60 protein-coding genes and 2 tRNA genes (1 of these 62 only partly in view) are annotated in these 57,483 nt (G+C 37.9%); 19 read left to right on the forward strand and 43 right to left on the reverse strand.

Features of this window, described 5'->3' with window-relative positions; all coding sequences use genetic code 11:
• Positions 1-261: 261 nt before the first annotated feature.
• From QZ138_RS01375 to tgtA, 8 genes are all read right to left on the reverse strand, one after another.
• The gene (locus QZ138_RS01375; protein ID WP_292885270.1) at positions 262-1,200 is read right to left on the reverse strand and encodes a DUF1848 domain-containing protein; all 939 of its coding nucleotides are present in this window, start codon (positions 1,198-1,200) and stop codon (positions 262-264) included.
• 187 nt (positions 1,201-1,387) lie between these two features.
• On the reverse strand, positions 1,388-2,236 hold the full coding sequence (locus QZ138_RS01380; protein WP_292885273.1) for a DUF1848 domain-containing protein: 849 nt from the start codon (positions 2,234-2,236) through the stop codon (positions 1,388-1,390).
• 25 nt (positions 2,237-2,261) lie between these two features.
• Positions 2,262-3,419, reverse strand: coding sequence for a thiolase domain-containing protein (locus QZ138_RS01385; RefSeq protein ID WP_292885276.1), 1,158 nt, complete (start codon positions 3,417-3,419; stop codon positions 2,262-2,264).
• Positions 3,420-3,431: 12 nt separating this feature from the next.
• On the reverse strand, positions 3,432-4,445 hold the full coding sequence (locus QZ138_RS01390) for a hydroxymethylglutaryl-CoA synthase (protein ID WP_292885278.1): 1,014 nt from the start codon (positions 4,443-4,445) through the stop codon (positions 3,432-3,434).
• Between the two features lie 145 nt (positions 4,446-4,590).
• A tRNA-Gly gene (locus QZ138_RS01395) sits at positions 4,591-4,664 on the reverse strand.
• A 12-nt stretch (positions 4,665-4,676) separates the two neighbouring features.
• Positions 4,677-4,750, reverse strand: a tRNA-Gly gene (locus QZ138_RS01400).
• Between the two features lie 78 nt (positions 4,751-4,828).
• Positions 4,829-5,497 carry a class I SAM-dependent methyltransferase gene (locus QZ138_RS01405; RefSeq protein WP_292885280.1) on the reverse strand — a complete coding sequence of 223 codons (669 nt, stop codon included), beginning with the start codon at positions 5,495-5,497 and terminating at the stop codon, positions 4,829-4,831.
• A 4-nt stretch (positions 5,498-5,501) separates the two neighbouring features.
• Entirely contained in the window at positions 5,502-7,481 is a 1,980-nt protein-coding gene (tgtA, locus tag QZ138_RS01410; protein ID WP_292885283.1) for a tRNA guanosine(15) transglycosylase TgtA, read from the reverse strand.
• 1,830 nt (positions 7,482-9,311) lie between these two features.
• Between tgtA and QZ138_RS01415 the strand changes: the two genes are divergently transcribed.
• Positions 9,312-10,514 carry an MnmC family methyltransferase gene (locus tag QZ138_RS01415; RefSeq protein WP_292885286.1) on the forward strand — a complete coding sequence of 401 codons (1,203 nt, stop codon included), beginning with the start codon at positions 9,312-9,314 and terminating at the stop codon, positions 10,512-10,514.
• Between the two features lie 2 nt (positions 10,515-10,516).
• Here QZ138_RS01415 and QZ138_RS01420 read toward each other — a convergent pair whose 3' ends face one another.
• The 8 genes from QZ138_RS01420 to QZ138_RS01455 all read right to left on the reverse strand — a co-directional run bounded on the left by QZ138_RS01420 (position 10,517) and on the right by QZ138_RS01455 (position 17,684).
• A complete protein-coding gene (locus QZ138_RS01420) occupies positions 10,517-12,388 on the reverse strand; it encodes a hypothetical protein (protein WP_292885288.1) in 1,872 nt (623 codons plus the stop codon).
• A gap of 361 nt (positions 12,389-12,749) precedes the next feature.
• Positions 12,750-14,534, reverse strand: a complete 1,785-nt coding sequence (glmS, locus tag QZ138_RS01425) for a glutamine--fructose-6-phosphate transaminase (isomerizing) (RefSeq protein WP_292885290.1) — start codon at positions 14,532-14,534, stop codon at positions 12,750-12,752.
• A gap of 4 nt (positions 14,535-14,538) precedes the next feature.
• Complete coding sequence (gene cobA, locus QZ138_RS01430) at positions 14,539-15,255, reverse strand: uroporphyrinogen-III C-methyltransferase (protein ID WP_292885292.1); 717 nt, start codon at positions 15,253-15,255, stop codon at positions 14,539-14,541.
• 8 nt (positions 15,256-15,263) lie between these two features.
• A complete protein-coding gene (gene purQ / locus QZ138_RS01435) occupies positions 15,264-15,908 on the reverse strand; it encodes a phosphoribosylformylglycinamidine synthase subunit PurQ (protein ID WP_292885295.1) in 645 nt (214 codons plus the stop codon).
• A 9-nt stretch (positions 15,909-15,917) separates the two neighbouring features.
• Entirely contained in the window at positions 15,918-16,184 is a 267-nt protein-coding gene (gene purS, locus QZ138_RS01440; protein WP_292603729.1) for a phosphoribosylformylglycinamidine synthase subunit PurS, read from the reverse strand.
• On the reverse strand, positions 16,185-16,913 hold the full coding sequence (gene purC, locus QZ138_RS01445) for a phosphoribosylaminoimidazolesuccinocarboxamide synthase (protein WP_292885298.1): 729 nt from the start codon (positions 16,911-16,913) through the stop codon (positions 16,185-16,187).
• 88 nt (positions 16,914-17,001) lie between these two features.
• On the reverse strand, positions 17,002-17,295 hold the full coding sequence (locus QZ138_RS01450; RefSeq protein ID WP_292885301.1) for a hypothetical protein: 294 nt from the start codon (positions 17,293-17,295) through the stop codon (positions 17,002-17,004).
• On the reverse strand, positions 17,292-17,684 hold the full coding sequence (locus QZ138_RS01455) for a flagellar protein, FliL (protein WP_292885304.1): 393 nt from the start codon (positions 17,682-17,684) through the stop codon (positions 17,292-17,294). The genes QZ138_RS01450 and QZ138_RS01455 overlap by 4 nt, the downstream gene beginning before the upstream one ends.
• A 94-nt stretch (positions 17,685-17,778) precedes the next feature.
• Between QZ138_RS01455 and QZ138_RS01460 the strand changes: the two genes are divergently transcribed.
• Positions 17,779-17,982, forward strand: a complete 204-nt coding sequence (locus QZ138_RS01460; protein WP_292885306.1) for a hypothetical protein — start codon at positions 17,779-17,781, stop codon at positions 17,980-17,982.
• A 53-nt stretch (positions 17,983-18,035) separates the two neighbouring features.
• Here QZ138_RS01460 and QZ138_RS01465 read toward each other — a convergent pair whose 3' ends face one another.
• A complete protein-coding gene (locus tag QZ138_RS01465; protein WP_292885309.1) occupies positions 18,036-19,523 on the reverse strand; it encodes a sodium-dependent transporter in 1,488 nt (495 codons plus the stop codon).
• Positions 19,524-19,784: 261 nt separating this feature from the next.
• Between QZ138_RS01465 and QZ138_RS01470 the strand changes: the two genes are divergently transcribed.
• Positions 19,785-21,308: a hypothetical protein gene (locus QZ138_RS01470; RefSeq protein ID WP_292885312.1), complete on the forward strand. Its 1,524-nt coding sequence runs from the start codon at positions 19,785-19,787 to the stop codon at positions 21,306-21,308.
• Positions 21,309-21,340: 32 nt separating this feature from the next.
• Here QZ138_RS01470 and QZ138_RS01475 read toward each other — a convergent pair whose 3' ends face one another.
• Both QZ138_RS01475 and QZ138_RS01480 read right to left on the reverse strand, forming a co-directional pair.
• Positions 21,341-21,856, reverse strand: a complete 516-nt coding sequence (locus QZ138_RS01475; RefSeq protein WP_292885315.1) for a flavodoxin family protein — start codon at positions 21,854-21,856, stop codon at positions 21,341-21,343.
• The gene (locus QZ138_RS01480; protein WP_292885318.1) at positions 21,849-22,313 is read right to left on the reverse strand and encodes a flavodoxin; all 465 of its coding nucleotides are present in this window, start codon (positions 22,311-22,313) and stop codon (positions 21,849-21,851) included. The genes QZ138_RS01475 and QZ138_RS01480 overlap by 8 nt, the downstream gene beginning before the upstream one ends.
• A gap of 183 nt (positions 22,314-22,496) precedes the next feature.
• On the opposite strand from QZ138_RS01480, the gene QZ138_RS01485 reads away from it, so the two are divergent.
• Genes QZ138_RS01485 through QZ138_RS01500 form a run of 4 tightly spaced genes read left to right on the forward strand, consistent with a single transcriptional unit; the run spans position 22,497 to position 25,808 of the window.
• Complete coding sequence (locus QZ138_RS01485) at positions 22,497-23,258, forward strand: uroporphyrinogen-III synthase (protein WP_292885321.1); 762 nt, start codon at positions 22,497-22,499, stop codon at positions 23,256-23,258.
• A gap of 4 nt (positions 23,259-23,262) precedes the next feature.
• Positions 23,263-23,532, forward strand: coding sequence for a signal recognition particle subunit SRP19/SEC65 family protein (locus QZ138_RS01490; protein WP_292603748.1), 270 nt, complete (start codon positions 23,263-23,265; stop codon positions 23,530-23,532).
• Positions 23,533-23,534: 2 nt separating this feature from the next.
• On the forward strand, positions 23,535-24,944 hold the full coding sequence (gene recJ / locus QZ138_RS01495) for a single-stranded-DNA-specific exonuclease RecJ (protein WP_292885431.1): 1,410 nt from the start codon (positions 23,535-23,537) through the stop codon (positions 24,942-24,944).
• Positions 24,945-25,004: 60 nt separating this feature from the next.
• A complete protein-coding gene (locus tag QZ138_RS01500) occupies positions 25,005-25,808 on the forward strand; it encodes a winged helix-turn-helix transcriptional regulator (RefSeq protein WP_292885325.1) in 804 nt (267 codons plus the stop codon).
• On the opposite strand, the gene QZ138_RS01505 is transcribed toward QZ138_RS01500, so the two are convergent.
• Complete coding sequence (locus tag QZ138_RS01505; RefSeq protein ID WP_292885328.1) at positions 25,809-27,077, reverse strand: DEAD/DEAH box helicase; 1,269 nt, start codon at positions 27,075-27,077, stop codon at positions 25,809-25,811.
• Positions 27,078-27,112: 35 nt separating this feature from the next.
• Positions 27,113-27,973 (reverse strand): radical SAM protein, encoded by an 861-nt coding sequence (locus QZ138_RS01510; protein ID WP_292885332.1) that lies wholly within the window; start codon positions 27,971-27,973, stop codon positions 27,113-27,115.
• Positions 27,974-28,031: 58 nt separating this feature from the next.
• Here QZ138_RS01510 and cas4 point away from each other — a divergent pair, with 58 nt between their 5' ends.
• Positions 28,032-28,718, forward strand: coding sequence for a CRISPR-associated protein Cas4 (gene cas4 / locus QZ138_RS01515; protein ID WP_292885335.1), 687 nt, complete (start codon positions 28,032-28,034; stop codon positions 28,716-28,718).
• On the forward strand, positions 28,715-29,179 hold the full coding sequence (locus QZ138_RS01520) for a thermonuclease family protein (RefSeq protein WP_292885337.1): 465 nt from the start codon (positions 28,715-28,717) through the stop codon (positions 29,177-29,179). Before cas4 ends, QZ138_RS01520 begins: the two co-directional genes overlap by 4 nt.
• Here QZ138_RS01520 and QZ138_RS01525 read toward each other — a convergent pair whose 3' ends face one another.
• The 7 genes from QZ138_RS01525 to QZ138_RS01555 all read right to left on the reverse strand — a co-directional run bounded on the left by QZ138_RS01525 (position 29,180) and on the right by QZ138_RS01555 (position 32,899).
• Positions 29,180-29,818, reverse strand: coding sequence for a hypothetical protein (locus QZ138_RS01525; protein ID WP_292885340.1), 639 nt, complete (start codon positions 29,816-29,818; stop codon positions 29,180-29,182).
• A gap of 9 nt (positions 29,819-29,827) precedes the next feature.
• The gene (locus QZ138_RS01530; RefSeq protein ID WP_292885343.1) at positions 29,828-30,226 is read right to left on the reverse strand and encodes an RDD family protein; all 399 of its coding nucleotides are present in this window, start codon (positions 30,224-30,226) and stop codon (positions 29,828-29,830) included.
• 9 nt (positions 30,227-30,235) lie between these two features.
• Positions 30,236-31,255 (reverse strand): hydrogenase expression/formation protein HypE, encoded by a 1,020-nt coding sequence (hypE, locus tag QZ138_RS01535; RefSeq protein WP_292885346.1) that lies wholly within the window; start codon positions 31,253-31,255, stop codon positions 30,236-30,238.
• A 105-nt stretch (positions 31,256-31,360) separates the two neighbouring features.
• Positions 31,361-31,735 (reverse strand): 30S ribosomal protein S8e, encoded by a 375-nt coding sequence (locus tag QZ138_RS01540; RefSeq protein ID WP_292603765.1) that lies wholly within the window; start codon positions 31,733-31,735, stop codon positions 31,361-31,363.
• A 190-nt stretch (positions 31,736-31,925) separates the two neighbouring features.
• A complete protein-coding gene (locus QZ138_RS01545; RefSeq protein WP_292603767.1) occupies positions 31,926-32,165 on the reverse strand; it encodes a hypothetical protein in 240 nt (79 codons plus the stop codon).
• A 3-nt stretch (positions 32,166-32,168) separates the two neighbouring features.
• Positions 32,169-32,462 (reverse strand): hypothetical protein, encoded by a 294-nt coding sequence (locus QZ138_RS01550; RefSeq protein ID WP_292885349.1) that lies wholly within the window; start codon positions 32,460-32,462, stop codon positions 32,169-32,171.
• Positions 32,463-32,554: 92 nt separating this feature from the next.
• Positions 32,555-32,899: a hypothetical protein gene (locus QZ138_RS01555; RefSeq protein WP_292885352.1), complete on the reverse strand. Its 345-nt coding sequence runs from the start codon at positions 32,897-32,899 to the stop codon at positions 32,555-32,557.
• A gap of 189 nt (positions 32,900-33,088) precedes the next feature.
• Here QZ138_RS01555 and QZ138_RS01560 point away from each other — a divergent pair, with 189 nt between their 5' ends.
• Together QZ138_RS01560 and QZ138_RS01565 are read left to right on the forward strand one after the other, a co-directional pair.
• A complete protein-coding gene (locus QZ138_RS01560) occupies positions 33,089-33,772 on the forward strand; it encodes a DNA polymerase domain-containing protein (RefSeq protein ID WP_292885355.1) in 684 nt (227 codons plus the stop codon).
• Positions 33,773-33,808: 36 nt separating this feature from the next.
• Positions 33,809-34,504 (forward strand): TIGR02253 family HAD-type hydrolase, encoded by a 696-nt coding sequence (locus tag QZ138_RS01565; protein WP_292603773.1) that lies wholly within the window; start codon positions 33,809-33,811, stop codon positions 34,502-34,504.
• A gap of 10 nt (positions 34,505-34,514) precedes the next feature.
• Here the strand turns inward: QZ138_RS01565 and QZ138_RS01570 are convergent, their stop codons facing one another.
• From QZ138_RS01570 to QZ138_RS01590, 5 genes are all read right to left on the reverse strand, one after another.
• Positions 34,515-35,288, reverse strand: coding sequence for an exodeoxyribonuclease III (locus tag QZ138_RS01570; protein ID WP_292885357.1), 774 nt, complete (start codon positions 35,286-35,288; stop codon positions 34,515-34,517).
• A complete protein-coding gene (locus tag QZ138_RS01575; protein WP_292885362.1) occupies positions 35,288-36,829 on the reverse strand; it encodes a phenylalanine--tRNA ligase subunit alpha in 1,542 nt (513 codons plus the stop codon). The genes QZ138_RS01570 and QZ138_RS01575 overlap by 1 nt, the downstream gene beginning before the upstream one ends.
• 75 nt (positions 36,830-36,904) lie before the next feature.
• The gene (locus QZ138_RS01580; RefSeq protein WP_292885365.1) at positions 36,905-37,636 is read right to left on the reverse strand and encodes a flavodoxin family protein; all 732 of its coding nucleotides are present in this window, start codon (positions 37,634-37,636) and stop codon (positions 36,905-36,907) included.
• 2 nt (positions 37,637-37,638) lie between these two features.
• Positions 37,639-38,253 carry a GNAT family N-acetyltransferase gene (locus QZ138_RS01585; protein WP_292885368.1) on the reverse strand — a complete coding sequence of 205 codons (615 nt, stop codon included), beginning with the start codon at positions 38,251-38,253 and terminating at the stop codon, positions 37,639-37,641.
• Positions 38,237-38,869 (reverse strand): TetR/AcrR family transcriptional regulator, encoded by a 633-nt coding sequence (locus QZ138_RS01590; protein WP_292885371.1) that lies wholly within the window; start codon positions 38,867-38,869, stop codon positions 38,237-38,239. The genes QZ138_RS01585 and QZ138_RS01590 overlap by 17 nt, the downstream gene beginning before the upstream one ends.
• Before the next feature lie 260 nt (positions 38,870-39,129).
• Here QZ138_RS01590 and QZ138_RS01595 point away from each other — a divergent pair, with 260 nt between their 5' ends.
• Complete coding sequence (locus QZ138_RS01595) at positions 39,130-39,549, forward strand: DUF2283 domain-containing protein (RefSeq protein WP_292885374.1); 420 nt, start codon at positions 39,130-39,132, stop codon at positions 39,547-39,549.
• A gap of 59 nt (positions 39,550-39,608) precedes the next feature.
• On the opposite strand, the gene QZ138_RS01600 is transcribed toward QZ138_RS01595, so the two are convergent.
• Positions 39,609-40,487 (reverse strand): triphosphoribosyl-dephospho-CoA synthase, encoded by an 879-nt coding sequence (locus tag QZ138_RS01600; protein WP_292885376.1) that lies wholly within the window; start codon positions 40,485-40,487, stop codon positions 39,609-39,611.
• Entirely contained in the window at positions 40,484-41,488 is a 1,005-nt protein-coding gene (gene hemB, locus QZ138_RS01605) for a porphobilinogen synthase (protein ID WP_292603787.1), read from the reverse strand. Before hemB ends, QZ138_RS01600 begins: the two co-directional genes overlap by 4 nt.
• 110 nt (positions 41,489-41,598) lie before the next feature.
• Between hemB and aroC the strand changes: the two genes are divergently transcribed.
• A complete protein-coding gene (gene aroC / locus QZ138_RS01610; RefSeq protein WP_292885379.1) occupies positions 41,599-42,693 on the forward strand; it encodes a chorismate synthase in 1,095 nt (364 codons plus the stop codon).
• Positions 42,694-42,695: 2 nt separating this feature from the next.
• On the opposite strand, the gene QZ138_RS01615 is transcribed toward aroC, so the two are convergent.
• Both QZ138_RS01615 and QZ138_RS01620 read right to left on the reverse strand, forming a co-directional pair.
• Positions 42,696-43,619: an MBL fold metallo-hydrolase gene (locus QZ138_RS01615; protein ID WP_292885382.1), complete on the reverse strand. Its 924-nt coding sequence runs from the start codon at positions 43,617-43,619 to the stop codon at positions 42,696-42,698.
• Between the two features lie 11 nt (positions 43,620-43,630).
• Complete coding sequence (locus tag QZ138_RS01620; RefSeq protein ID WP_292885385.1) at positions 43,631-44,551, reverse strand: DUF2121 domain-containing protein; 921 nt, start codon at positions 44,549-44,551, stop codon at positions 43,631-43,633.
• 276 nt (positions 44,552-44,827) lie between these two features.
• On the opposite strand from QZ138_RS01620, the gene QZ138_RS01625 reads away from it, so the two are divergent.
• Genes QZ138_RS01625 through QZ138_RS01635 form a run of 3 tightly spaced genes read left to right on the forward strand, consistent with a single transcriptional unit; the run spans position 44,828 to position 47,961 of the window.
• A complete protein-coding gene (locus QZ138_RS01625) occupies positions 44,828-46,924 on the forward strand; it encodes an acetate--CoA ligase family protein (RefSeq protein WP_292885388.1) in 2,097 nt (698 codons plus the stop codon).
• Between the two features lie 58 nt (positions 46,925-46,982).
• Positions 46,983-47,345, forward strand: a complete 363-nt coding sequence (locus QZ138_RS01630; protein WP_292885391.1) for a hypothetical protein — start codon at positions 46,983-46,985, stop codon at positions 47,343-47,345.
• Positions 47,335-47,961 carry a DUF447 domain-containing protein gene (locus QZ138_RS01635; RefSeq protein ID WP_292885394.1) on the forward strand — a complete coding sequence of 209 codons (627 nt, stop codon included), beginning with the start codon at positions 47,335-47,337 and terminating at the stop codon, positions 47,959-47,961. The genes QZ138_RS01630 and QZ138_RS01635 overlap by 11 nt, the downstream gene beginning before the upstream one ends.
• A gap of 42 nt (positions 47,962-48,003) precedes the next feature.
• On the opposite strand, the gene QZ138_RS01640 is transcribed toward QZ138_RS01635, so the two are convergent.
• Together QZ138_RS01640 and QZ138_RS01645 are read right to left on the reverse strand one after the other, a co-directional pair.
• On the reverse strand, positions 48,004-48,981 hold the full coding sequence (locus QZ138_RS01640; RefSeq protein WP_292885397.1) for an ABC transporter substrate-binding protein: 978 nt from the start codon (positions 48,979-48,981) through the stop codon (positions 48,004-48,006).
• 172 nt (positions 48,982-49,153) lie between these two features.
• Positions 49,154-50,089 carry an ABC transporter substrate-binding protein gene (locus tag QZ138_RS01645; protein ID WP_292885400.1) on the reverse strand — a complete coding sequence of 312 codons (936 nt, stop codon included), beginning with the start codon at positions 50,087-50,089 and terminating at the stop codon, positions 49,154-49,156.
• 233 nt (positions 50,090-50,322) lie between these two features.
• Here QZ138_RS01645 and QZ138_RS01650 point away from each other — a divergent pair, with 233 nt between their 5' ends.
• Positions 50,323-51,330, forward strand: a complete 1,008-nt coding sequence (locus QZ138_RS01650; RefSeq protein WP_292885403.1) for an ATP-binding protein — start codon at positions 50,323-50,325, stop codon at positions 51,328-51,330.
• Positions 51,331-51,339: 9 nt separating this feature from the next.
• The gene (locus QZ138_RS01655; protein WP_292885406.1) at positions 51,340-52,095 is read left to right on the forward strand and encodes a HesA/MoeB/ThiF family protein; all 756 of its coding nucleotides are present in this window, start codon (positions 51,340-51,342) and stop codon (positions 52,093-52,095) included.
• 2 nt (positions 52,096-52,097) lie between these two features.
• On the opposite strand, the gene QZ138_RS01660 is transcribed toward QZ138_RS01655, so the two are convergent.
• The 4 genes from QZ138_RS01660 to fdhD all read right to left on the reverse strand — a co-directional run bounded on the left by QZ138_RS01660 (position 52,098) and on the right by fdhD (position 56,608).
• A complete protein-coding gene (locus QZ138_RS01660; RefSeq protein ID WP_292885409.1) occupies positions 52,098-53,486 on the reverse strand; it encodes a glutamate--cysteine ligase in 1,389 nt (462 codons plus the stop codon).
• Positions 53,487-53,494: 8 nt separating this feature from the next.
• Positions 53,495-54,895 carry a hypothetical protein gene (locus tag QZ138_RS01665; protein ID WP_292885412.1) on the reverse strand — a complete coding sequence of 467 codons (1,401 nt, stop codon included), beginning with the start codon at positions 54,893-54,895 and terminating at the stop codon, positions 53,495-53,497.
• Positions 54,896-54,898: 3 nt separating this feature from the next.
• On the reverse strand, positions 54,899-55,687 hold the full coding sequence (locus QZ138_RS01670; protein WP_292885416.1) for a class II glutamine amidotransferase: 789 nt from the start codon (positions 55,685-55,687) through the stop codon (positions 54,899-54,901).
• 90 nt (positions 55,688-55,777) lie between these two features.
• Positions 55,778-56,608, reverse strand: coding sequence for a formate dehydrogenase accessory sulfurtransferase FdhD (gene fdhD / locus QZ138_RS01675; RefSeq protein ID WP_292885419.1), 831 nt, complete (start codon positions 56,606-56,608; stop codon positions 55,778-55,780).
• A gap of 168 nt (positions 56,609-56,776) precedes the next feature.
• Here fdhD and QZ138_RS01680 point away from each other — a divergent pair, with 168 nt between their 5' ends.
• Positions 56,777-57,483, forward strand: the start of a protein-coding gene (locus QZ138_RS01680) for a hypothetical protein (RefSeq protein WP_292885421.1). It continues 946 nt past the right edge of the window; only the first 707 of its 1,653 coding nucleotides appear in the window; the start codon lies at positions 56,777-56,779; its stop codon lies beyond the right edge, outside the window.

Below are 57,483 nucleotides of genomic sequence, written 5' to 3' on the forward strand. Positions count from 1 at the left end.
CTGCTTTTAAATTAAAAATAAAGAAAAAATAAAACGAAAAAATTTCGAGACTCAAAAACTAGTGAAAATTCAAATCACACAAGTTTTTGAAAGAGACAAAAAAAGTAGTGTAGAGAGAACAAAAGTTATACAACTATCACATGAGTTTTCATATATATGTTAATTATAGGGTCTCTTGAACTATCGGAAGATGACTTGGATAAATTAATTTTATAAAATTTGTGTTGATTTTAGGCATCATGAGAAATAAAAATTTAATATCTAAAAATCAAATAAAGTAGTTTGTTTTGGTTCAATATATTTTATTACTTCCGTATCTGTTAGTTTGTCATTTTCTTTAAGGTGTCCTAGCAACAACGGTGATTTCTCATCATGCAATTTTATAACATTTTTTGGAATTTCAGGTTTTCGATTAGCGTAGCAATATTTACATTCACTTAAACAGGAATTATAAGCCCCTATGTCTCTTGATGGAATACAGTGACAGTTTTCTCTAATTCCTGTTCCTTTTACATTTTTATAAACTACATTGTGTGCCTGTTCTAAAATTTCCCGAGTTGTGCAACCTGCAGCATGAATGTTGTATTTTTCATAGCTTTCATTTGTTGCACATGATTGAGTATACAGATTAAATCTCTCCGATATCTCACCAATCCCTTTCAATAACTTCACTTTATCTTCTTCAGTAAGTGGAATTATCTCAGGCATGTTCTCTTCAACTTTTTTGTACATGTCCACAAAGCTGAATATGCATCTGTAAACTAATGGTGAGATCTTTTCTGCCATATATTCAAATGTTTCCAGATGTTTTTCAACAGTGTATTTTTCAGTAAGAAGTATTGGATCATATCTCCAGAGAATCTTGTTGCTACCAACAATATCGGATAATCGTTTCAACGTTTTAATAGATTGATTTATTGATGGGACTTTCGGTTCTATGTCCTTGCCGTATGCAGTAATCGTGTAGTTGCACAATATATTGTACTTTTCATCAATGTCACCTATATGTTTCAGGATAGGTTGGTAGTTTTTGGAGCAGAACAGAAGACAATCAACATCTTCAGGATTTAAACTTAACTTGTAAACATTCTCCCTTGCAAAGGGATTTCTTGAATATGCATATCCATCTTCAAGCCTGTTCAATAGCCATGGAGTATAGTAGTTCACTATATCTGTTCTTCCGCCGACGTTTATTATCATGTTATCACTTACTATATCTGGTGACATTAACATTTCTTATTTGTGTTTTGACCAGCATCATACAGCCAATTCTGTTAAATAATAACTGTTCAAGACAACATTTTTATTTCTATACATTCACCAATGTTTTTATTTTATATCTGAATATATGTTAAAATTCTACGATTTGAACGAATTTCCAAAAACTTTAATTACTGAAGAAAAGAATATTATAATCTGTAGTGAGAGAAAAGTAGTAGATAATTTCGTGACTATTCGCATAACAATACTTACATCCATGCATGCAAGTATTATATAATCCAATATCCCTTCCCATTAAACAGTTGCATTCTCGATTATGGTATTTTCCTTTAGGGACTTTTAGATTATTTCCAATAGCCTTTTCCAGCACCTGTTGGGTCATGCATCCTGATGAATCGAAACCGAACTGGTCAAGCAATGTTCCCTCAACACAGGTTTTCATCTGAATGCCGTATTCATTTGCAATTTTTGCAAAATTTTCACCAATTATTAATCGCTCATCAACTGTAACTTCACGGGCTTCGGAAAAGTTCCTCAAAACCTTCTGATACAAATCAATGAAACTTATTGTGCAGTCTGAAGTGTATTCATGCAGTTCAGATGCCATTTCCTCAAACTTTTCAATGTGAAAATCAAGATTGTACTTTTCAGTGATGAATATCGGGCCATATCTCCAGGACACTGCATTGATTCCTACAATCTCGGACAATTCCTTAAATGTTTTTATAACCTTTCTGTAATCGGGAACATTAACTTCAATGTCCTTTCCGTAGGGATTGATCGTAACAAACCAGAACTGCCTGTAATCAGACAATTTATCCAGATTTTTCACCAAAGGCTTTGGATTTTTAGAACAAAAACACATGACATCAATAGTCTTCGGATTGAAATTATATTTGTAAATCTGATTGTTGTAGGGGTTCTTGCTTAAAACAAAACCCTCCTCAATCCTGTTCAGGAACCATTTAGAAAAAAAAGCTGGAATGTCAGTCCTTGTGCCTGTATTGAGTATCATAAAAAAAAGAAAAGGTAAAAGAGATTTATAAATCTCTTCCGAAAATGTGTACAGCTGCAGTACCTCCTGTACCACCGATGTTGTGGGTCATACCGATTTCTGCACCGTCCACCTGACGTCCGCCGGCTTCTCCTCTGAGTTGCCATACGACTTCTGCAGCCTGAGCGATACCTGTAGCACCTAACGGGTGTCCACGTGCCTTAAGACCACCGGAAGTGTTGATTGGGAAGTCACCGTCGATTTCAGTTTGTCCTTCTTCGATAGCTATTCCTCCTTTACCCTTTTCGGCAAATCCAAGATCTTCAACGGCTAAAAGTCCGTTGATGGAGAAACAGTCGTGAACTTCAGTCAAGTCAATGTCTTTGGTTGTTACACCTGCCATTTCATAAGCTTTTCTGGAAGCCACTTTTGTGGATTCAATGGTAGTCAAATCTTTTCTGTCGTGTAATGTTAATGTTCCAGAAGCCTGTGCAGAAGCCTTTACATAAATTGGAGTGTCAGTGTACTTTTTAGCATCTTCAGCAGGCACCATAACAATTGCTGCTGCTCCGTCACTTACAGGGGAACAGTCCAGGAGTGTCAATGGGTCTGCAACCATGGTGGAGTTGATTACCTTATCAACTGATACTTCAAATGGGAATTGTGCATTCGGGTTTTTGGATGCATTCTTGTGGTTAACCACTGAAAATTGTGCCAATTGTTCACGGGTTGTACCGTATTCGTACATGTGTCTTTTTGCAATCATTGCATATAATGATGGGAAAGTAGCACCTTGTTGAGCTTCCCATTCCTGATCTGATGCTGTAGCAATAGCAGGTGTAGCGTCAACCACATCAGTCATCTTTTCGACACCTGCAGAAATTACAACATCATGGAAACCTGATGCAACCGCCATGATTCCCTGCCTTAACGCCAATCCTCCTGATGCACAAGCAGCTTCTACTCTTGTGGTTGGAATTGGATTAAGACCTACATGGTCGGAAATAAGTGCAGCAATGTGTTCCTGTTCTACAAACAGTCCTGAAGACATGTTTCCAACATACATTGCTTCAATGTCGTCACCGCCAATATCTGCATCTATTATAGCTTTTAAACCAGCTTCAGCAATTAAATCCCTAAATGAGGAATCCCATAATTCACCAAATTTTGTCTGTGAAACTCCGATAATCGCAACATCTCTCATTCTTAAGCCCCCTTACATTTTAATTTTACCTTTGAATTTAGCATACACAGCATAATCAACATAGGTTTTTTGATCAATGATGCTTTGTGTTTTTGGAGCTAATTCTCTTCTTTCTGAAAAACCGTCACTTCCTGCACCTGAACCGTATGAGATGACAAATATGTTGTCACCAGGTTCAGCAATATCTAAAATGTTAGATAATGCCAAAGGCACTGCACCGGAATAAGTGTTTCCAATATTAGGAGTTAATAATCCCTGTTTTATTTGATCAGATGTGAATCCTAATTTCTTACCGGCCCTCAAGTAGAACTTACCGTTTGGCTGGTGGAAACATGCATAATCGTAATCTTCAGGTTTTGTGTCGGTTTCTTCAAACAGCATTTTCGCTGCGCTTAATACATGCTTGAAGTAAGCAGGTTCACCTGTAAAACGTCCTCCGTGAGACGGATAAGGTTGACCTTCCCTTCTGTAAAAGTCAGGAGTGTCTGTAGTGAAACTGCATGTGTGATTAAAGTCAGCTATTGTGTTTTCCTTACCGATAATGTAAGCTGCACCACCTGCGGATGCAGTGTATTCCAAAGCGTCACCAGGAGCACCTTGTGAGGTATCAGCACCAATAGCCAATCCATATTCAATCATGTCTGATTCTACAAGACCCATTGTCATTTGAATACCTGCTGTTCCTGCCTTACAAGCGAATTCCAAATCAGCAGCAGTCAATTTTGGAGTTGCGCAAACCGCTTCAGCTACAATGGAAGCAGTCGGTTTAACTGCATATGGATGTGATTCGGAACCAACATAAACAGCACCTATTTTTGAGGGATCAATTTGAGCTCTTGCTAGAGCATATCTAGCAGCAGTAACTGCAATAGTTGCAGTGTCTTCATCAGGAGAAGGTACGGACTTTTCGTTAACGACCAATCCATTTGATAAAGCAACAGGGTCATCTCCCCACACTTTAGCGATTTCTTCTACCTTTATTCTATATGATGGCACATGTGCCCCATATCCTACTATTCCTACCATTAAATCACCTTAAATTATAATATTGAAATAAATTAAAAATCAATTTAATTATTAATATTTTATTCTTATTATTATATAAAAGTAACTAAAAATAAAGCATTTTAAAACAAAAAAAGATTTTTTAAAAAAAATAGATAAATCAAGATGCAGTCGCCGGGATTCGAACCCGGGTTGTAGGCTTGGAAGGCCCAAGTAATAACCAGACTATACCACGACTGCATGTGTAAAAAGTGCGCCGTCCGGGACTTGAACCCGGGTCACTAACGTGGCAGGCTAGTATCTTAACCAGACTGGACTAACGGCGCATAAAAACTAACAACAAATAAACTTATGTTTTAATGATATATAAAGTTTTCGTTGAAACATGAAAAAATAGAAAAAAATCAGATTTTTATTGCAGTAATGCAAATCCAATCATTTTCTTCATCGACAAATGCCTTGAAATCCTTGAAACCTGTATTTTCAAGAGATTCCTTTAAGACATCCTCAGAATAGATTTTCATGTCCAGCAATTCAACCAAATCATCATATTTTTCCATTTCACCTTCCCTGTAGACTGCCTCGTTACAGAAAAATACCAATCCGCCTTTCTTCAAAACCCTGTTGACTTCCTTCAGGTCATTGATAAAGTCCGGCCAGAAGTAAATTGTTTCAAATCCGGTTACAATATCGAATGTCTCATCATAAAACGGCATGTCTGAAACGGATCCCTGCAGCACGTTGACAATGCCTTTGTCAATGGCGTCCCTGTTCAATTCAATGGATTTTTCAACGCTGACTTCGGAGTAGTCTATTCCGACGACCCTTCCCTCATCGGATATCTGTGCGGCAAACCTTTCTATGTTTCTTCCACCGCCGCAACCGATATCAAGGATTTTTGAGTCCTTCTGAATTTCAAAATGAGTCACTCCCCACTGAGCCATGCTCTCATGGGATTCGTTCATTCTGTCAAGTATCTGATGGCCAAGCTCGCCAACAGGTTTTCTTGCATTTTTAATAAGTTCCTTGTCTTCAATATGATGACCTGTATTTACCTTATCGTTATCGCTCATAATATCACTTCCCCATACCTTTACGGGTTTTGATGGCCTGTCCTGTTTTGAACTGTTCGATTTCACAAGCACCAAGGAGCGCCTTTCCATAGGCAAGGAGCTGGTCCTGCTCATTGACAATCAGAACCTCATCATTGGCACGTATGCCCTCATCACATTCAACTACAAATTTGCAGAATACACTTTTTCCATCAAGTGCAAACGGTTCTGAGTCCTTGTTGACAACAACCCTGTTTTTTGGATACTGCATTGCATTGTGAAGCCTTTTAGCACCTTCCTTTGACAATATCAGATATGAATCGGATGCCCTCATATTGACTATCAGAACCTTTCCGTCATAAACGTGCCTTATTTTTCCTGTTTTTTTACTTTTTTCTATGTTGATGTTTCCTGAAAACAAAGCTTCGCCGGCTCCAGGACCAAACTGATAATCCGCAATGGCCTTGACCTTTTTGACATCATCCTTCTTATATCTGATTTCCTCTGAGGATATTGATTTGTTGTATAATCCGATTTCAAGATTCCTGATAACCCTTGAATGGATCAGGACCTGCTCATAGTATTCAACAAACTCATTCAGGAAATCCTCCAAGAATTCTATGCTGTCCACATCACGGGTTTTTGGAGCGTCATTTTGACTCAACGGATAAACCTCATCGATTTCCAATGGAATCAATCCGAAAGGTATGTCCAATACCATGAAATCAGTGTTTTCCAAATCCAGTTCCTGTTCGGACCCATAGATATAAAACTCGCCAAGCTTTCCGGACACGAATTTGGAGTATGGCTTCCTTGTTGGAGGCAATATCACCAAGTCCCTCTTTTTAGGCATTTCACGTAGCTTCTGCATATGCCTCAGGACTTCCGGCCTGCAAAGGGATTCCGGACCGGTGTAGAAGAATGCTGACTTTTTGCTTCTTGGTTCATATTTTTCCAAATCCATTGTATAGTTTCCAAGCTGCCTTTGGGCTTCAAGAAGTGCAGGATGTGCCCTGCATCGCTCTTCAACAAGTTCCATCAGGTTACCATCATGAATGGCCTGTCTGATTAACCTCAGCTCTGCAAATGAGACATGCAAATTGTGTTGGGCAATCAAATCCCTTCTTTGATCCTTTGGCATTGCCCTTAAATCATCCGGAGTGTATTTGGTGCACACTTCGCATGAGCACGGCATTTCCTGCAGGTTTTCCAGCTTGAATGTGCCTCTTGTTGACAAAAGCCTGTCATCTTCAGCATATAATATGTAAGCTGCGGAATCGAACAAATCGCATCCCATTGCAACGCACAATGCAAATATCATAGGATGGCCGGCTCCCATAAGATGGCGGGGAACGGTATCTGACAGCTCCTTCATCGAATTCATGACCACATCCACAAGGTCCTTATAGTGATATGATTCCATAAGCGGCACGACTGCACCTATAGGATAAAGGTCGGCATCCAATTTGGACAGTTCCCTTGCGCATTCTCTTCTCAAATCCAGAAATGTTGAACCCTGAACAACAGAATTCAAAAGCATTTCCATATTCTGCTCTTTTTTATATTCTATTGCTTCGCGAGCCCTTTCGAGAGTGATTTCCATATCACTTTCTGCCTTATCCCTGTCAACAAAAGGGGCGGTCGGAATGTCCAGGCTTGTTCCGATGTCGGTTTTGATCAGTTCCTGAAATTCGATTACTTCCTTGTTTGTTATCTCCACATCCCCATAAACGGACAGCTGAAACGAACCGGAATCGGTCATGATCGGTCCATCAAAGTTAATCAGCTTATGAAGACCTTCCTCAACGGCCTTTTTCTTCAGTTCATTGTCCTTATAAATCAGATAAGCATTAGTGATTACGATATCTGCACCGTATTTGCCTACATCCAATGCCTGTTTTCGAGGGTGGATAACAGGCATCAATGCCGGAGTTTTTACATCACCGTGTTTGGTCTTTAAAACACCCACACGGCCTTTTCCATCTTTTGCTTTAATCTCAAACATTTACTTAACCTATATAAAATTCTTTAAAATAAGATTTAAATTAGAAATTATATAAATTTTGCTCATCAAAGACCTTAAAAATGATTTGAGTTTGTAAAAAAATAGTTATCATGAAAAATTAAAAAGAAAAATGGGAGGTTAAGTTAAACTTAACCCTTTAATGTGCTTTGTTTACCATTTTCTTTTTAGGTTTTAAAGGGTGTTGTTTTTCGGGTTTCATAGATTTCTTTTTATTTTAGGTTTGAAACATCCCGGTTGAGGAGATTTAAATCGTGAGATATTCCACAAATGTCCAGTATAGGTTAATTCCCGGTTAAAGCAATTTTTAAATTAGGCGTGTTTTTTAATTCATTTAGGCGTGATAGATCTCCATAACTTCCCACGACATGCGTGAAGTCGGCGAATCTTGAATTTTTTGAGGAAATGTAGTTTAAATCAGGAATTACTTACTCATCATCATTGGAGAAATTGAAATCATAGGCATATCCTGTAAAAGGGAGATTTTTACAGTCAAATGAAATCTATTGAATTTTCCATCAAAAAATTTATCATCATCATGAAAACATGCTTGTCGATAAATTGTCAGGATTTCCCCACCCTTTGTTCGTACAAAGTCCAATTTTCAATTTTTGTATGACAACCCCAAAATTGTAAAAAATTTTTCAATAAAATTTTATTGAATAAGTACAATACTTGAGATTGACAGTTATTATTTTGAAATAACTATTATATAAATGTTTTTATTCAAAAATAAGCAATAATTTAGTATTAATAAGAAAAATAAGCATTTTTATGCGAAAAATTAAATGGCTTAAAACGGCCCAAATCACCCAATTCAAATTAAAAGCAAATGCATTTCATTCCAATGTCTTGAGATTAAACCATAACAAATAAGATTATATTAGGCCCAATTAGATTAAATATGATTTAATGAACTTATTTTAAATAAAATATTACAAAATAATACTATTTTAATGAAAATATTAAAAATTTATCGTTTATTAAATGAAAAAAGAATGGAAAATAGAAAAGATTGTAGAAATTCCTAAACTCTAAACAAAGGAAAATCCATTAGTTTTTTTAAAAATAAGTCAAAAATAATATAATTTGGAAATGTAAACCTAAACCCAAAATGATAAGTGCCAAAACTTAAGAAAACAAATAAGCCCAATTTAAGCCTTTTTAATCAAAAATAACACAAATAGGGCTTTTTATCAAGAAATTCAAGCACAAAATAGAATTTAATTTTCAAGGCAAAATTAGCCAAATAACTTAAATATTGAACTTGATTTTTAAAAATGAACATTTTAAATATGTCAGATTTCAAAAAATAAAGTGAAATCGTTACGAAATGCATGTTTAAAGTAATATGATTTAGAATCCAAATACCATCAATTCAATATTACATAAAATTATTTTACACATCATTCAGCTTTATTACTGAAAAATGACAAAATATAACGCATGAATTTAAAAAATAAAGAAATCAACACTAATTAAATATGATTAAACCTAAAATCAATGCCAAACTAAATAAATGGAGAAATTTAACCCCCTTATGAAAAGAGTTTCAAGAAAAACCATATGACCAAAACATCAAAGCAACAATTGAAATTACTCCGGTTGAATGCAGTGCACGAGACACGGCACTGACCACAAAATGATCAATTCCTCAAGTGCAAAACTGCCCCCATAGGCAATTGACAAACCTCAATGAAAATGAACAACACCACTGCAACAATTCCCTTTCCGCAATATCCAACATCATGGAAATGACCTCTGAAATAATCAAATATTTAAAGTTTCACTAACCAAAATATACTTGATACAATGAGTTATGAAAACAGCGCCAGAATAATCAACGACGATATTTTTGATTTGATAAATGAAACTTTTCGTCAAGAAAAAAGTAGTCAAAATAATGAATGGAGACTCAATTTTTTTGATACTTATAACAATTACTTTGTTTTAACCGATGATGGATCTTATTCTATCAACTCTAAAGAAATAAACCACAAAGTTGAAACCCTACATACATCTACCGGGGCAATAAGTGAGTCATTTGAGAAATTTATCAAACCGATGAAATTCAATTATGATAAAGACATTGCCATTTTGGACATATGTGCAGGATTAGGTTATAATTCATCAGCGGCAATAGCTGATTTCATGAAAAATTCAAAAACAAATCTGAAAATAGACATGGTTGAAATATCAAAGGCAACATTGGCCTGCGGCCTTTTAGTGCCTTCACCAATTCCAGAACATGACATCACCAAAAAGGCAATTGAAAATGAATTGATAGCACAGGATTACGCCACATTAAGTCTGGAAACAACAGACATTCCTGAAAATATCAACATCAACGTTTTTATTGAAGATGCAAGGCAAACCGTTCAAAGGCTTGACGATGATTCCTACGATGCAATATTTCTAGACCCGTTCAGCCAGAACATGGCCCCTGAGCTATTCTCAGTGGAATTCTTCAGGGAGTTCAGACGCGTAATCAGGGATGATGGAATAATTGCAACCTACACCTCATCGGCACCGGTAAGGGCAGGATTCATTGAAGCTGATTTCTATATTGGATTGGGTCCGATATTTGGAAGAATGCAAGGCGGAACCCTGGCCAGTCCAAATCCGGAAATGCTGGATTGGTCCCTTCCAAAAAATGATGAGATAAGGATAGCGCTGTCAGATGTCGGAATCCCATTTAGAGATCCCAGCTTGAACAACTCCAGCGAAGACATTCTGGATGCAAGAGCTGAAGAAAGGCATGAAGCCCGTCACAACACCAAAATTTCATCAGCCGTCAAAACGCCAATATTTCTGGGTCAGGAAATGGATGACGAAAAGCTGAAAAGACGAGTTGAACGCAATCTCAAAAAAATGAATATACCTTCAACAACTTCCAATGAGGCATACTACATCGTTGAAGTTGAAAGTGCATACAGCGAAAAGCAGGATTTGAAAAACAATTCCACAAACAGAATATTGGATATGAAAAAAAGATTAAAAAAAGTAAAAAAATGAAATTACGCTCTCACGAAATTTCCACTTTTAAGTTGGTATGCTAATTCTTTCGATGCCTTAACCGGACCGTATACAACAGTCAGTTTCTTCGGATTAGAGTATATGTGTTCCAAACCGAATATTGAGAAGTCCGCATCACAATGCTTACAGAAGATCATACCCTCAGTACTGCCGGGTTCCCTTCGTCCTGTAGCAGGGAAAATACCCACTTCATCATGTTCATTTCCAGCCCAAAAGACATCCCAATACAGTTCATGACTGCCACAATATGGACATGTTCTTTCAAATTCAGTCATATACCATGTATAACCATATTTTGATTCTTCACCAGGCGCAGACGGCCTACCGATAGCCAATATGGTTTTACCATCTTCAGAAACACCATATTTATTGAAAGATATTGCCATCCTATCCTGTACAACAGAAATCTGAGAAGTTACCTTATATCCGGTGCTCAAATCCTCACATACAACCTTATATTTTCCGACAGGTAAATTGAAACTAACCTTTGCGAAACCTTTGGAATTTGTTTTGACAATATGGCTTTCACCGTCTATTGTAATTTTCACATTGGTATTTTTAGCGACATTACCGTTTTGCTTGAAAAGTTGTATCTGGAATGCTGAAGTCTCATTTTCTATTGCAGCAATGTTATGTGCATGGATAGAAGCCAATTTAACAGTGACCTTTTTGCTTATTGTATATTTTGTATAAGGATCAACAGCTTTAAAGACATAAGTTCCCTTATCCAATTTAAATTTAACTGTAGCAACACCATTTTTATTTGTCTTGACTGTTTTTTTGCTTCCATCAACATAAACGGTCATTTTCTTACTTTTTGCAAGTTTTCCGTTCGGTTTGTGAAGGGTTACTTTAAACTTGGAAGTAGTGCCTGTGAATGCGACCATTGACTTTGCGGACAATGGTGACAAAACAGTAACAGTCTTGGTTACCTTCTCACCGGTGCTTGGGTTAATTGAAACCATCTTATACTTTCCGGGAGATGAACCTATCTTAATGCTTGCTACACCTTTTGAATTGGTTTTTATTTTGTAAGAAACACCCTTGAATCGGAATTTAATATATTTCTTTTTCAAGACCTTACCATTCTTACCGTAAAATTTGGCGCTAAACTTCTTAGAGCCTTTATAATATTTCTTCAAATTGGATGCTGCAACAGATGTCTTGACAGTTATCTTATTGGAAATCTTATATCCGTTTGGATGAACTGCATAAACCACATAATTTCCAACTTTTAAATTTAAACCCAAACTGGCTACACCTTTGGAATCTGTCTTTTTAGTATAGGTTTTACCATTTAAAATAAATTTTACATTTGTATTTTTCAATGGTTTGCCTTTTGAATCTAAAAAGGTCGCAGTGTATTTGGTTGGACTCTTATAGGTTTTAGTAATATCCTTTCCGGTTATCACAGGCAATACTTTAATCTTATTCTTTAAAGAAGCATTACCATAACTGGCAAATACATCATAGGTATTAGGATATAAATCAATAGGAAGTGAAACCTTACCGGTCACATCAGTGGTCAATACATGGGTAACTCCATTTAATTGCAAAGTAACATTTGCACCGCTAACTGGAGCATTACCATCAGATAAGGTTACCTGATAACTTGAATCACCCTTATAATACATACTAACATCACTACCATCTAATGAATAATTCTTATCATTGTCAGAAATAGTGACATCTTCATTAGCGGATAAAACGCCCACATCACCCGATGGAGGTTCTTCATCCACTTCACCAGCAATTAAATCATCTGTTGAGTTTGAATCAGCTGCAGCAACTGCAGACACAGACAACATAAATACCAGTGTCATTAAAACTAAACTAATTTTTTTATTAAACATAACGTTAACTCCATTTAACATTTGTTCGTAATAATGTATTAAAAGTTTTAGGTATAAAAAGCTTTTGATTTTTAAAAAAAGCATAAAGAGTTTTAATTTTAAAAAAATAAGCATAAATATTTTTATAATTGTTATAAAAAGGTTAAAATGATTGAAATTACTATCAAAAGGTTAATTCTATTTAAAATAGGACTATTTAAAAAAAAGATTTATAAAAATTATCATAAAATAACTGATTGTTTTAAAAATCATCAAAACAATAATTTTAAATCTAAATCATCAAATTAAAGATTAAAAACTGAAATATTTAAAAAAAAATAGATTAGAATAGCTTAAATAAGATTTAAGCTATAAATATTAACTATTCAACAGTCACACATTTTGCCAAGTTTTTAGGCTTATCAGGGTCATGACCTTTCTCTAAAGTAATATAATATGCTATCAGCTGCAATGGAACAATATAAACCAATGGTGCAATAATCTCTTTAACTTCACTGTTTATCGCAATAACCGCATCAGCTTTAGCTTTTAGAGATTCATCATCATCTGATCCAATAGCCAATACATTAGCTCCACGGGATTTGACCTCTTCCAAATTACTCATTGTTTTTCTATAATTGTCACCCGGAGGAATTACAACAACAACAGGAATGCCCTCATCTATCAAAGCCAAAGGACCATGCTTCAGCTCACCTGCGGCATAACCTTCACCATGGATATATGTAATTTCCTTAAGTTTCAATGCGCCTTCAAGAGCTGTAGGATAAGAATAACCCCTTCCCAAATAGAAGAAGTCACGGGCATAATTATATCTCCTGGACAACTCTTCAACCAATTCAACATTTTCCAAAGCCTCATCAATGAATCCAGGAACATTATCAAGTTCTTTTAGAAGCTCCACATTTTTAGATATCAGAGCGGCCAATAAATAAATCGCAGTCAATTGGGCAACATATGTTTTGGTTGCCGCAACTCCAATTTCAGGGCCCGCCTGAGTTTGGATAACATATTTGGCACGTCTTGTAATGGATGAACCTGCAACATTAACGATACCCAAAGTTATGGATGTTTGATTGGCCACATCCAAAGCCTTAAGGGAATCTGCAGTTTCACCGGACTGGGATATGAAAATAACTAATGTCTTATCATCTAAAGTGTTGGCGGAATATTTGAATTCGGATGCAAGAATCACATCTGTAGGAATGCCTGCAAGGGATTCTATCAGATATTTTCCTGTCAGGGATGCATGATATGATGTGCCGCATGCAACAAAACAGATTCTCTGAACATCTCCAACCTCATCGATGATTTCCTGAATGTTGTCTTTCTGGGTCAAGGTATTTCTAACGGCGATAGCCTGCTCGTTGATTTCCTTAATCATAAAGTGTTCATAGCCTTCCTTTTCAGCCATTTCAGGTGTCCAATTGATAGTGTCTATCTCCTTGTTGACGACATTGTCGAATTCGTCATGGACAACGACGCCGTCCTTATCCAAGATGACGATTTCGCCCCTTTCGGGATATATTATATCGCGAGCGTATTTCAGGATTGCCGGAGAATCTGAAGCCAGATAATATCCCTCATCACCGATTCCAACAATCAGCGGTGAGTCCTTACGTGTCGCAACAATCTTATCGGGTTCGTTAATTGATATTGCGGCAATCGCATAAGCCCCCTCGATGATGTCAATTGTCTTTCTGACGGCATGTTCAAGATCGAACTTTTCATCCATAAATTTTTGAATCAAATGTGGAATGACTTCAGTGTCTGTGTCTGACTTGAAGACATGGCCTTCAAGAATCAGCTTTTCCTTTATTTCCAAATAGTTTTCAATGATCCCATTGTGAACTACCGCAACGGTAGTGTCCTCATCAATATGAGGGTGTGAATTAAGCTTTGACGGGTCTCCGTGTGTTGCCCACCTTACATGAGCTATACCGAAGTTTCCAGGCATGTCTGTAAGGTCCAGTTTCTTATCCACTTCAGCGATTTTTCCCTTATCCTTCTTTATATGAATTTTATTTTCAAAGAAAGTGGCCAAACCTATAGAATCATATCCCCTATACTCCAGCTTTGATATACAGTCAAAAAGAATGGGTGCAACATCCCCATCATCCTTTAATATACAACCGACAATTCCACACATCTAATCACCTTTGATAATCGTAAATTTCCTTATACATGTTTACAACATCCCCAATAATCAAAATTGCAGGGGTGTTGATTTTTTTATCAGCAATATCCCCAAGAGTTCCGAATACCAAATTCTGATTCGGCAGAGTTCCGCTTTCAACGGCACAAACTGGAGTGTCTGCTGAACGATATTTCATGATTTCAGCGGTATTTTCCTTAATATTTCCAATACCCATCAATATTATTAAAGTGTCTGCGGTATAATCCCAGTGCACCTGACTTTCCGGTTTTGTCGGGTCCTCATGACCTGTTACAATAGTGACTGAGGTCGCTACCGCCCTGTGAGTTACTGGTAGTCCTAGTGAAGTTGGTGCTCCGATAGCTGAAGTTACACCTGGAATAACTACAAATTTGATATCATGTTCCATCAAAGCCAATATCTCTTCTCCACCACGGCCAAAGACGAAAGGGTCTCCACCTTTGAGCCTTACGACATTTTCATGATTTTGAGCCTGCTTGATTATCAGCTCATTGATTTCATCCTGAGTCTTGTAATGCTCGCCTGCTTTTTTACCAACATATATTCTTTCAGCAGTATCCGGAGCATGAGCCAATATTTCTTCATTGGCCAAATAATCATACAATACAACATCAGCCTTATTTAAAGCCTTTACAGCCTTAAGAGTTATTAAATCAGCATCTCCAGGTCCTGCACCAATTAAATAAACTACCATTTTATCACTTATAAGAAACCTTTAAAGAAGTTCAAACCGTCATCTGAACCGAACAGCTCTTCGCATGCCCTTTCAGGGTGAGGCATCATTGCACAAACAAGCCCTGACTCATCACAGACGCTTGTAATTGCTTCCATTGAACCGTTAGGATTTTTGCCTTTAAACTGCAATACGATCTGGTCTTGATCTTTTAACAAATCGATATCCTCAGTGTAGAACCTTCCTTCGGCATGAGCGATTGGAAGAGCAATTGTCTGGTCCTTTTTGAATGCCTTTGTAAATGGGGTTCTTGAAGTGGCTACCTTTAAGTCAACCCATTCACAGTTGAACTTAGGAGTTTCGTTTGTAATGAAAACACCCGGAACAAGTCCGATTTCACCCAGGATTTGTGCACCATTACATATTCCTAAGACAGGTTTTTCTTCCTTTACCAATTCTTTAATCCCATCAATTACCGGTGTAATGGATGCCATTGCACCAGCTCTCAAGTAATCACCATATGAAAATCCACCAGGAATGACAATGCCGTCATAGTCTGTGAGCTTATCCTCACTCCACCAGACGTATTCCGGTGTGAGACCTGCAAGCTCAACGGCTTTTGCTACATCACGGTCACAATTAGTTCCTGGAAATCTAATTACTCCAATTTTCATCTTATACACCTATTTACCGCAAGCCATGTTTTGTGGAATAACATTAATCTTATAATCATGAATTACAGGATTGCAGAGCAATCTTTCACACATATCAACGACATTTTCTCTGATTGCTTCCCTGTCTTCTCCTTCCATTTGGAATTTGATTGTTTCAACAGTTTTAACGTTTTTAACTTCATAACCTAACAAATCAAGTGATCTTTCAACTTGAGTAGCTTCAGGGTTTAACATACCGCTTTTTAAAGAGATTTTAATTTCAATATCAAATAACATCTAAATCACCTTTTCATCATCTGGAATAACTCTATTATAAACTTCAATATAAGCTGCCATTACCTCATTGTCCTTTCCTTCACGGAACAGTTCCTTGTCCAACATTTCCAGGGTTTCACTGTCCCATAGCCTGCAGCCGTCAGGGGATATCTCATCACCCAAAAGGATGTTTCCATCCTTATCCTTACCGAATTCGACTTTATAGTCAACAAGGATGATTCCCGCATCAGCAAAGAACTTGGTGAGGACCTTATTGATTTTCAATGCCTTTTCAATCAGGATATCGACTTCCTCGTCTGTAGCTATGTCAAGTGCCCTTATGAGTGACCTGTTGAGCATAGGGTCGTGATATTCATCGTCCTTGTAATCCATTTGAACTAAAGGAGGGTCCAATTTGGTACCTTCATCAATCGGATATTTGCGAACCAAACTGCCGGTGGCAATATTTCTTACAATAACCTCTATCGGAATCATTTCAAGCTTTTTTGCGACCATGACATTAGGTTCAGGCAGGTCAACAAACTGGGTTGCAACGCCATTTTCCTCTAAAACCTTAAATATTTTAGCGGAAATCACTGCATTGTAAGCCCCTTTATTGTCCATCACTTCTTTTCTTGCACCGTCACCTGCAGTCATGTCGTCCCTAAACTCGATTATGACCTCATCAGGATTATCAGTAGTGAAAACGCTTTTCACTTTTCCAGAATTAATTAACTCTTTTTTGTCCATGATATCAACAAAATATTAAATTATTATATTATTATTTTTGATTGTAATATTATATAAAAATAGTTAAAAATAGAGAAAAAAATAGCAGTCATAATTTGTTGATTGGAATTCCGACACTTTCATTTTGCGGGAACTTCATGCCATTCAAAAGGCCGCTTGGAAGTTCGGACAAAACAATTACGGGAAATTCCTCACCAGGTTTGATAAACAAGTGATGTGTAACATCCTGGCGTGTTGTAACTGCTATTTCATAAGTGTTTCCTTCTTTTGTAAGTTTTCCATCAAGAAAAACCTTATTGAATGTTTGGTTTAAAAGATATTCTGGCAAATCCTCATCGATACTGAAATGAATCATCAAATCCTTTAAAATCATTCTAATCATTCCATGCTTGGGAGCTTGCCCTGATCTGAATCATATGAGGAACCTATCAGTTCACCGGTTTTGGTATCATATTGCCTGAATCCGCCGTCCTCATAGGTGACTTCCTTATAGGACCCTTCACCATTTTGATAATTCTGCTTAACCTCTTCCTTTACAACATCCAGGACATTTCCTGAATCTGATGAAGAACCTGAACCTGAAGAGGAACCTGAGGATGAACCTGAACTTTCTGAAGAATGAATATTAAATACCTTATCCATCAGAGTTTTTACTGAATCGGCACTGATATCCTCAATGCCCGCTTCATGCATCACGTGCACTGCTGCCACACCACCAACGACAACTATTACGGCGATGATGCCCAATATTAATAGAATAACACCTTTCATATTATCACCTCATTAAGCTTTCAATAGTTATTTAACCTAATATATTAAAATACTTTTCTATTAATTTATATATTACAAAAATAAAATTATTATTATGAACATGAAAAATACTGTAATACTTCTGATATTTTTACTATCAATATTAGGTCTGATAATGGGAGTCCACTTCACAGAGGATGCCAACAGTACCGCTACCCAAAATAATAACTCCGATAGTATCAAACAGGATTCAAACAGCAGTATGAACTTTACCATTACCAATAATGAAAATAACGTTTTAACAAACCTTTTCAGATGACTTGTTAAATTAAAAAAAAAGATATAAGGTTAAATATGAAATTTAACCTAAATTTAAACTCTTTCTTCAGCATTATCCCAATCGGGATTTTTGGCCGGCAATATGGTGAATATCAAGGTGGCAACCAACAGCACGATTGCTGAGACGATTGTGAAGTTCAGCTGGTCAAATGAACCGCTGTGAGCCACGTCAAACATTCCTCCAATCCAAATAATTGAAATGAATATCGGAAGAATATATTTGACTATTAACAACCACCATTTTCCAAGCTTGATTGTTTTAGATTTTGAATTAAGGAAATCGACTAATTTGTCCGCCTTGAATATCCAAGCAAAGATAATGCATTCAACGACTACACCAAAGAGCAATGCAATCTGGTTAATGAAAGTGTCGACAAATCCAAGTAGGGATCCTCCAAATGCAGTTGCATAAATCATAGATACACAGGCACCGACAGCAATCAGTATTGTCATTGTCCTGGACCTTGAAAGCCCAAACTTGTTTTGAATGGAAAATGACAGCGGTTCAACAGTAGACAGGATGCTTGTAAGTCCTGCAAGATAAACTGTCAAAAAGAACAGCGGTCCTAAAACATATGCCCATTGACCCAATACATTAAATACTGTCGGATAAACTACAAATACAAGCCCTGTTCCTTGAGTCACAAGCTCTGAAACAGCAGTTCCGGACTGCAATGACATATAACCTAAAATTGAAAATACGCCCAGCGCAGCAAAGTTTTCAAACAGTGAATTTGCAAGAGCGATTGATATCGTATTTGTGATTAAATCTGCGTCATCCTTAGTATAGCTTGCATAAGTAAATGCAATTGACATTCCCAAACTCAAGGAAAATACTATCTGTCCAAATGCCGCCATCCATATTTCAAAATGTCCCAAAAGTGACCAGTCAGGATTGAACAGCTCTGCAAGGCCGATTGAAGCGCCCGGCAGAGTCAATGAGAATATCACTATGATAACCATAATGATGAATAATGCAGGCACCAATACTTTTGAAACCTTTCCAAGCCCTGATTCAAGATCCCTGTGTGAAATAAACCAAATAAGTACCCAGCCTGCAAGCATAGCCACTGCAATAACAGGAATGAAATTAAGTAAACCAAGGTAAGATTCTGAAGATTGAAGAAGAGTGGTTGCAAAGAAAGCATCCGGATTTGCTCCCCAACCCTTAAAGAAACTTAAAATAATATATATTCCATCCCAACCGAGAATGGCTGAGTAGTAAATCATAATCATAAAAACAGCAACCGGTAAAAACCAGCCCAAATACTCACATTTGGAGTTTATCTTTCTTGCAGCCTTTGCAAAAGAAGATTTGAAATTATATCCTACGCCATACTCCAAAATCAGGAAAGGAATTCCCATTAAAAGAATAGCTACAATATAAGGGATGTAAAATGCTCCCCCACCATTAGAATAAAGCACATAAGGATATCTCCAAATGTTTCCAAGTCCGACGGCAGAACCTATCATTGCCAGTATGAATGATAGATTGCTGCCCCATTCATTTTTATCTGCCATAATTTTCATTTCCATTAATAATTTTAATGTAATATATATTTGAAATCAATATATAAAAATGTATAATATATCGCCATGTTAAACATGAATATTAAATTTTTCAAGAATTTTTGGCAAATAATTGTTAATTTAAACCCTAAAAAGCAATATGGGCAATTGATATCCTCATATAGACTAAGCAATTACTAAACATCTTATAACTCTTTAAGAATTGAAAGATTATCCAAAATACTTAAATAATACTTACGAGTTATTACTTTCATGAACAAAAAATACCTAATTGCAATATTTGCAATAATAATAATTTGTGCAGTAGCATTTGCACTGACAAATTCCCATAATATGGGCAATGGTTCATTTAGCATTAATGCGAATGCACTGGAAGACAGAGGAAACCTTGTAGTTGACTCTGAAAACTCGGACGAACATGACGGATACTATCACAGTGATGGTGCAGACACCAATGCAGTTTTAGTCAAAAATGGAGGAAAACTCAAATTAGCAAACTCAGCCGTAAATAAAACCGGCGATACCGCAACCAGCGGTGACGATGCTGATTTTTATGGAGTTAACTCTGCCATTTTAGTCAATACAAATGGCACATCAGACATTTCAAATGTAGAAATCAACACCAATTCAAAAGGATCAAACGGTATTTTTGTAACCAATGCCAATGCATCTTCTTCAAGTGGGGATAACTCCCAACAAGGCTCCGGTGGAGGAGGCCAACCACCTGAAGCATCAGGCAATGGCGGCGGAGACGGGAGCCAACCTCCTGAAATGCCTGCGGGAAACGGCAGTGAAGGCGGACAACCTTCACAAGCACCTGGCGGACAGGGCGGTGGAGAACAGCCTGGACAAAGCACCGTTGATGGCAGCACAGAAGCTAACATAAACAACGTTAAAATTACCACCCATTCAGACAAGTCAAGAGGGCTGGATGCAACCTATAACGGAGTAATCAATGCCGAAAATGTCATCATCAACACTGACGGTCAAAGCTGCGCTGCTCTTGCAACAGACCGTGGAGAAGGTCAGGTACATGTCAAAAACTCTGAAATCAACACAGGAGTCAGCAAAACCAGCGGCAGAGGTTCACCTTTGATTTATTCAACCGGAAACATTACTGCTGAAAATACCAAAGGTACATCATATGTATCCCAAATCGCCTGCATCGAAGGTAAAAACTCAATTGAATTGGAAAATTGTGAGATGACCGGATTTGCAGAAGGCAACAGACAGGATGGAGATACATATGTTGATTTGGGCGGAATATTCATCTACCAAAGCATGAGTGGAGATGCTGATGTCGGAACATCCACATTCACCGCTAAAAATTCAAAATTGGCAATAGCTGAAGACTCACCAGTGTCCAAAGAGGCTCCAATGTTCCACATTACCAATACTGCCTGTGTAATCAATCTGGAAAAAACAGAATGCAGTTTCGCAAGTGGAGTATTTTTAGAGTCATCAGGCCAAAACCAATGGGGAAGCGAAGGGTCCAACGGAGGAACATGTGAATTGAACACTGAAAATGAGGATATTGCCGGCAATGTCATCGTTGATTCAATCAGTTCCCTAAACTGGAACATGAAAAATACCCAATTCAAAGGGGCAATCAATTCAACCGGAAATACAACCGTTAAAGTTGGTGAAGGTTCTACATGGACTCTGACCGGTGACAGTACAGTTTCCTCATTGGAACTGAACGGAAACATCGAATATGGTGAATACACATTAACTGTTGACGGCAAAGCATACAACAGTTCAAATAATTTTAAATAGGAAAGATTATCCTTTCCTATATTTTTTAATTTTCAGCAGCCGAAACCCGCATCATATGCATTTTTCAATTTGTCCTTTTGAGATTTTACATCACCCAGGACTTCAAATACTTCTTTTTCTGTCGGATTTTTAGAAAATCCTATGAAGCTTCTAATTCCGGCCAATGTATCTCCGCAGCCGCTGCCTGCAGCAAGTATTATGTAGTAATCCTTGTTTTCAAGATGCCTGAATATCGGATAGCACCTGTCAAAAAACATCTTCAATGTTCCGCACATCCCGTAATAGTATACAGGTGTTGCATACACTATTACATCCGCTTCCATCATTTTTTCAAGGATTTCAGAGATTTGGTCTTCCTGGAAACACTTCATTTCAGGTGTCTTGCATTTGTAGCAAGCCTTGCAGGAGGAAAATTCAATATCTTCCAGAAAATATTTAACCGCCTCGTTTCCGGCGTCTCTTGCTCCCCTTACAAACTCATCACACATAGTATCTGAATTTCCCCCTTTTCTTGGGGAAGAGCTTATGACCACAACTTTCTTACTCATCTTCAATCCACCCTTTAGCTTTTGAAACATCTCCCATGAACCTCATTCCTTTTGCAAAATTGAGTTCCGGATAAGTGTTTGCCAAATCGCTTACGCATTTATCGATTCCTGAACCACCTGATGTACAGAACGCCTTGATTGTCTTTCCGCTTAAATCTGCGCTTTCAATGAAAGTGTTGATTATTGTAGGTGCTGTATACCACCATACCGGAAAACCGATTGCAACTATATCATATCCGCTTACGTCACAGGATTCAACAATTGGAGGTCTGAATGAATTGTCGTTCATCTCGATTGTTGATCTGGAGTTCTTGTCTGTCCAGTCCAAGTCTTCGGGAGTGTAGATTTCTTCTGGAACTATTTCAAATAAATCATAATCGTTTTCATTTGCTATCTTTTCGGCTATGGCCTTGGTTACTCCGCTAGCTGAAAAATAAGCCACAAGTACATTGCTCATATTAATCACCTATTTAAGGATATGTTTTCATATTATATAATTGTTAACATTCGCAACAATTAATCAAATCCAAAGTAAATTTTCAAGAAAAAATCAATTTTAACATAAATATTAACAATGAAAAATCATATTAAAAAGTTGAAACATAATATATTACATTATTAAATTAATGAAGGTAATGAAATGTCAAAACCTGTTGTTGCAATAACAAGACCTAAAGACAGAGCCCGAAAAGCCTGTGAGATTGTTGAGAAATTAGGTGGAAAGCCGATACTCGCACCGACACTTGATTTAAAGCCGGTCAACACACAATCCCTCAAGGATTTGGTTGCAAAAAAGGATGAGCTTGATTGGATCATATTTACATCCCCGACAACAATAGTTTCACTGAAACAGTTCCATCCGGACTTCTTGAAAACCCTGGACTGCAAGCTGGCAGTCATTGGAAACAAGACCGGAAAACTGGCTGAAAAGGAAGGTCTGACAGTTGACCTGATGCCTGACGAGTTCACAGCAGAAGGTCTTATTGAAGAGTTTAAAAAGCAGGGCATCACCGGAAAAACCATTGGAATTCCAAGAACCGCATCTGCAAGGCCTGTTTTGCCTGAAGAGTTGGAAAAACTTGGAAATAAGGTTATTTTAGCCGAAGCATACAAATCACTCTTTCCAATGGATGAAAAAGCGGTTAAAAATCTCATTGAAAAAATTGAAAACAAAGAAATCGATGCAATTACATTCACAAGCCCGCTGACCGTTGAAAACTTCTTTGAAATAGTAGACGACAAGCAAAAGATTGCCATGCTGCTGTCCGAAAACCTATTGACAGTCTGCATCGGTCCGATTACCGCAAAGGTTTTAGACAAATATGACATTGCCCACATTTACCCAGACACTTACACAGTTCCGGACATGATGGAACTATTATTCAAAGAATTAGACAGGTGAAAAAATGATAACTATCTGGCCACAGTATTTAGACAAGAATTTGACCCTGAAGGAAGGGCGCAAAATCGCTAAGGAATATGCCGTAGCAGACCCTAGCCTTTCAGATATTGAAAGAGCTGCAAAAAGACTTGGATTAAAACACAGTGTTCAAAAGGAAGTTTCATATCCTGGAAAATGGTATGAAAAATCCGGAAGAGTGCTTGTTGAATGGGAAGGAACAAAACTTGAACTTCTACGTGAAGTCAGCGCAGAGATAAAAAATATAAGAAACTGATCATTATGCAAATACCACAACTAATGTCTGAACAGTATAGTGAAGCAAAAAGGATTATTGAATCATCAACCAACATCAAGATTTATTCACACATCGACTGTGATGGAATCTGTTCAGGCGCAATACTATCAACCATACTAGACAGACAGAATAAAGAACATGAAATTGAATTCGTCAATCTTGACGTCCTGGACAATCTGGACTTGGACCATGAACTTACAATCTTTTCCGATTTGGGTTCAGGCCAGCTGATTGATACAAAAGCGAAGGAAGGTCAAAAGATCATAATTCTGGACCACCATCCTCCATTAAGGGACCTTGACTATAAAAACGACAAGGACTACACTTACCTTGAAATCAATCCCCATCATCATGGAATTGATGGGTCATATTATGTTTGCGGTGGAGGATTATGCTATTTCCTTTCAAAGGAATTCGGATATAATGATTTGAGCTGGATTGGAGTGCTTTCTGCAATCGGAGACATGCAAAATACAAGAATCGGTCATTTTGAAGGATTGAATGAACTCATCCAGCAGGATGCAATCGATGAAGGGTATCTTGAAGTCATCAAAAGCGACATCAACATCTATGGAAGGAATACACGCCCGCTGTTTGTGGCCCTTTCCTATTTCAATGACGTAAAGCTCCCGATTACAAACAATACCGCTGAAACCATGGCCATCCTGGAGGAACTTGAGATTGATGAAAAGCATCACAGAAAAACCTTAAACGAACTTACTATGGAAGAAAAAGGCAAGCTTTACCAGCGCCTTTCCGGAATGATTTCCCAGGTAGTTCCGGGAAAGTATGTTCAATACATTCCCCAATTGATTATTGGAGACTCATACACTTTCATCAAGGAGGATGAAAATAGCTTTTTAAGGGACGGTTCCGAATTTTCAACCGCAATGAATGCCTGCGGAAGAAATCATGAAGAGAAAGTCGCAATGGAAGTTCTAAAAGGCGACAGATTCCTGGCACTGGATGAACTTGAAAGCATCAGCAGAGACCACAGACGCAACTTGGCACAGTCAATAGAAAAAGTCAGTGATGGTGAACAATCAAATATAATTGAGCTTGAAAACTTGCAATATTTCGATGGAACCGGCATCAAACCTGAAATTGTTGGTACCATCACCGGAATGATTCTAGGATATTGCAATTGGAAAAAGCCAGTTATAGGATTTACCCAAACTGATGATGAAGGCTTAAAAATATCATTGAGATGTTCCAGACTGTTGTCATATGACGGAATCCATTTTGGAAACATAATCCGTAAGGTTTCAGCCGAAGTTGGCGGAACCGGTGGTGGACACTCCATGGCATGCGGAGCTTATATACCTATTGATAAAAAAGAGGAATTCCTTGAACGATTCAACAATGAACTTGAAGGCCAAATAACAAATTAGTATATATACTAGTAAAGATAAAAATATCAATTAATCAATTATAATTGAGGAATGAAAAAAATGAAGGCATTTAAAAAAAGAGGTGCGTTAACACATTTCCAAATACTAAGTGAAATATCAAAACAAGACCCTCACCTCAAACAAAAAGATTTGGCTGAAAAATTAGATATCACAATACAGGCTGTTTCCGAAAATATCAAAACATTAATCGAATTAGGATATATAACTTCCAAAGATGGAAGATCACCATACAAAATTACTCAAAGCGGCATTGACAAAGTTAAAAAGGATGCAATAAGCTTAAGAAAATATAGTGACTCCGTTTTAGAAACCATGAACCATTACAAGACCATATGGCCGGCAATTGCAAAAGAACAATTAGAAAAGGATGACATAGTCGGTTTGTTTATGGAAGATGGAGTTCTATATGCCCATAAAAAAGAAGAAAATGCAACAGGAGTTGTTCTTGATGACGCTGAAAAGGACATGGATGTGGCGCTAACCAATCTCACAGGAATAATCGACATGAGCGTGGGCGAGGTCACAGTAATAAATGTTCCGACCATCAAGGACGGCGGATCCAAGGCCAGCGATTTGGAATTAATCAAAAACGTCTATGAAAAAGGAACCAACAGCGGCGAAGAGATAGATAGAATAGCTGTTGCAGGTACCGTTTCAAGAGCTATCGTTAAAAAACTCGGTTTAAGCATTGATATAGAATATGCTGCTCCTCAAGCGACTGCAAATGCGGCACGCAAAGGACTGAATGTTCTTGCAATCTGTGTAGGGGACATGAGCAAGGCATTCACCCGTGAACTTGAAAACGAAAAAATAAAATACAATATTATCGATGGTGGAAAATAACTAATTTTCCATTAACATCTTTAATAATGCTGCAGCCAATTGTGAATTATCATATTCACCACTATCAATTATCTTAACATATTTTTCCAGACTGCCATCATCTACCAATGATTTTGCATCATTCAACACCTTTCTGATTTTGACATCCTCTATTTGCTGAAGCGTGGGAAACTCCTTTTCAATGATTTTGACATTGTTGGATTTTTTGATATTGTTGAATCTTGAAATTTCATCCTTTGAAACAAGGGTGAATGCAAATCCCTTTTTGCCCGCCCTTGCAGTCCTTCCGATTCTGTGAATGTAATCGTCCAGGTTTTGTGGAACGTCATAATTGACGATTACATCAACGTTTTCAATATCGAGACCCCTAGCGGCCACATCTGTGGCAACCAAAATGTTAATGTTGCCGTTTCTGAACTTGTTCATTACCTTGTCCCTTGTCTTTTGGGTCATGTCCCCGTGAATGCTGTCGACCTTAAAATCATCCTTCAGATGCTTTCTTACGAAATTGACGCTTTTTTTGGTATTGCAGAATATCAATGCCAATTTGACATCATAAGCTTCCAGCAATCTGGTCAATCCATTGAACTTATCTTTTATGTCACATCTGAAAGCGTATTGAGTTATTTTTGGAATGTTCTGCTTTTTATCGGATATCCTGATAAATTTTGGATTCTTCTGATATTTTTCCGCAATCTGGCGAATCTCTTTAGGGATTGTTGCTGAAAAAAGAAGGGTTTGCCGTTGATGAGGAGTTCTGGCCAGAATCGTTTCGATATCTTCCCTGAACCCCATTTCCAACATTTCATCAGCTTCATCCAAAACCACCCTTTCAATGCCTATCAAATCCAGGTTTCTACGTTCTATATGGTCAATCACCCGACCGGGAGTTCCAACAACAATATGAACACCTTTTTTAAGCACCCTTGTTTGTTTTCCAATAGGCTGGCCGCCATAAACCGCAAGCACCTTTAACTTTTTGATTTTTGATCCCAACTTTTCGATTTCGGATGCAACCTGCATGCACAGTTCCCTTGTTGGACATAAAACAATTGCCTGCGGAGACTTATCGGGAATGAAAATCCTTTCAAGAACCGGAACTGCAAAGGCAATTGTCTTTCCGGAACCGGTTTGGGCCTGCCCGATTAGGTCATGGCCTTCTAAGGCTTCAGGTATTGCAGACTCCTGAATTGGAGTCAGCTTTTCAAAGCCCATTTCACCAATGGCATTTTTGATATCGTTGGATATGTTCAAATCATCGAAATTCATTATTTTAATATTTAAAAAACAAGTTATATAACCATTTAGATTAACTTTGACTGCACAGATTTGGAAGGAAAATCATACAGATACTCAAATATCTCTCCAAATTCATTTAATATTCCATGTTGACGGGTCCTCTTTTTAAAAATCCTCATCAACTGATCATTATTTGGAGATGGGATTTCATAGTCATTTCCAAATTCGGTGATGTATCTCTCCTTTAAGCCGGGGAAATGCTTGTCCAGATTTTCGTAGAAATATTGCCTGTTGCCTTTCCTTAAGGTAAGCCCCATCTGAAAGCACAATATTGCCTGAACGTTTGTCTCAATGCAATAATCCAAAATTGAATTGATGTTGTCTTCGGTATCGTTGATGTAAGGCAAAATCGGACACAGCCACACAACTGTCGGAATATTGGCCTCATACAATGTTTCAAGGACTTCAACACGGCGTGAGGTCGGACAAACATTGGGCTCGACTATTCTGCACAGATCATCATCTGCAGTCGTCAATGTCATCTGAACCACCACCCTTGACTTTTCATTGATTTTTTTAAGCAAATCCAAATCCCTTAAAATCAAATCTGACTTTGTGATGCAGGTAAATCCGAATCCGTAGCGGTGAATTAATTTCAGTGCCCTTCTTACATATTCCAATCTTTTTTCAAGCGGAATGTACGGATCGGTCATCGCACCCGTTCCGATCATGGCCGGCTGCCTTTTAATGAGTTCCTTTTTGAGCAATTCAAGGGAATTCTCCTTGACCTCAATATCCTCGAAGCTGTGGTCCATGCCATAGATTTCGCTTCGTGAATCACAGTATATGCAGCCATGGCTGCATCCCCTATACAAGTTCATCCCATTGTTTTTGGACAGTATACTTTTTGAAGATACATAATGCATGAGATTACTTTAGACCTTAAAGTTAATTAATTATACTATCGTCTACAAAAAGAGAATCATGCAACAAAAAAACATTACCGAATATGGCAAAACATATGAATTTAAAGACCACCCTTCCATAAAAGGTCTTAAAATAATTGAAGGAAAAAACAATTTCCCCATTAGCTGGCTGAATCAGCAGGGATATTGCGAATACCAGATATATCTCGAGTATGTGGAAGGCATCGAAACACAACCTACAAGGGCAATGACCCAGGGAAGCCAGATTCACAAGGAGCTGGAGGACATTTTCAAAAAGGACTCGACACCTGCAAAGTTCGAGGATGCCGTTGAGGAATCAAAGATACAGGCTTCACTTTCAAGAGAAGTCTTTGTAGTGGCACCGCATTACGGCATCAGAGGATACATTGATGAGATATGGATGAAACCTGATGAAATAGTAATAATTGACGACAAACCAGGAAGAACACCTTACGAGTCAACAATGAACCAGGTCAGGGCATACTGTCTTGCATTCAAGGACATGACAGGTGATGAGAGAAAAATCAAAGCGGCACTCCGAGAAAGGGGAACTGGAAATCTGTTCTGGGTTGAAGTGTTCACTCCAGATGTTGAAAAACAAATTGAATTTACAATCAACAGAATGCATGGGCTGTTTGACGGAACAAAACCCTATATGGCAACAAAAAATCCGAAAAAATGCAGGTCATGCAGATTCAAAAACGAATGTGAGAATGCAAGATGAACAAGAAAACGATTTCAATAATTCTTCTGGCAATATTCCTGGTAACAATAATGTTTACAGTGGCAAACGTGTTTTTAAAAGATACAAACAGTGAAGCCAACCAGACAGGAACACTGACAATCGCCAACAGGACAGTGAATTATGAAAAAGCAGGAAAATGTCTTGAAGTGATAGACGGAAACACAATTCAGGTTTATGGTGTTGGTAGGGTTCAGCTAACCCAGGTCGATATTGCCAAACAGGAGCCGGGTTTCAGCCAGGCAAAAAACTTCGTTACCGACAAGTGTCTTGGAAAAACAGTGTATCTTGATATTGACGACAAACAGCCAAAAGACAAATACGACCGCACATTGGCCATTGTCTACACTAATGATACAAACATCAACAGGGAATTGCTAAACAACAACTTGGCTAAGGTATCCTATTTTGAACCGAGCGAATTTGAAAAAGGACTTAACTAGTTACACAACTCTATTCAAACCCAGATAGATTTTGTTTTTCCTATATACCTTATCCAAAATTTCATTCCATTCCTCAATGGTAATTCTTCCCTTATTAGGTATCAGATTATCCAAAGAAGCTTCAGTTACGTTTAAAATATCAGAAAGAACATAGGATAAGGTTCTGCCAGTCAGGGACAAGTCATAAGGATCATAGCCTGTAACCGCCAAAACCCAAACGTTATCTTTTGAGGAACTGTCATATTCCTTCCTAAGTGAATCATACCAGCTTGAGATTCTAGTATTCTCATTTCCTATACCTTCACCAATTGAAATATAATAGTCCTCACCAGTAAAATCAATGGAATCAATAGCCTTTTGAATCTTATTTTTAAGTTCAGGAGAATCCAAATCCAGGTCAAATTCATTATTGGTAATAGTGTCGGAGAGATAGTTTTCAAGCTCCTTGATATTCTTAAAATAGCCCAAAGGTTCCAGCCTATCGGGATCCCTGTCGCACAGGTCATAAATCAAATCCTCATCAACATCAACGATTTCATATCCTTCAAGCTTATGGGATTTGTATTCCTTAAAGTCTATGCAGTAGTTTTCCAAATCTTCCTTATTTAAATACCAAAGTACCTGAACTTTTTTAATCATAATCATCAATTACCAAGCGTTAACAACAGTGGTCCTTGTAATATTATTCAATATCCTGTCAGTTTTCAAGAATCTTCCTATAAGCCAATCGAAAATGATAGGAATCCAGTATATTTTACTTAAGTTACGTACAATAGCCTGTAACCAAGATATATTGGCCCCATTTCTTGATTTGACTTCCAGTTTCATTATTGCCTTACCAATACTTGCGCTAGCTATTTTTTCACATAATATAAAATAAAGTAATCCTAAAACAGGCATTAAGAATGGTATGACCTGATATGCTTGATAAACATTTTTCGGACCTAATAACCCATATAAGAAAAATGATATAATCCACATGAATGCTGAAACTACTAAGAAATCAAGTAAATATGCAATAACTCTTCTTGTAAATATTGTAGCCATATTATCACCTCAGCAAACTCTAGGAACCGGATCGGCTATTGGTGCTTCAAGGATTCTTTCACCGCCAATCGGAGTGTTGACAACAACATAATCCCCTTCAACAACTTCACCAATAATTGCAGCATTTTCACCATATTTTTCGCATTTAATGGCTTCAAGGATTTCTTCGGCCTTATCTGCCTTAACTCCCATAACCACTTTTCCCTCATTAGCTACTTCAAACGGATCAATGCCCAACATTTCAGATACCGCATGAACTTCCTCCTTAATAGGTATTGCATCTTGCTCGAGCACAACACCAACGCCCGCCTTTGAAGCCATCTCATTAATGGCATTGGCAAAACCGCCACGGGTCGGGTCTTTCATTGCAGTAACTCCACCAATTTCTAAAGCTCTTTTAATTATATTCCACATAGGAGCCACATCTGATTTCAAATCAGTGTCAAAACCAAATCCTTCCCTAAATGACATCAAACTCATTCCATGATCACCCAAGCTGCCTGTGACAATGATTTTGTCACCGACTTCAAGGCCTGAATCACGGACAACTTCTCCTTTTTTAGCTATTCCAATGCCGGTTGTAACCATTACAATACCGTCAAGCTTATCCTGAGGCATTACTTTGGTATCTCCGGTAATGACTGCAACATCAACTTCCTCACAGGCTTCATTTAAGGATTTCATGATCTTATCCAAATCTTCAATTGGAAATCCTTCCTGCATGATGATTGCATTGGAAATGGCTAATGGACGGGCACCCATTACAGAAACATCATTGATTGTTCCTGCCGCTGAAATTCTGCCTATGTCTCCACCTGGGAAAAACAATGGGTCAATAGTATGACCATCAGTTGTCATAACAATTTCATAATCCCCCAATGGAATTGATGCTCCATCATCCAAGTCATCCAAGCTAATACCACCATTTACGCTTTTTTTAGTGATATTATCCAAAACAGTGCCGGCAATCAAATTGGCCATTACCTCCCCGCCAGCACCATGATTCATATTGATTTTATCTTCTGACATTTTATCTCCTAATTAAAAAATAACTAATGATATAATATCTGTAAAAACAAGTATATAAAATTATGAAAAAAATTGTAAAAAAAGAGAATTTAAAGAGAAGTATCTTTAAATTAAAATTCCGTTAATAACACCGTCTTGACCAGGTCTGGATGTTACTTTAGCATTACCTTCAGGGGTTTCTACAATAGCACCTTTGGTAATGATGTTCCTCCTAACGTAGTTAGGGTTTGCACTGTTTTCGATTACACCAAGGATGTCTACTACTTTGGTGTTTCCGTTAGCGTCAGTGACGTTGATTTTGTTACCTGTAGCTAATCTGAGTTTTTCGTTACCGCCACGGGTTCTGATTTTTCTTAATTTTTTTTCGTCTAATCTAGTTTCTGCAGGATCTCTTCCTAATTCAGATTTCCTTTTTCCACGGTTTGCAACATTTCTTGCACCGGATGGACTTCTAGTTGATTTTCCTTGAGAAATTGCCATTATTTCACCTAATAAATATAATTAATAAATAAGTAATCGCAGTCTTCAAGCCTCTTTTCAATCAGACTATATGCAAGAAAATAATAGTCTGATTTTTGAGAGCAAAAAAGAGCCTTAAAGAATAATGATAATAAAATATTACTTTTTCATTATATATAAATGTTTTATTTCATAGGCAAAATTTAGAAAATTAGCTTCTGTTTTTCAAAATGAATTCATCGACCAACCTGTCGAAATCCTCTTCGCTCATATCCTCATTTGACGCAGCATCGAGAACCTTTTGAATCTCATCATCAGAAACGTCATCGCCCAACAATTCAATCAGCAAATCCTTCAAATCATTATCATCGATGTATGCTTCAGCATTGGCAGTTATGACTTCAGAATTGCCCTCATCATCAATAGTGTAATATGGAACTTCCTTAGTCATGAGCTATTCCTCATCATCATCTACAAATTCATAATAGACTACACCGTATGGATCATCATCAAAATACCATTCATTAGGCTCTTCTATGAAATCCTCATCGTCGTCATCAACTAAATCTTCTTCCAGGTCTTCTGCACCTTCAACCTGAATGACGATATTGACATCTTCACCTAAAGACTCAACATCGATGCCCAATTCATCCAAATCGATTTCCAGTTCGCCGTCTTCAATGGCATCTTCAGGTACGACAATTACAATTTCATCTGCGGATTCAATATCTATTTTTTGATTTTCCATTAAAATCACCATAATGTATTGTTAAATTAATTATTATAGATATTTAACAAACTCATATTTAAAGGTTGTCAGAAAAAGAGAAAAAATAGTAACTATATGTTACTATCCATCAAACATTCCAATTTTGGAATTCCAAAGTCATTTTTGCACTTAATTGAGCATATTCTGGAGTTTTCAATGCACATGTCAAAACATAAGCAGCCTCCATTGCAGTTAATGTTGATTTTAACATCAGCACTTTCCAAAGTTTCTTTGGAAGTGTTGAAAACTTCTGAAGCGTTTGGAACAAAAATTGAAGTTGGAAAGTTTGAATTGTTAATTCCAAGATATACTCCTTCTGAAATTCCATAATCCGCACAGTATCCATGTTCGCCATCCAATTTTCCTACAAATGTATCATTTATTTCATCATAACTTGAGATCAGTCTTTTTTCCATTTTATCAAACCTCACACATACTATGTTGGCCTTCAGATATAAACCCAGTCGGAGAGCATTTGAAAAGTAATATTGATAATTTTTAGGCAGAATTTTACAATATCAGAGCAACAAAATTGCTTTTGACATGAAAAATTGTTTTGGAAAAATATTATAACTACAAAAGATATATTTAAATTTGGTGTCAAAATGGTTCAGGAGACAAAAGAACAGCTGGAACTTGAAGCCGAAATCAAAGAGCAGGCCCAAAAATTCTTGAAATACCTTAACTCAACACTCCCTGAAAGCATGGAATTGGAGTATGAAGGTTTTTACAGAAGAGGCTTCTTTGTAAGCAAAAAGAGATACGCTGTGATTGAAGACGGAGAAATCATAGCAAAAGGCCTCGAGTTAGTCAGAAGGGACTGGGCACCCATTGTAAAACAGACACAGGAAGCCGTTCTGATGGCAATTCTAAAGGAGGGAGACTCCAACAAGGCCATCAGCGAAGTCAAAAAGGTAATGAAAAAACTAAGAAACGGCGATGTCGACAAAAAGGATCTCATCATCCACACCCAAATAACCAAGCCACTGAACCAGTACAAGCAGGTCGGACCCCATGTCATTGCCGCCCAGAAAATTGAGGAACATGGAATCAAGGTAACACGCGGAACCATCATCCAGTACATTATCACTAAAGGAAAAGGATCCATAAGCCAGAGGGCAGTGCCATATGAGTACAGCGAGGGATATGACTATGACAAAGACTACTACATCAACAACCAGCTAATTCCCGCCGTTGAGAGAATCATGTATTCATTCGGATATACCAGAAAGGATTTGCAGGACATGGCAGTCGGTGAAGTTCAGCAAAGTTTGGATGCATTTTTCTAAAAATATTTATATTTTTAAAATAATAATTTTAAACATATGATTAAAAATGATGATGACCGTGTTGTATTTTTTGATGTAGATGGTACATTGCTTGACACATCTGATTTTGCAGAAACTGCAAGAAAAGCGGCAATAGGATTAATGGTAGATAATGGGCTTCCTCTTGATAAGGATGAAGCATACGGCGTTTTGAAGACAATTATCCGTGAAAAGGGATCCAATTATGGAAAACATTTCAATGTATTGACCCAGGTCGTTTTGGGCCATGAGGACCCTATGCTTGTGGCGCTCGGAATGATTACATACCACAACGTTAAGATGGCACTTTTAAGGCCATTTCCAGAAACAATTGACACATTAATCTATCTTAAAAGCCAGGGATATCGTTTAGCAGTAATATCCAATGGAATAACCATCAAACAATGGGAAAAGCTTGTAAGGCTCAACATCCATTCATTTTTCGATGAAGTCATTACCTCCGAAGAGGTTGGTAAAAACAAGCCAAACAGACTTATTTATGATGTGGCGCTTAGAAAAATGAAAGGAAATCCTGAAAAGTCATTGATGATAGGTAACAAATTTAAGGAAGATGCATTAGGTGCAGTCAATGCTGGAATGGGCGCAGTTCTTGTAAATTCCGACATTACCGAAGATGACAGAGATTACATCAAAAGGGAAAAATTAGATATCACTGTTGTTGATGACATTGGTGATGTAAAGACAATTTTATAATCGCCAAATATTAAAATTCCAATTCCAAGGTCACAGGACAGTGATCTGAACCATAGATGTCAGCTAGAATTTCAGCTGATTTTACATTATTTTTTATTTCTTCATTTACATAAAAGTAGTCCAGTCTCCAGCCGGCATTCCTTTCGCGTGCACGGGTTCTGTAACTCCACCAGGTAAAGTTGTTTTCGCCCTCATCAAACATTCTGAAAGTATCAATAAAACCTGCCTTTTCAAGTTCATCCAGCCATGCTCGCTCTTCGGGCAGATAACCTGATTTTCCCTCACAGTTTTTAGGATTGTAGACATCAATCGGATTGTGGGCAATATTGTAATCACCTGTGATGACCAGATTTTTGCCTTCCTCCTTAAGCTCAACAAGTTGTTTGAGCAATGCATTGCAGAAATCAACCTTAAAATCAAGTCTTTTGGCATTCATTCCACTGTTCGGGAAGTAGATGTTATATAAGATGAAGTCAGGATATTCGATTTTCAAGACTCTGCCTTCGCTGTCGAGCTCTTCAACACCCAAACCTCTTGTAACGCTTACCGGTTCGATTCTGGAGTATGTTCCAACACCGCTGTAGCCTTTCTTTTCGGCCTCATTGAAGTGCTGGTGAAATCCGTCAACATCCGCCAATTTCTTTGGAATCTTATCTTCTGTTGCCCTTACTTCCTGAAAGTTGATAATGTCAGCATCAGTTGCATCAAACCAGTCCCAAAATTCATCCTTTTTGGAGACTGCCCTAATTCCATTCACATTCCAAGAAACCAGCTTTATTGACACTATAATTCAACTCCATTGACTGTAGGAACTTCACGAAGCCATTTGATGTCACTTTTATAAAGCATACGAATGTCTTCCACATCATATCTAATCATTGCAAGCCTTTCAATACCCAAACCGAATGCAAGAGCAGGTTTGTCAATGCCTAATGGCCTTAATACTTCAGGCCTCATCATTCCGGCACCTCCAAGCTCAATCCAACTTTCCTTTTCCTCGAGATAGATTTCAGTTTCGGTTGACAAGTATGTGTAAGGGAAGTATGCCGGCCTGAACCTTACTTCAAAACCTAACTTCTTATAGAATTCCTTTAATGTTCCTAAAAGGTTTTGATAGCTGATTCCTTCATCACATACGAGTCCTTCAACTTGGTGGAACTCAGGCAAATGCTTGTAATCGAAAGTTTCTCTTCTGAATACCCTTCCAACGGAAAACATCTTGATTGGAGGTTCATGTTCAAAGAGGTGTTTTGTGGATATTCCGGTTGTGTGGGTTCTTAAAACGCTTTGGCGTGCAATGTCCTCACTCCAGTCATATTGCCAACCGATGGAACCTGTATCAGCACCGTTTTCATGGGTTTCTGCTGTGAGCTTTACCAAATCCATATCAGGCAAGTCACAGGTCAAAGGATTTTTGAGATAGAATGTGTCCTGCATTTCACGGGCGGCATGGTCCTGCGGCTGGAAGAGTGAGTCAAAGTTCCAGAATGCTGATTCGACAAAATGCCCGTTGTCTTCTGAAAAGCCCATGTTCAAAAAGATTTCTCTGATTTCATCAATGATTATTCTTAGAGGGTGTTTTTTGCCTGCAAATATTACAGGCGCTTCGGCATTGATGTCATACGGACGGTATTCCAGGCTTTTCCATTTCCCATCCTTCAGCTGTTCGTGGGTAAGCTGGGTGGCCTGTTCCTTTATTTCAAATCCGACTTTAAGAATTTCTTCACCTTTAGGCAGGAGTTTAAAAGAGTGTGAGGTTTCCTTTTTAATGCTTAAAATGTTTTTTCTGCCTGTCAGCTTTTTAAAGCCGTCCATCAAATCATCAGTGAAAAGTTTAACTCCATCCGCATTGGCCTTAAGATAATCAAGCACCCTTTCGTCAACACCTGATTTATCTACAAAATCCTTACCGATATCTGTGATGTTGATTATGCCCTTATCGATTTGAGCCCAGTTCTTTTGACGCAGCCATCCAAGAGCAATTCCTGTTTCCTTTTTGTCAATGCCCGCTTCGTCAGCCAAATCCTTCATGGCGATTTCTTTTTTCTGTGCCAATACATCAAGAATCTTACGTTCAGGAAGCCCATGCTCTGCATACTCACGTCCGTCTTCAGTTAGGGAGTATGTTTTCTCGACATCCTTGTGCACTTCGATTATGTCCTTGGATGCAAGGGATCCTGCCGCACTCATAACGGACTTGATGTCCATTCCAGTGTTTGAAGCGATTTCATCCGGAGTGGCCTTCGGATTAGCTTCAAGTTCTTTTAGAAGTTTCTTTTCATAAATATGTAATTCGCTTATGGTTTTTTTAATATCCTCACTCATTTAAACACCATACTTTAAGATTAATAATATAATAATATATGTGTTAAGTAATTTATAAAGGTAGTGCAAAATACATTATTTCAATACTTTTTTCATGATGAAAAACATTATTTTTGAAAATAATTTCTTTAATGGATTCAATTTAACTTCCGGCGCAAAATCATGATTGACCAAACCATTTTCATGCCAAAATTTTGCATCTGCAGCTATGGGTTCTGAAGACACTGCCATTGCTTTCCAAACATCATAAAATATGATATCACTAAATTTGGGGGAGTGCAGTTTGCCTGATTCGACATCATTTGCAAATTTCTTAGAGATTTTATCGATGTCTTTTGTTTCAAGCGAATCCTTTCCCCCGCATGCCATTGCAATTTTATAGACCTTGTTTACACCCCAATGCCTCAATGTCTCGTCAATGTATCCAGCAACTTTTTTATGACCTGCACCCGCAGTGGAGACTACCACCAATGCCTTTTTGGTGAAAAACTCAGGCCTGTGATAAAAATAAGCGGTATGGTCAAATAAGTTTTTAAGAAGGGCTGTCACATTCATCGCATAAACCGGACTTGCAATTATGATTCCGTCCGCATCCATCATCCTGTCAACAATCGGCTTGATTTTATCCCTGTGGGGACATTCTTCTTCACTTTCCATAATGCACTTAAAACAACCGTTGCATAATGGAATCTTTTCCTTCATCAGATGGATTTCCTCAAATTCCCCTTTCAAATTCATCTTTGCCTGCTCGACCATTTTCCAGGTGTTTTTACGTCTTGGTGATCCGTTGATAATAACATATTTCATAATCATAACTCCTTAAGCTGGCCATCCAATACCAGTTTTTCCCTATATTCAAATTTCCCGTCAAATTCATTCACTTCATTTTCATCCACATCAAACACGTCGGGATTGTGGAATATCCCCTGTTCATCCCTGATTTTTTCCTCATCAAAGACATTAATCATGAAAAAGGGGTTTTCCTCATTCAGGTCAGTTCCGTCAAGATAGATGCAATATTTTGATGCGCTCACAAAGCCGAACCTTGAGTAATAGTTTTCATCTCCCACAACAAGAATGAATGAAACATTGTCCTTTTGGGCAATATCCAATGTATAATTGATCAATTTTGAGCCCAGTCCCTGATTCTGGCAATCTTTGCCGATTGCAATCGGACCCAAAATGACTGCAGGGACAGTTTCATTTTCATAGACTATTTTGCCCTTCGAATAATTGATGCTTCCTATGATTTTACCGCCATCCTCAATGACATATGCCAATTTGCTTACAAAGCTTTCATCATTTCTTAAGTTATGAACGATGAAATGCTCATATGCTCCCGGCCGATATACATTCCAGAATGAATCCCTTACAAGCTTTTCGACTTCAATGTAATCATCTTCATTTTCAAGCCTTATTTTCATCAAATCCCTCCATTTTAACCGAATCAAAGATCATCCTTGCATGATTTTCAGTTTTTATCATGAAATCCCTGAGAAACTTCTCATCATCTTCAGGATAATTGATGATGAAATGCTCATACAAAAGAAACATTCCATAATAAAAGAATGATTCTGAAAGCTGTCTTGTGTCACAGCCCTTTTCAATCAGGCCTTTCGTCTTCATCAAGTCAAACAGGACAATCCATCCCTCAACCGGAGCATCTATGATTGATTTTTTGAGGAAATTCCTCACCTCATCATTGTGATATGACTCAATGAAAAGCAGCCTTGTTATCTTCATCATCCTCTCTTCCTCAAGCTTTGAGAGGAATGCCTCACAGCCTGCCCTGTAAAAAAAGTCAAATCCCCTGTCCAGGTTAAGGCTTGCCTGGTCCAATGGTATTTCATCACTTGTCATTTCCTCAACATAATACTCCAAAATCCTATTCAATATTGCCTGTTTACTTGAATAGTGATTGTAAATTGAGCTTTCCTTTATTCCAACTTCACGGGCAATCTGGCGTACCGATACGCCATCATATCCATATTTTGAGAATAAATCTATTGAAACCTGAAAGATTTTTTCCTTATTGTTCATGATATCAAAACTAACACTTGTTAGTCAATATTATGTTCCAATAATATATAAAATTATTCCCTAAGAGATTCTTTACATTGTCACCAGTACCTCTTTGAATCATCCCCAATAGCATAGAACATTCTTATGAATCTTAGGAATTATTAAAACCACAGAAAATCGTTTTAAAATAATCTATCCCCATGAAAAAAATAAGAACATGGATTTATATATCATTATTGAGATAGATGATTATAGAAACATCACAGTTATAACCGCATATGCCTTTGACAGAAGAAGAGAAAGAGATATGGAGAGATAATATGATTCAAAATAACTCATATGAAGTTGAATACCTGTATGATAAAACATCTGACATACTTGGAATTAAAGTAACTCGAGATTTCATATATTCTGAAACAATAGAACTTGATGAAGGATTGCTACTTGATTTTGATGAAAATAATATACCAACAGCTCTTGAAATACATGATGCATCCAAAAGATTAAATGTTCCGAAAAATAGTTTGAATGAATTACTCTTTTTTCATATGAAGGTCATTGTCGATGCAAAATCAATTAATATTAATGCAATCTTTGGAATTTTAGTTCATGAAAAAGAAAACCAACAAGAATTAGAATCATTCACCAGCAATAACTACAACATTCCAAATATAGAAGCAAATCTGGTTACAGCATAGAATTCAAAAAATAATTTAAAAAAGAGAATAAACAAGGAAAAATATAATAATCCTTGTAACTATTCAAAATTTGATTTCAAATAGCTGACAAAAATTGAAGCAGCAGTCAAATCAGCAGTGGTTCCAGGATTATACTTGTTTTTAAACAGATAATCATCAAATTCCCTGAGCCTGTCCTTAAAGTCAGGTTCATCTTTGATGTTAAGCAAATCCCTTGTCATCAGTGAGATTTTCATGGCCTCATCTGAACCGTATTTTCTTGAAATCAGAGTGTCGGGAACATGTGAGAGTATTGTCAGAAATGTCAGGACACAGGCATCGTTTTGGGATTTGGACTGCCTAAGCTCATGATATTTTGGATAGCCTATTTCAAAAACGGCAGGCATGTCACCGGTCATTTCACGTGCAAGCATGTCCCATGGAGCGGAAATTTTCAAAACGTCATACATTGTCTGACCATTTTCCCTTAATTCGTTTTTGGCATTGTCGCTTGCAACGTCATACTCGTCCTGGTCTCCCATTCCCCCTGCATCGGCAATATTGATTGCATCGTACAAGTCACATGCATCGTCAACTGAAGTGTTTCCCATCACCAGCTTAATGTTTTCTCTTATATCATCAAAGGAATCACTTATTGCGGCTGCAACTGCAATAGGGGTTGTCATCATGACTATTCCCAGATTGGTGTTGTTTTTAATCCATCTGTCTGTTTCGGCCACAGCCTGCAGGATGTATTTTCCCAATTGGGGGTTTTCAACATCAACATCTGTGCATGCTTCACGGATGGTGTCTCCAATTACGATTCCGCTTATGACAAAGTCCTCGAATTCCATGTCATCAAAGTCACGGGTCCTGTGGACATTTCCAGGCTTCGGATATCCGCTCACTTCAAGCGCTGATGCGATTTGCGCCATTTTTGCAATTTCTTCCGGTTTCATTCTATCACATCATTCAAAAGTAAATATGGTGCAAAATTAGTGATTATCAGGTCTGCTCCAGCCCTTTTGATTGAAAGTAATGCTTCGGTTATTGCCCTTTCAGTCAAAAATCCTTTCTCAATGGCAGCCATGAGCATTGAATATTCTCCGCTTACGTTATATGCAACCAGAGGCAGCATGAACTCGTCCCTGACCATTCTAACGACATCAAGGTATGGAAGTGCAGGTTTTACCATCAGAAAGTCACATCCTTCAATCACATCAAGCTCGCATTCCCTTATAGCTTCAATAGCATTGGCGGGATCCATCTGATAGGACTTTCTGTCACCGGCATGCGGTGATGAGCAGGCCGCAACACGGAAAGGCTCATAGAATGCGGAAGCGTATTTTGCCGAATATGACATTATCATTACATTGTAAAATCCGTTTTCATCCAATGTTTCACGGATTGCCTTTACCCTGCCGTCCATCATATCTGAAGGCGCAACGATATCTGCACCCGCTTCGGCATGTGACAGTGCAACCTTGGCAATGATCGGGAGGGATTCGTCATTCAGTATTTCGATTCCGTCGTCTGTATCGTCATTTTCGACAATCATTCCGCAATGGCCGTGTGAGGTGTACTGGCAAAGGCAAACGTCAGTGATGACAACGAGATCAGTTTCCTTTTTAAGCCTTCTTACTGCCTTTTGAACGATTCCTGTTGCTGAATAGTCAGGTGTTGCTATTTCATCCTTGGTGTCTTCCTTCGGTATTCCAAATACAATGATTGACTTCAATCCTTTCGCTTCCAGTTGCTTTGCGAATTCAACTCCGCTGTCCAAAGAGTATCTGAACTCTCCCGGAAGTGAAGAAATCTCTTCCTTTTCATCGCCCTTGAGTTCCTCTTTAAAATAAATCGGATAAATCAGGTCATCCTTTTCAAGTTTTGTTTCACGAACTATATTTCTAATCTTGGCATTCTTTCTGAGTCTTCTCATTCTTGTAGTTGGAAATTCCATAATAATCACTTAATTGTTAATTTTTGATTTGGCAATATTTAAAATTTTAACTTGATTATAAATATTTAAAGATACAAAGATTATCTTAATTGTTTAGATGGAGAAAAATAATGTCAAATTCAATCGGAGAAAAATTTCAAATAACAACATTCGGTTCAAGTCACGGCGTTGCAGTAGGTGCCATTGTCGATGGATGTCCTGCAAACCTTGAATTAAGTGCCGAAGACATACAAAAAGAACTGAATAAAAGAAAACCTGGAACAAGCAGCGTAACCACTCCAAGAAAAGAGGATGATGAAGTCCAGATTCTTTCAGGCATCTTTGAAGGAAAAACCGACGGAACACCAATCTGCGGAGTTGTCTTCAACAAAAACCAAAAATCCAAAGATTATTCCCTGTTCAAAAACACTCCACGTCCATCCCACGGCGATTTCGGATGGATGATGAAATACGGCCATTACGACTACAACGGAGGAGGCCGTGGAAGCGGAAGGGTTACCATCGGCCATGTTATCGGCGGAGCAATAGCCAAAAAGCTTTTACAAACACAAAATATTGAAATTATCTCCCATGTCATTCAAATCGGTGACATCAAGGCTTCAAAGCAGGATTTTGACACAATTAAGGAAAATATCGATAAGAATCCCGTTCGCTGTGCAGACCTTGAGGCCGCAGGCGAAATGGAAGAGCTGATTTTAGCCAAAAAACAGGAAGGAGATTCCGTTGGAGGAATCGTTGAAACCATTGCAGTCAATGTTCCTGCAGGGCTTGGCGAACCTGTATTTGAAAGGCTTGACGGAGACCTTGCAAGAATACTGATGAACATCGGTGCCGTCAAGGGCGTTGAAATCGGCCTCGGATTTGACGTGGCAACCCATACCGGCTCTGAAATAAACGACGAATACCAGATTAACGGCAATAAAATAACAACAAAAACCAACAATTCAGGAGGAATCATCGGAGGCATGAGCAATGGAATGCCTATAGTATCCAGAATTGCAGTAAAGCCTACTCCATCCATTTCCAAATGTCAGGACTCCATCGACCTGGAAACAATGGAAAACAAAAAAATAGAAATTAAAGGACGTCATGATCCCTGCATCTGCCCTAGAGTGACAGCAGTGGCCGAATCCAGCACTGCAATTGTAATTGCAGACCATATGATTCGTTCAGGATTCATACATCCAACTAATCTAGAAAAATAACCTCATTTTCTTCTTACCATCGACAGCTCATCAAACTCCTTGTGTTTGAAGGCCAACTGGTAGGAATTTTTCCTTTCATTTTCATACAACGTATGACTGGTGCTGTGAACTGATGACTGGACATCCTTAAGGGATATAAGCCTGAATCTCTTCGGATTGTTGTAGTTCACATTGAATGACAAACCATCATAAGCGGCAATTGTTTTGACGCCTGTCTTTTTGGAAACCTTCTTAGCCTCGGTTACAGGATTTGCTGAAATCATCTTAAGGCCCAAATGTGTCATTACTGCAACCTGAGGTTGGACTTCCTCAATCAAATCGATGAAATTGCGTGTGCACATATGTCCATTGATTGAGCGGTTTCCGGGCCTCAGCACACTGGCTATTAAGATGTCTGCACCCTTATGCTCATCTGCCAAGCCTTCAAAATAGGCGGTGTCTGAAGTGTATGACACCTTAAACCCTCTATAATCCAGCTGGAATCCGACACCTGTAGGATCGCCGTGGGAAGTCTTTGTGCCCTTGATACTGACATTGTTCATTTGGCCATACTCGCCGGGACTCAAAACAATCTTTTCCGGCTTTGACTGATGGTAGGATGAAATGCACGGCCCCCACTGTTCATATCCGTTCAGGACGCTTTCACTGCCTACAACGGTTCCGAGGTTTTTGGTCATTCCCCTTGTCATGGCCTCGATTAGAATTTCAGCATCATTATAATGGTCAGTGTGCGAATGGGTAACGATGACTCCGCTGAGATTGCGGGGATCGAATCCGAATTGGTATGTTCTTATAAGCGCACCTGGACCCGGGTCGATGTGGTAATTTTTCCCACCGAGGTTATCAATTCTGAAACCCCCAGTCATTCTTCTTTGGCTAATGGCGGAAAATCTTCCTCCTCCACTGCCCAAAAATGTTATCTTCATTTAAACCACGCTTACAATGAGCATAAAATTATATCACACTTGAGTGAAGACTTATCTTTTTTAAGGCATAAATCCTCATTTTCAATGATAACCTTATCTCCTATTTTCACATTGTCGCTTTCTGTAAACATCAAAACGTTTTGGCCAGGAGCAGCCTTTTGTTTCCAATTTCCGTCAACCGCCTGGGTTTTATCATTCAACTGAACAAAGAGCATGTTTCCGTCAATGTTGACAACCTTGCCTATTTCACCATCATTGATTATTTTATTGGCCATTTCTATGTCAAGATTTTGCTGGACCAATTTTTCGGTTAATTCCTGCCTGAATTTGGTCAGCACCTTTATATCATGGTCAATTGTTATGTTAAGGTGTTTTTGGGCACTTGCCTTGTCAAATTTAGGCTGCTGTATCAGCACATCAATATTTTTCCCGACAGTCGGTGTTTTGGAGGCGACATCCTCCAGAATAGCCTGGAAAATTTCCCCCATATACCTTAAGCTTTGGGAGGCTTTCCATGTCCTTTTGATTGATGTTTCAGCCATGCGTTTAGCATATTCATTTCCAAAGATGATGACTCCACTGTCTCCAGCCTTACGGGATTCCGTATCTGAGCCCAATAATTCGACAATCTGATATCCGTTGGTGGTTCCGTAAATACGTCTTCTTCTTGTTTCAAAAGTTCCTTTGGTACTTACTTCTCCGCGAATAGTATTGCCGACAATCTTGAGTTTGCTGGCATCGTCAGTAATTTTGATTGAAATGCCGAGTTCCTTTGCTCTCGCCAGAAAGTCGTCATCATTATCTATTTTTCCACTATATAATTCGTCCTCTAATGTTTTCAAATTTTGTTTATCACCGAAATATCCTATCTTTCTTTTATCACTCGCCATTACACATCCTTTTTTTCCAACATAAGCAATAATTAAGCTCATAATATCTCCTAATTTGATATTTTATTAAATTATTAAAATATCAATAATTTATTATTCATATATATTTTTAGTTATCATGTATTATAAATGTTAAGAGAATCCGAAAAAAAATAATTTCTAATAGTTAATTTAACATGAATTTAAAGCTTAAACTAACTTTTGATTGACTAAACAATATATTTAAATAATAATATAACAAGAAATATAATTATATTAAATGTTAATTATTTAACACGATAATTAATATTAAAATATAAAAAAACAGGAGAAAAACTTATGATAGACCTCAATAAGATGTTTAAACCTGAATCTGTGGCGGTTATTGGAGCTTCCAATACCCCTGGAAAAGTAGGATATATCATTGTTGACAATCTTATCAACGATGGATTTGAAGGTGAGATATATCCTGTGAACCCAAAAGGTGGAGAAATCCTCGGAAAGCAAGCTTACGCAAATATTAAAGACGTGCCTGGAAAGGTTGACTTAGTAATCATTACAATCCCTTCCCCATTTGTAAACACAGCAGTTAAGGAATGTGGTGAAGTCGGCATTGAAAATATGGTGGTTATTACTGCCGGTTTCAAGGAAGTTGGTGGAGAAGGTGTCAAACTAGAAGCGGAATTAACTGCTCTCGGTAAAGAATACGGCATAAACATTATCGGACCGAACAGTTTAGGAATTACCGATTCCCACACCCCATTAAACGGATCATTTTCACAAATGATGCCACCGACCGGAAATATGGCATTCATCTCCCAAAGTGGAGCCATGATGGTGGCTATCATCGATTGGAGCGTAACATCAGGAATTGGATTCAGTAAAGTTATAAGTTTAGGAAACAAGGCAGGAGTAAGTGAAATCGAATTGCTTCAATACCTGGCTGAAGATGACGAAACCAATGTTATCATATGTTATCTTGAATCAATTTCCGATGACGACGACTTTGTAAGAACCATGAGAGAAACCGCTCACAAAAAGCCTATTATAGTGCTTAAATCAGGTTCAAGTTCTGCAGGTGCAGCAGCTGCATCTTCCCACACCGGGGCATTGGCAGGAAGTGACTTGGCATTCGATACAGCATTCCACCAATCAGGAATCATGCGTGTGGAAACCATGGCCGAACTGTTCGACTTAGGATTAGCATTTTCAAAAGCCCCTCTTCCAAAAGGAGATAGAGTGGCTATCATTACCAATGCAGGTGGTGGAGGAGTGCTTACTGTTGACGCAATGGAAAAAGCAGGTTTGCAACTCGTTGAATTTGATGAGGAAACCACCGCAAAATTACAGGAATGCGTAACTGATGAAGGAAGTGCCAAAAACCCTATTGACGTATTGGGAGACGCACCAGTAATCAGATACAAGGAATCCTTAGAATTGGTATTAGGTTACGAAGATGTAGACAGCCTTATTGTTATGGTCTGTCCTACCGCATCAGCTGACCCTGACGGAATTGCAGAAGCAATCATCGAAGAGAAAAAGAAATTCGACAAGCCTGTCATCGTCGTTAACATGGGAGGACCAACATTTGTCGATGCAAACGACGCCTTAAGGGACAACGGAATACCAACTTACGTATTCCCTGAAACTGCAGTGAAAGCTGTGGAAGCAATGGTCAAGTTTGCAAAATTGGAAGACCGCAAATACGACGACGTGATTGACAATATATCCGATGTTGACAAAGACGCAGTAAAAGCAATATTCGAAAAAGTCAAAGCTGACGGCAGAGACACACTTCTGGGTAGTGAAGCATATGCAGTGGCTGAAGCTTACGGAATTTCAGCAGCACCGATCAAATTATCCACAAGCGCTGATGAAGCGGCAGAACTTGCCGAAGAGATGGAATTCCCTGTTGTACTTAAAATCGCATCAGACAAAATTTTACACAAATCCGATATCGGCGGTGTAAAAGTAGGAATCAGCTCAGCAGAAGAGGCAAAAGCAACCTATGAGGAAATCATTGCAAACGCCAAAGCAGCACATCCTGACATCGTGCCTGACGGTGTTGAAGTGCAAAAAATGATGGATTCCGGTGAGGAAGTCATTGTAGGTATGATTCGTGACAAGCAATTCGGTCCTATGATTGCATTCGGTATGGGCGGAATCTATGTCAACCTTATTGAAGACGTATCATTCAACCTTGCAAAAGGCATGAGCTCACAGGAAATCGAAGAGCAAATCGCATCAACCAAAGTATCCAAATTGCTTGAAGGATACCGTGGAGAAGCACCTTGCGATGTTGAAGAAGTCAAAGAAGCCATTAAAAGAGTGGCCAGATTAACCTTAGACTTCCCAGAAATATCAGAGCTTGACATAAACCCAATCTTCGTTTACGAAGAAGGTTCATCCGCTTTAGATATTAAAATCAAATTATAATTTCTCATATGAGAAATTAACTCTTTTTTTCTTTTTATTCTATATCACTGTGATTAATATGTATGGTGAAATTGATTTAGAAAGCTATACAATTTCAATTATAAGATTAAACACCGCTTTTCAGAAATTGGAAAATTCGGATCCCATTCATGAAATTAAAGCATTGCTTGAAGAGAGTCTGGAGGATTTGGAAAAATTATACAAGGACACTGTGGATGACCTCAACAACGATGAAGTCAACATCAATGAGTATTACATGTTTTTCCAGAACGGAAGGCAGACTTTCCCACAGTACATTGAAGCATTGGGAAGCATTGAAAACAGCGAGCTTCAGGAAGTTGTCAATTCACTTTTAAATGTATTTACCAATCTCAACAAAATTGCCGACGGATTTTCAGGAGGAAATATTGATGAGATATGATTTAGCCAAACTTGGAATTGAAAAAGACTTGCAGTATGAATGCATTACAACAACACTAAGCAGAGACGGAGTGAAAAATGCAGGTGCATTCTCATTCATCTATCTGGGTGATGACAGGGTCCACTGCCACATCTTTGAGGGATCAAAAACATTGAAAAACATCCTAGATACCAATGAATATGTAGTCAACATTACACAGGACCCGTTGGTTTTCACATATGCCACACTAGATTGCCTGGGCGATGAATATTACACAACAGATTCAGACATTGCCATCATTAAAGACACCCAGGCTTACATTATTGTTGATGTTGAAAACATCAAAATCAGGACTCCGGAAAACTTCCCGATAAAAGGGGACAGCAGCATCTACTTCATTGACGGAAAGATCCGCGAAGTTGTTGTTAACGATGAGACAGCACAAGCATACAACCGTGGAATGAGCGGACTTATCGAGGGGCTGGTCAACTTTGGAAGATATAAAATCGTTGATGATGCCAAAAGAAAAGAGTATATGGACAGATTGATTGAAAATCAGCGCGTCATTGAAAAGGTTTCAGACGAAAAGACAAAAAAGGCCATGGCAGACCTGAGAGCCGAATACGAAAAGAATTAACCGTCACTTAAAAAAAAGAAAAATAAAGCATAGTTGAGTTAACTATGCTTCCCAGTATAAATCTTCATGGGAAATTGTTTTGTTTAAAATACCTAAACCAACTTCTGCTTGTTGGAAAGCGTCCACATCAGTTTTGTAAGCATCATCTAATCCTGAGATGAATGGGAAACTTTCTAAGGATTTAGCTTCTGCATCCTCATTAGCAACAATGTCTTTAGGTAATAATTTAACTACTTCACCGGTTTTACCATCTTTAATGTTTTTGTTAATGAAATCGGTTGCTTCCTTGTGGATTGCAACAATGTCCTTTGTAGTGTTTTCGTGGTTTTTGATGAAGTCATCAGATGCAACTACAACACAGCATGGGTGGTTAGGCATGATTTCAGATGAATTAGCCAATACATCAATGTTAGCATCAGATTCTCCAAGACTTACGTAAGGTTGGAAAGTGATTGCTGCAGGAAGGTTGCCTGTTTTTAACGCATCGTTAATTGATGGCACTTTCATTGCAGATTCATTGATGTCATTTAAAGACATTCCATTTGCTTTCAGGTATGCTGAGAGCAATACATGCTGAATGGATGCTTCACCAGGAGTTGCAACAGTTTTACCCGCTAAATCATGAGCATTATTAATATTGGCATTTTTAGATACAACAATTCCACTACCTTCAATTTGAGCAGCAGAAATAACTTTTACAGGAACGCCGGATGAAACTGAGGATAATACAGGAGCAATTCCCACATAACCTACGTCAACATCCCCACTAGCCATGGCAGTCATTAAATCTCCACCGTTGTTAAATTGAACAAGTTCGGTGTTGATTCCTTTATTTTTATACAAACCTTGAGCGTCTGCTACAAACAATGCAGCATCGTGGTCTGAAGGTAAATAACCTATTTTTACAGTGTTTCCAGAGTCTCCTCCTCCTAAAAAGTCGAAGAGTCCTGCACTAGCTGAACCCATTACAAGAAATACTGCAAGTGCTAACACTAAAACAAATGTAATTTTCTTATTCATAATTTTTCTCCAATAATTAATTTAAATTAATTAACAATTATTACTTTTTCAAGTATATTATAAATAACTTACTTCTTAAATTTATTAACAATTGTTATATTTGAATCCCCAAAATTAGTATATAAACTAAAATATTTAAATTTTGTGTAAAAAAAAGATTATAGGCAGTTGATTAACTACCTTCCCAAAAAATTTTATCCTCGGAAATAGGCTTTTTCAAGATGCCCAAATCAACTTCCAGCTTCATAAAGTCCATTACATCCTTTTTGTAGGTATCGTTCAAACCGGATATGAATGGTAAACTGGACATTGACATTCTTTCGGCTCCGCCATCACCAAGAAGATCCCTAGGCAACAGTTTTACGGATTCATTGGTATTATTGTTAATGAAATCTGTTGCATTCCTATGGATTTCCAAAATCTTTGCAGTTTCATTAGGATGCTCATTTATAAACTTGTCTGAAGCAGCTACAACACAGCAAGGATGGTCAGGCAGAATATCATGAGAATCGACCAATACTTTCGCTCCATTTCTCTTGGCAATTGACACATAGGGCTCACAAGTAATCATGCCCTCAATTTTTCCTGTCCTGAGTGCGTCATTCATTGAAGGAATCTTCATCACTGTAACCTTCAAATCATTGATTGATGTTCCATTCTTCTTGAGGCAGTAAGAAAGAAGCATATGCTGAATTGAAGACTCACCTGGTGTTGCAATCCTTTTTCCTGCAAGGTCCTTAACGGAATTGACCCCCACATCTTTTGCAACCACTACTGCTGATCCTTCAGTCTGTGCAGCGGAAATCACCTTAACCGGAGCCCCATTTTCAATGGAAGACAAAACAGGCGCAATTCCAACAAAACCTATATCAACATCTCCGCTGGCCATGGCAGCCATCAGGTCCCCTTCACTGTAAAATTGAACCAATTTGGTCTTTATTCCATTTTCCTGAAATTTACCCTGAGAATCAGCAACAAACAATGCAGCATTATGGTCTGACGGCATATATCCGATTGTCATATCTTCACCAGAACCTCCCCAAAGGAAAAATGCACCTACTGCAACAACTGCGATTGCAACTATAACTGCGATAATCCTATTGTCCATTTAATCACCAATATTAGATATATATGAAAAAATATTTAAGTTTTGATTGTGGAACACCCACATTTTTGCAAAACATGAAACATTACACAAAATTTAAATATAAATTAAAACTAACTTAATTTAGGAAAAAATAACTATTGTTATATTTTCCTGACACAAAAAATACAAAAATTGTATTAAATCTCAAAAACTAAAAATAGTAATTGAGGAAAAATTAGCTCAATGGGGATAAAATGAAATTAGAAGATAAAATAAACATCGTTGAAGATATCCTAAAAGATAAAAAAGTAGCTATCGGATTTTCCGGCGGTGCAGATTCAACTTTAATGACCTATTTATCTTCAAGGGTTGCAGCTGACACTTTAGCCGTTACAATCGACAATCACCTGCTTCCTACAGGATTTGTCGAAAATGTCAGAAAAGCATGCGAAAGATTTGGAGTAAGGCATGAAGTCATCGAAATAGACTTTTATGAAAATGAGGATTTTTTAGAAAACTCCCCAAAAAGATGTTTCACATGCAGGGACCTGATGTATTCGACTATTGAAAAGGTAGCCCATGAAAACGGATTTGATTTTATCTGTGACGGAAACAACATCAGTGATTTGGTAGTTGACAGGCCAGGCATTTTAATTACCTACAAAAAAGATTTTAATACACCATTTATTAAATCCAAATTATCTTCGGCCGAAATTCATGAATATCTGGACAAAAACAACATTCCATATTCAAGGTCAACCACATGTCTTGCAACACGAATCCCCACAAATACAAAAACCACAAAAGAGAAAATCGACAGGATTGGCTTTTGTGAAGACTACATTTCAGATAACACCAACTGCAAAATAGTGAAAGTGAGAGATTTGGAAGAACTTGGTATTATTGAAGTGGACAACATTGATGAAATTTTATCTGATGATAAATTTAAACAGATCAATGATGCATTAAAATCACAAGGTTTTAAGAAAGTTGCTTTAAATTTATCGCAAATTGATGATAATGAATACATTGCCATCGACTATGATGAAGGTTCCTATTCATATCAGCTTCCATTCACAATAAACCTTGAGGATACAAAAAAACAAATAGAAAACATAATTTCTTATGATGAAGAAAAGATAGAACTAGACAAGACAACCATTTTTGAAAATGGATTGATTGAAGGTCATGATTTCGAAGATTATGACATTGCACTTGATGCATTTATGGACACATTACAACAGTTAAGAAGAAATATATAGGTGAAAAATATGCCAACAAGATACATTGGAGACGGATACTGGGAAATTGCTTCCCGTCAAATGAGTATAGTTACAAGAAGCGAACAGGAAAGGTTCAAAGATGCCAAAATCACAGTCATCGGCTGCGGCGGAATCGGAGGAGAAACCATCGAAATGCTTGCCAGAATGGGCATTGGAGAACTTATACTGGTTGATAAGGACGCTTACGATTTATCAAACCTTAACAGACAGACTTTAGCAACAATCAATGATTTGGGACTTGTAAAAAGTGAAGTTGCAGCAGAAAAGGTCAGATTAATCAACCCGTACGTCAAGACAACCACATTCAATGAACACATCGACCAGACAAACATCGACAAGGTCATTGCCGATTCAGATATTGTAATTGACGCTCTCGACAACGTGCTGACCAGAGTAATCGTATCCAGAAAGGCAAAAGAAAAGGGCATTCCGTATATTCACGGTGCAATTCACGGAACCATGGGCCAGATTACCGTATTTTTGCCTAACAGCGACAAAACTTATGAGGAAATGTTTAACCTGCCTTCAATTGACAAAGAATTGGACGACGAAACAATTGAAGCTTTAAAAAATGTTACTTCAGGTGTTCCACCAGTAATCGGACCTACACCAAACCTTATAGGTTGTCTTGAAGCATTTGAAGCCTATAAAATAATAACAGGAGTCGGCAAAGTTACCGTGGCTCCAAAAATACTGACATTTGACCTGATGGATTTAGGTTCATTTACAGAAGTTGAACTTTAAACCTATTCATCCTTTAGGGCAAGAGAGAAATATTTCCTGAATTCGGGAGAATTGCTCTCTTCTAATTTTTTTATCTTAACAACGCTTGTTTTTTTGTTATTGATTGCCAGATTCATGTGGGCATTGATGTATCCCTCTTTTCTGATCAGTTCCAGAAGCCTTTTCCCGTATGTCAAATCAGGATTCAGCACACGGTCATGCATCAGCTTCAATGTATCGAATTCGTCAAAGCCCAGAACCTCACACATTCCATACATCTCATTGATTATTTCATATGCCCATTGCTTAATGGTTATTTCCTTGCCGTCCCTCACCAGTCTCATTGTATCGTCATATGCCTTTTCGGCAACGCGTTCCTCATTGATGAAAGCCTCGCTTTGCCAGCATTCAAAATCGGACTCGCTTTTAACAAGCATATAAATCAGGAACAGCTGCAGGAATTTCATGTCATGCTCGACAAGGCCGCAGTTATAGAACGGATTGATGTCAAGAGTCCTCACTTCAATATATTTAATCCCGTCATTTTTCAAGGAAGTCAATAAATCTGAAGGGTCTTTTGGCTTCAGCCTGATTTGTGTGTAAAGCTCCTTGGCCTGGGACAGATCTCCCCTTTCTATAAATGAATTGACATCATCGGCAAAATCCTCAACACTGGTATATCTAGGATAGAGCCTTTTGAGGTTTTTATATCCGCAGGAGGAATTTCTAAGGGACGGTCCCCTTGTAGAATAATGATTTCCGTATGCGTCCACCTCATCCATCAGGTGAATGCACTCCTTGGAAAACGATTCGTGAGACCCGATTGAACATCCCGTCAGATAAATTATCAGCCAGCAGTGCCTGAGGTAGTTTCTGGTAATTTTCAGGTAAATCTCATTTTTAAAATCCTGATAATCCAAATCAAAATCAGTTATTTCATATAGTTTTTTGATGAAATCCTCTGTAAATGAAAAATTGAAATGCACTCCTGAAATCATCTGCTTTTTAACGCCATATTTACTTGCAAGGTTTTCCCTGTACTTTTGAGAGCTTTGTCCTTCATCGGAATATTGTGCTATCGGAATCTGATTGTCATACGGCAGTATTGCTGGAAGAGACTGGAACCACAGGTACTCATCGTCATTAAGAGAGAAATTGACAATGTCCGCCAGAAGGGAAAAGGTGCTGAAGGCCTCCTCGATTGTGCTGTAGGTTGGAGTAATTATTTCAATTTGGCTTTCTGAAAAATCAGTGGTAACGACAGGATTCTTTAATTTGTCTCCGAAAACTTCAGGGTGTGGGCTTAAAGCTAACTTACCATCGCTTTTAACTCTTAAAGCCTCCCATTCAATACCAAATAAACCAGCCAAAATTTCATCACTTGGAATTTTTGTTAATGTAATCAATTCCATTTCAATCCCTATTCTTTGATTTTTCCATAATCTTTAATAATTTTTTCTAATTCAATGCCCTTGTGCATTGATTCAATGATGTTTTTGCCGGGATTGGTATGGTCCTTAATGCGCCGATACAAGGGTTTTAAAAATGTCTCTTCACCAATGCCCCTGTCGCATAATCCATCATTTGCCAGATCAACTATATCCTTTGTCAGCCTACACAATTCATCCTTATCGATAAAGGAAGGGATTTCATCCTGAATCAATAGCTTTCTAAGCTCACGGGCGGTATATCCCTTGTGATAGATTACCTTGTCATTCGCGATTATTTCGGCCAGCTCGTCGAGCCTGTTTTTCAGGCCCAAATGAAATGCAGCAACAGTCATGGTATCATATATCGGCTGTGTGCAGACGCTTCTGAACTCGACGGTGCCCCTGAATGTCAAGTTGATGAATTTGAATGGTCTTAGATAATTGATATCATCAATAAGCGGCTTGACATCAATGTATCTGTACTTTCCGTTCGAGTAGATTTCTCCCCTGACGTAGTCCTTTTTAAAGTACTCCTGAAGGTTCATTGTCGGGAAATTGATGTATGCCCCGTCACGCATCACACAGTATATGTTCAGGGACTCGAGATATGCTCCCAAATCATCCAGATTGTTAAATTCCACATCATACATTCCGATATTGTGGGGATTTATTCCATGGGTCGAATACTCCCACAGAGCATCCCTGAAGCATGTCACATGTTTGTTTTCATCAAGAAATACCGAATTTGAGAACAAGATTGCTTTGATCGGCTCGATTTTTGAAAAGACATTTATGGTCTTGACCAAATCGTCCCTGTAGACGTCCAGCTGAACCTGTGAAGCTGATGAAAACATTCCATATGCAGGATAGTTGTGAAAATGCATAGGAACATTCTTATAATTCTTGAATGACTTCAAATGATGATAAAGCATGAGATATCTTTCAGAGGGAATGGGAATCTCCTCATTGTATTTCCTATAGGGGTTTATGCCCATTCCGGTCAGCGTGTGATTATACTTTTCAAATTCCTCCTTGACAAATGAATAATACTCTACGAACCTATCGTTTATTGTAAACAGGTCCTTTTCACGCCCCATTGCAAATTCGATGTTGTTGTAGGAGCAGTCATAACAGATTATGTCATCATTCTTTGGATTTTTGATTGAAAAAATGTCTCCGTTATAGTCTATGCCCTCCTTTTTGAAATCCTTGAAGTGATCAAGGACTTTTGAGGTTACCTTGTGAACGATTCCAAAGTCGACCGCCTGCTTGTTGAGATTAATGATAGGCACTTCTATTTCAATTCCTATGAAGTCCTTTTTCTGGTTTGTAGGTTTGATGAACTGCTGATAGATTCTTTCTTCTATCAGGCTTTGCATATTGTCTTTCATGAATTAATCCCCTAGATTTAGAGAGTTAATGTGTTTTTGTATGAATTCCTCGTGTTCCTTTGTCAATGTGAATTCATTATTGTGCTCTTCGCTTTCAAATATTATATTTCCGTCAATTATCCCGAATAGCTTGTTCATTTCGGCAGGTTTCCAGTTTTCATCATCAGTTATTGGCGTTGACGCAACAAGAAACCCCTCATCATTATTTAAATAGTATAGTGAATCTCTCATGTTTGAGTGAATATAGGTCAGATCCCCATCATAAATCATCAGATTCAATTTATTGCCTTCAGCCATTTCTTCTATCAGTTCGGCAAGCAGATTGAATCGCTCCTTTATTGTTGACGGAGCTCCCTTGGCCTCTTCAAATTTATTTACGTTATCAATTATGTACAGCAAAATCCTTTCGGAATCCGTGTTTCCTGTTTCGATTTCCCTGTATTTATCAAGTGGAGGATAATCGAATATTGTCCCGTTATGTATTAACATCCATGACCTGTTATTATCATCCAATTCGATGAAGGGATGGCAATTGGGAGATATGATTTCGCCCATTGTCGCTAATCGGATATGGGCAAAAACGTTTTTGCTAACAAGAGGATTGGACAATATCTCTTTCAAGTGCTGACTACATGTTGCTTTTATAGGCTCTTTACGTATAACAAATTCATCAGGTTGCATATTAGCTAATCCCCATCCATGGGGATGATTTTCTGAGTGATTATAAAAACATTCTAAACATTCATTTATTTGTTTTGGCTTATCTGAATTAAAACAAAAAATTTCGCACATTGATTATCCTCCTTCCCAATTTTTATTACAATTGTTATATTGTAACAATTAGAATTATATAACTATTGTTATATAAATATTTTGGTATAACTAACTTTCCAAATCAACTCTCTCGGGAGAAGTGAAAACTGTGAAGCGGTTATCGCGAACAAAACCGATCATTGTGATGTTGCCCAGTCTTGCAACATCAATTCCCGAGGAAGCGGGAGCCGCATTTGAAATGATGATGGGAATGCCTACCCTGATTACCTTAATAAGCATATCTGCAGGCATCCTGCCACTGTATGAAATGTAGCACCTTGAAAAGTCATAGCCCTCTTTTGCAGCAGCTCCGATAACCTTATCCACTGCAACGTGACGGCTTACGTCCTCACGGATTATTATCTTATCCTCATATTTCAACTGCGCCACATGAACTCCTGCGGTCTTCTGCCATACTTTGGCTTCATCGGTGAGATGCTCGATATCCCTGATGATTTGAGTGGCATCGATAGTCAAATCCGATTTGATGGGATCGACTGTTTTCAGCTCAGAGCGGATTCCTCCTGCATTGTCGGAGTTGACACCCTGATACTCAAGCAGCCTGCAGACACATGCATGCTCACAGTTTCCCTTTCGCTCCTGAACTATGCCCTCCTGTTCGAGGTCCTCTTCAGGATCATGTGAGAGTTTTGTTGAAACCAGTACGTTTGTGCCGTCCAGAGTGATTGAATCGATGTCAGAATAATCCTTGATTAAACCTTCTCCAAGACAGTATCCTACTGCAAAATCCTCCAAATCTTTTGGATAGGTTGAAAACTTTCTTGGAGGCAAATAATCAATAAACAAGTAAGTATATTCGTCGTCAACACTATTTTCCCTGATGGTTTTATATTCCCCATCTTTCCATTGAATAACTTCAGTCTGTCTTAAGAAATCCATCTTCATACACCAATACTAAATATTAACAATTGTTATATTTATATTTTAAGTTATATGATATACCATACATCTTTAAAAGTGGATTTGGGTTTAATTTATATATTAAAAAATCAAAAATAAACAACCATGCCAAAAAAATCAACATTTATGTTCTTTTTTATCATATTATTGTTTTTGGTTATTGGTGCAGCATCTGCAAATGACAATAATTCAACGGATGCCCTCCAGGAAACTCAGGACGACACCCCAATAACCTCTACTGATTTGAATGAAAACGATTCGAATGACAATGAAAAGACTTTAAAAAGCACTAATGAGAAAAGTGATGAATTGAAAAGCGATTCATCATCCAACATCATCAAATCAGCAAGTACACCGACAAATAATAATGTGGCAAAAAGCACAACAAAAACAAAATTGAAGATTACAACCTATGCCAACTTTGTAAAGAAGGGCAGCAAATACTACATGTATCTGGTTGACTCAAACGGCAATCCTGTTGTAAAGAAAAAAGTAAAGGTGACCCTCAACGGAAAAACATACAAAAAGACAACAGGAAACTACGGCAAATTCGCAGTCAAGATTAAAACAAAAAAATCATCAGTGACACTTAAAATAAAAAGCAGCGCCAGCAGCAAGTATTATGCACTTTCCAAAAAAATCAGGGTTTATATCCAAAACTCATTTAAAATCAAGATTGGAAATTCAAAACTGCTCACCAACGGATATCTTAGAGTATATCTGCAAGGTGCAAAAAAGGCCATTTCCAAAAAAACCCTTAAGATATGGGTTGGAAAGAATAAATTCACCAAAAAAACCAACTCAGAGGGATTCATTATCATCAAGCCTCAAGTTGCCGCAAAAAACTATAAGGT

It is taken from the genome of Methanobrevibacter sp. UBA212 (genome assembly GCF_905233225.1).
GTDB lineage: Archaea > Methanobacteriota > Methanobacteria > Methanobacteriales > Methanobacteriaceae > Methanocatella.

What these genes read in the sequence shown, in the direction of transcription:
- QZ138_RS01450 (WP_292885301.1), bottom strand. Translation starts at nt 17,295, where the DNA reads ATGATTAGAATGATTTTAAAGGATTTGATGATTCATTTCAGTATCGAT.
- QZ138_RS01590 (WP_292885371.1), bottom strand. Translation starts at nt 38,869, where the DNA reads ATGAACAATAAGGAAAAAATCTTTCAGGTTTCAATAGATTTATTCTCA.
- QZ138_RS01630 (WP_292885391.1), top strand. Translation starts at nt 46,983, where the DNA reads ATGTATGGTGAAATTGATTTAGAAAGCTATACAATTTCAATTATAAGA.
- QZ138_RS01465 (WP_292885309.1), bottom strand. Translation starts at nt 19,523, where the DNA reads ATGGCAGATAAAAATGAATGGGGCAGCAATCTATCATTCATACTGGCA.
- QZ138_RS01470 (WP_292885312.1), top strand. Translation starts at nt 19,785, where the DNA reads ATGAACAAAAAATACCTAATTGCAATATTTGCAATAATAATAATTTGT.
- QZ138_RS01665 (WP_292885412.1), bottom strand. Translation starts at nt 54,895, where the DNA reads ATGAAAGACAATATGCAAAGCCTGATAGAAGAAAGAATCTATCAGCAG.
- QZ138_RS01380 (WP_292885273.1), bottom strand. Translation starts at nt 2,236, where the DNA reads ATGATACTCAATACAGGCACAAGGACTGACATTCCAGCTTTTTTTTCT.
- QZ138_RS01385 (WP_292885276.1), bottom strand. Translation starts at nt 3,419, where the DNA reads ATGAGAGATGTTGCGATTATCGGAGTTTCACAGACAAAATTTGGTGAA.
- QZ138_RS01415 (WP_292885286.1), top strand. Translation starts at nt 9,312, where the DNA reads ATGAGTTATGAAAACAGCGCCAGAATAATCAACGACGATATTTTTGAT.
- QZ138_RS01580 (WP_292885365.1), bottom strand. Translation starts at nt 37,636, where the DNA reads ATGAAATATGTTATTATCAACGGATCACCAAGACGTAAAAACACCTGG.
- QZ138_RS01540 (WP_292603765.1), bottom strand. Translation starts at nt 31,735, where the DNA reads ATGGCAATTTCTCAAGGAAAATCAACTAGAAGTCCATCCGGTGCAAGA.
- aroC (WP_292885379.1), top strand. Translation starts at nt 41,599, where the DNA reads ATGTCAAATTCAATCGGAGAAAAATTTCAAATAACAACATTCGGTTCA.
- QZ138_RS01525 (WP_292885340.1), bottom strand. Translation starts at nt 29,818, where the DNA reads ATGATTAAAAAAGTTCAGGTACTTTGGTATTTAAATAAGGAAGATTTG.
- QZ138_RS01455 (WP_292885304.1), bottom strand. Translation starts at nt 17,684, where the DNA reads ATGAAAGGTGTTATTCTATTAATATTGGGCATCATCGCCGTAATAGTT.
- hypE (WP_292885346.1), bottom strand. Translation starts at nt 31,255, where the DNA reads ATGTCAGAAGATAAAATCAATATGAATCATGGTGCTGGCGGGGAGGTA.
- hemB (WP_292603787.1), bottom strand. Translation starts at nt 41,488, where the DNA reads ATGGAATTTCCAACTACAAGAATGAGAAGACTCAGAAAGAATGCCAAG.
- QZ138_RS01475 (WP_292885315.1), bottom strand. Translation starts at nt 21,856, where the DNA reads ATGAGTAAGAAAGTTGTGGTCATAAGCTCTTCCCCAAGAAAAGGGGGA.
- QZ138_RS01545 (WP_292603767.1), bottom strand. Translation starts at nt 32,165, where the DNA reads ATGACTAAGGAAGTTCCATATTACACTATTGATGATGAGGGCAATTCT.
- QZ138_RS01575 (WP_292885362.1), bottom strand. Translation starts at nt 36,829, where the DNA reads ATGAGTGAGGATATTAAAAAAACCATAAGCGAATTACATATTTATGAA.
- QZ138_RS01550 (WP_292885349.1), bottom strand. Translation starts at nt 32,462, where the DNA reads ATGGAAAATCAAAAAATAGATATTGAATCCGCAGATGAAATTGTAATT.
- QZ138_RS01660 (WP_292885409.1), bottom strand. Translation starts at nt 53,486, where the DNA reads ATGGAATTGATTACATTAACAAAAATTCCAAGTGATGAAATTTTGGCT.
- QZ138_RS01390 (WP_292885278.1), bottom strand. Translation starts at nt 4,445, where the DNA reads ATGGTAGGAATAGTAGGATATGGGGCACATGTGCCATCATATAGAATA.
- tgtA (WP_292885283.1), bottom strand. Translation starts at nt 7,481, where the DNA reads ATGTTTGAGATTAAAGCAAAAGATGGAAAAGGCCGTGTGGGTGTTTTA.
- QZ138_RS01485 (WP_292885321.1), top strand. Translation starts at nt 22,497, where the DNA reads ATGTCAAAACCTGTTGTTGCAATAACAAGACCTAAAGACAGAGCCCGA.
- QZ138_RS01635 (WP_292885394.1), top strand. Translation starts at nt 47,335, where the DNA reads ATGAGATATGATTTAGCCAAACTTGGAATTGAAAAAGACTTGCAGTAT.
- purQ (WP_292885295.1), bottom strand. Translation starts at nt 15,908, where the DNA reads ATGAAAATTGGAGTAATTAGATTTCCAGGAACTAATTGTGACCGTGAT.
- purS (WP_292603729.1), bottom strand. Translation starts at nt 16,184, where the DNA reads ATGTTATTTGATATTGAAATTAAAATCTCTTTAAAAAGCGGTATGTTA.
- QZ138_RS01600 (WP_292885376.1), bottom strand. Translation starts at nt 40,487, where the DNA reads ATGAAACCGGAAGAAATTGCAAAAATGGCGCAAATCGCATCAGCGCTT.
- QZ138_RS01500 (WP_292885325.1), top strand. Translation starts at nt 25,005, where the DNA reads ATGAAGGCATTTAAAAAAAGAGGTGCGTTAACACATTTCCAAATACTA.
- QZ138_RS01490 (WP_292603748.1), top strand. Translation starts at nt 23,263, where the DNA reads ATGATAACTATCTGGCCACAGTATTTAGACAAGAATTTGACCCTGAAG.
- QZ138_RS01625 (WP_292885388.1), top strand. Translation starts at nt 44,828, where the DNA reads ATGATAGACCTCAATAAGATGTTTAAACCTGAATCTGTGGCGGTTATT.
- QZ138_RS01655 (WP_292885406.1), top strand. Translation starts at nt 51,340, where the DNA reads ATGCCAACAAGATACATTGGAGACGGATACTGGGAAATTGCTTCCCGT.
- QZ138_RS01650 (WP_292885403.1), top strand. Translation starts at nt 50,323, where the DNA reads ATGAAATTAGAAGATAAAATAAACATCGTTGAAGATATCCTAAAAGAT.
- fdhD (WP_292885419.1), bottom strand. Translation starts at nt 56,608, where the DNA reads ATGGATTTCTTAAGACAGACTGAAGTTATTCAATGGAAAGATGGGGAA.
- glmS (WP_292885290.1), bottom strand. Translation starts at nt 14,534, where the DNA reads ATGTGTGGAATTGTCGGTTGTATATTAAAGGATGATGGGGATGTTGCA.
- QZ138_RS01375 (WP_292885270.1), bottom strand. Translation starts at nt 1,200, where the DNA reads ATGATAATAAACGTCGGCGGAAGAACAGATATAGTGAACTACTATACT.
- QZ138_RS01555 (WP_292885352.1), bottom strand. Translation starts at nt 32,899, where the DNA reads ATGGAAAAAAGACTGATCTCAAGTTATGATGAAATAAATGATACATTT.
- QZ138_RS01595 (WP_292885374.1), top strand. Translation starts at nt 39,130, where the DNA reads ATGCCTTTGACAGAAGAAGAGAAAGAGATATGGAGAGATAATATGATT.
- QZ138_RS01560 (WP_292885355.1), top strand. Translation starts at nt 33,089, where the DNA reads ATGGTTCAGGAGACAAAAGAACAGCTGGAACTTGAAGCCGAAATCAAA.
- QZ138_RS01530 (WP_292885343.1), bottom strand. Translation starts at nt 30,226, where the DNA reads ATGGCTACAATATTTACAAGAAGAGTTATTGCATATTTACTTGATTTC.
- cas4 (WP_292885335.1), top strand. Translation starts at nt 28,032, where the DNA reads ATGCAACAAAAAAACATTACCGAATATGGCAAAACATATGAATTTAAA.
- QZ138_RS01645 (WP_292885400.1), bottom strand. Translation starts at nt 50,089, where the DNA reads ATGGACAATAGGATTATCGCAGTTATAGTTGCAATCGCAGTTGTTGCA.
- QZ138_RS01510 (WP_292885332.1), bottom strand. Translation starts at nt 27,973, where the DNA reads ATGCATTATGTATCTTCAAAAAGTATACTGTCCAAAAACAATGGGATG.
- QZ138_RS01620 (WP_292885385.1), bottom strand. Translation starts at nt 44,551, where the DNA reads ATGAGCTTAATTATTGCTTATGTTGGAAAAAAAGGATGTGTAATGGCG.
- QZ138_RS01420 (WP_292885288.1), bottom strand. Translation starts at nt 12,388, where the DNA reads ATGTTTAATAAAAAAATTAGTTTAGTTTTAATGACACTGGTATTTATG.
- QZ138_RS01585 (WP_292885368.1), bottom strand. Translation starts at nt 38,253, where the DNA reads ATGAAAATAAGGCTTGAAAATGAAGATGATTACATTGAAGTCGAAAAG.
- QZ138_RS01640 (WP_292885397.1), bottom strand. Translation starts at nt 48,981, where the DNA reads ATGAATAAGAAAATTACATTTGTTTTAGTGTTAGCACTTGCAGTATTT.
- cobA (WP_292885292.1), bottom strand. Translation starts at nt 15,255, where the DNA reads ATGGTAGTTTATTTAATTGGTGCAGGACCTGGAGATGCTGATTTAATA.
- QZ138_RS01505 (WP_292885328.1), bottom strand. Translation starts at nt 27,077, where the DNA reads ATGAATTTCGATGATTTGAACATATCCAACGATATCAAAAATGCCATT.
- QZ138_RS01460 (WP_292885306.1), top strand. Translation starts at nt 17,779, where the DNA reads ATGAACATGAAAAATACTGTAATACTTCTGATATTTTTACTATCAATA.
- QZ138_RS01565 (WP_292603773.1), top strand. Translation starts at nt 33,809, where the DNA reads ATGATTAAAAATGATGATGACCGTGTTGTATTTTTTGATGTAGATGGT.
- QZ138_RS01615 (WP_292885382.1), bottom strand. Translation starts at nt 43,619, where the DNA reads ATGAAGATAACATTTTTGGGCAGTGGAGGAGGAAGATTTTCCGCCATT.
- QZ138_RS01405 (WP_292885280.1), bottom strand. Translation starts at nt 5,497, where the DNA reads ATGAGCGATAACGATAAGGTAAATACAGGTCATCATATTGAAGACAAG.
- QZ138_RS01480 (WP_292885318.1), bottom strand. Translation starts at nt 22,313, where the DNA reads ATGAGCAATGTACTTGTGGCTTATTTTTCAGCTAGCGGAGTAACCAAG.
- purC (WP_292885298.1), bottom strand. Translation starts at nt 16,913, where the DNA reads ATGGACAAAAAAGAGTTAATTAATTCTGGAAAAGTGAAAAGCGTTTTC.
- QZ138_RS01520 (WP_292885337.1), top strand. Translation starts at nt 28,715, where the DNA reads ATGAACAAGAAAACGATTTCAATAATTCTTCTGGCAATATTCCTGGTA.
- QZ138_RS01670 (WP_292885416.1), bottom strand. Translation starts at nt 55,687, where the DNA reads ATGTGCGAAATTTTTTGTTTTAATTCAGATAAGCCAAAACAAATAAAT.